Below are 45489 nucleotides of genomic sequence, written 5' to 3' on the forward strand. Positions count from 1 at the left end.
GGGGGTCCGCCGCCCGCCCCCCCCGGCTCTTTTACCACCCCCCCCCGCCGGTCGGGCGCGCCCGCCGGGCCCGGCCCTTCTGTGTGCCGGTCGCTCAGGCGGCAACTCGGCCGGCGAAGTCGTAGCCCGCCTCGTCGACCGTCTTGGCGATCAGCGCGTCCAGCGCCTCGTCGGGTTCGGCGGCGGTCGTCACGGTCACCAGGCCGGTGCCGATCTCGACCTCGACCGTGGTGATCTCGGCCAGGCCGCCCACGGCCTTGGTCACGACGCCCTGGCAGTGGGCGCTGCCCACGCCCCCCACCTGGTAGACCGTCGTGATCTCGGCGGTGGTGTGGCAGCTTCCGTCCGTGGAGCAGCAGTTCGACATGGGTTCTCCATGGGTGAGTGGTGTGATGCCCGAGATACCCCTTAGGGGTATTCGAGAGTGCGTTTATGTATACCCCCTGCCCGTATGCGTGGGCAAGCGGGGGATTCGCGACGCGCCCCGGTGATGTCGGCTTGACTTTATACCCCTGGGGGGTATGTTGAAGAGGTGAATCGGTCGCCTGACCTTGGGTGGCCCCAGAAAGTCCCCAGAGAGTGAGGAGCGGGTCATGAACAGTTCCGCAGCGTCGGGCGCCCACGCCGGTCACCAAGGCCACGCCGGTCACGCGGGCCTTGGCGGTCACGCGGGCCATGCGGGCGCCGAAGAGGCCGGGAAGAGCTACCTCCTCGACCTCAAGAACCCCCGGCTTCCCGTCCGCGAGAAGACCGACCTGCGCTTCGCCGTCCTCCCCGACGACGGCACCGGGCGCCCCCTCACCTCGTACGAGCAGGAACACGGCAAGGAGCTGCATCTGATCGTCGCCTCGCGGGACCTCGGCGTCTACCGGCATCTGCATCCCGTGCTGGGCGGGGACGGGGTGTGGTCGGTGTCGGTGGAGCTGCCCAGGGCGGGGGAGTACCGGCTCTTCGCCGACTTCCGGCCCCGGGGGGAGAGCGGGGTCGTGATCGGCGCGGATCTCACCGGGGAGGGCGTCGCCGAGGCCGCCGAGCTGCCCGCCGTCAGCGCGGTCGCCGAGGTCGACGGGTACGAGGTGCGGCTGGACGGCGGGCTGGAGCCGGGGCAGGGGCGTGCGCTGACGCTGACCGTGTCCAAGGACGGGCGGCCCGTCACCGATCTCCAGCCCTACCTCGGCGCCTACGGGCATCTGGTCGCCCTGCGCGCCGGGGACCTCGCCTATCTGCACGTCCACCCGACAGGCGAACCCGGTGACGGTGAGACCCTCCCGGGGCCGGAGGTCTCCTTCTTCGCCACCGCGCCCAGCTCAGGGGCGTACCGGCTCTTCCTCGACTTCCGTCACGACGGGGTCGTACGTACGGCCGCGTTCACCGTGCGCGCGTAGGGGAATCGCGGCCGGAGCCGGAGCCGGAGCCGGAAGCGGACGTGGGCTCAGGGGCGGGTCGCCGCGAAGTACGGCATCGAGTCCAGATCGGTGACCTCGACGTTCTTGCCGGTGCGGGGGGCGTGGATGGCCTTGCCGTCGCCTATGTACATGCCGTTGTGCTGGGTGTTGTTGTACCAGTAGATGATGTCGCCGGGCTGGAGATCGGCCCGGGCCACCTGACGGCCCGCCGAGTACTGCTGGTTGACCGTGCGGGGCAGTGACACGCCGGCGGCGGCCCACGCGGCGCCGGTCAGGCCGGAGCAGTCGAAGGAGTCGGGGCCGGTCGAGCCCCACTCGTAGGGCTTGCCGAGCTGGGCGTACGCGAACTCGATCGCCGTACGGGCCCGTCCGCTCGCCGCCCCGTCGTACGTCGCCGGACTGTCGCTGCTGCCCGCCGCCTCGTCGGCCTTCTCCTCCGCCGCCTCCAGCTCGGCGCGCTGCTCGGCGGTGAGGCTGTTCAGGAGCTTCTGCGCGGCTTGCAGCTTGCCCTGGATCTCGTCCTTCTTCTCGCTCATCCGCTCCTGCGCGGTGCGCGCGGCCTCCAGCTTGTCCAGCGCCTCGGCGCGGGTCTGGGCGATCTCGCGCTGCTTCTGCTGAAGGCTGTCGAGCAGGACCTGCTGGCGGTCGCCCGTGCGGTCCAGGAGTGCCGCCTGGTCCAGGTAGTCGTCGGGGTTGGCGGAGAAGAACAGCTGGACGCTCGGGTCCAGGCCGCCGTCACGGTACTGCGAGGCGGCTATCGGGCCCATCTCGGCGCGGATCTCATTGATCTCCTCCTGCTGCTCGGCGACCTTCTCCTGCGCCTCGTTGGCCTCGTCCTGGAGGGTCTGCCGCTTCTCCTGCGCCTCGTTGAACTCCTCGGTGCTGGCCTCCGAGTCGTGGTACAGCTCCTCGACCTCCGCGCGCACCTGCTCCACGGACGGCTGCGGTTCCGCCTGGCTCTGTGCCGTCGGCAGCAGGGAGAAGGCCCCCGCCGAGGCGGCCAGCACGGCGAGCCGGGGCCGGGTCGGCGGCTTGGGTCGGCGATGGGTTCCCATGCTGCGACAACAACTCCTCTGGCCGACGGGCGGTCTTCATACTAACAACTTAGTAGCTTCGTAGATCGGGGGGCAATCCGGGGTCCGCAAGGGAAGCCCAGGGGACCGGCCGCAGGAGAGGTGCAGGGCCGGCGGAGACCAGGAGAGGTCCAGGGAGGGCGGAGAAGAGGAGAGGTCCAGGGAGGGCGGAGAAGAGGAGAGGCCCAGGGCCGGCGGAGAGGAGGAGAACCCCTCAGCCGAACGGTGTCGGTACGCAGCCGAACAGCAGCGGCAGCACCGGCGTCAGCGCCGCCCCGGCCGCGACCGCGCCCCGGAGCGCCGGATGCGGGCGCCGCTGCGGATGCAGCACCCGCCGCAGCCGTACCAGCGCGCTCGGGCCGCCCACCGCGAACGCGCCCGCCGGAGCGGAACGGGCCGCCGCCATCTCGTACATCGCCGTGGCCAGCACATCGCGCGAGTGGCGGCGCAGGGCGCGGTCGTCGGCGATCATCTCCAGGAGTACGGCGGTCTGCTCCCGGGCGTGCCGGGCCAGCGGCAGCCGCCGTGCGAGCCGGGCGAACGCCTCGGCGGCGGCCAGCACCAGATGGTGACGGCCCGTGATGTGCGCCCGTTCGTGCGCGAGTACGGCATCGAGCTGGCCCGGCGACAGCAGCCGCAGCGCGCCCGCGCTGACCACCACCCGTGGGCGGCGGCCGGGCAGACAGTAGGCGGCGGGGCGTTCGTGCTCGACGACCGTCGCCGCCAGTCGGGGGGTACGGCGGCCGACCAGGTCCAGGACCCGGCGGTGCCGGGAGCGGGCGCGGCGACCGCGCAGCACCTCCACGGCGAAGCCGCCCAGCGCCAGCAGCAGTACCGAGAACGGCAGGGCGAACGCCAGCCGCTGGGTGATCGTCGGGTCCGGCACCCCGCTCGCGGCGGTCAGCCCGCACGCGTGCAGGAAGCCGATCAGATCGGCGTGCAGATGTTCGGTCGGAGCGGCCAGATGGTGCGCGGCCAGCGCGACGGCCAGCGTGAAGGACACGATCAGCCCGTGCCAGACGGCCAGCGCGAGCACCGGCGCCCGGTACGGCCAGGCGCTGCGCAGCAGCAGCCGGGGTGCGACGACGCCCACCACGGCGGCGTACCCCAGCAGCACGGGCGTCGCGCTCACGATCCGGCCTGCCGCCCCACCGCGCGCAGGGCCTCGCGCAGGGCGCTGATCTCCTCGGGGTCCATCTGCTCCACGAAGTGCGCGAGCGCCACCGGCCGGTCCTCGCTCGCGCCGAGCGCGTCCTCCATCAGCGCCGCCGCGTACTGCTCCCGGCTGCGCACCGGGGTGTACACCCAGGCCCGGCCCTGTTTGCCGCGCACCAGCCAGCCCTTGTTGTAGAGGATGTTCGCGACGGTCATCACCGTGGTGTAGGCGAGCGGCCGTTCCTCGTTGATGTCGTCGACGATCTCCCGTACCGTCGCCGGCCGCCGCCACCGCCAGAGGCGGTCCATGATCTCCGCCTCCAGATCCCCCAGCCGCCGCATGCCCGCTTCTCCTCTTCTTCTTCCTCGCAAGTACGCAGGGTCATGGTAAAGCGCGGGTGCGGTGCGACGCGGTGCCGTGGTGTCAGGAGAAGCGGGTCACGTACCGGCGCTGCCATGGGGTCTCCACGGCGCGGCGGGCGTAGTGCTCGCGGACGTAGGCGACGGCCTCGCCGGGCGGTACGCCGTCGAGGACCGCCAGAGCGGCCAGGGCGGTGCCGGTGCGGCCCAGGCCGCCGCCGCAGGCGATCTCCACCCGCTCGGACTCCGCCCGCCGCCATGCCTCGCGCAGCGCGGCGGCGGTCGCCGGACGGTCGGACGGCAGCCGGAAGTCGGGCCAGCGCAGCCAGCGGTACTCCCAGTCGACGGGCTCCGGCTCGCGGCCCAGCAGATACAGCGCGAAGCCGGGCGGCGGACCCGGCGGAAGCGGGTGCCGCAGGCCCCGGCCACGCACCAGCCGCCCCGAGGGGAGCCGCAGCACCCCGGCGGTCGTGGGATTCCAGGTCTCGGACATGCGGTGAGCGTAGACCGGGGGTCTGTGGTGGGTGGCGGGTTCCGGGAGAGCGTGAACGGGCGGCCGGGTCCGTCCGTACCTTCCGGCGGACGCGCGAGGGCGGGGAGAGGAGAGGTACGTGGATCTGGTGCGGGGTGTCGTCGGCGCGGTGAGCGTGGCCGCGCTCGCGCTGGTGATGGGGTGCGGTGGGGGTGGCTCGCGGGCGGAGCCGGACGCGCCCGAGGTGTCCGCCGCTCCCGATGCCGGGGTGATGGCGCCCGCCAGGGTCGAGGTGATCGCCAGGCTGACCGGGTGCGAGGCGTCGATCCGGATCGAGGCGGACGAACTGCGGCAGGGGGTGTGCCACACCGCGCGGGCCGACTACCTCATCACGACCTTCCCCGAGGACCGGCTCAAGGAGACCTGGCTGGACTCCGCGAGCGTGTACGGCGGTACGTATCTCGTCGGCATGCGATGGATCGTCAGCGCGCGGCCGGAACTGATGGACGGCTTCCGGCTCACGCTCGGGGGGACGGTTCGTACGCCGTGATGACGTAGAGCGCCTCGTCGTCCACGGTGTTCTCCGCCCGGTCCAGCGCGATACGGACCGGGTGGCCGTCGCTCGCGTACTCCGCGTCCGCCTTCGCGGCTCCCTCCTGGCGGGCCAGGGCCAGTTCGGCCAGCAGTTCGCCCAGTGTCGGCACCGCCTCGGGGGCGCTCTCCACCGCGCGGCGCGCGCTGTCGTCCAGGCCGACGGCCTCGGTGACCACGCCGTCCCGGACCGTCACCCGGAAGGTGCCGATCAAGGCCCGTTCCCCTTCGGCCGACTTGAGTGTGTAGGCGTACGCGGCGGGTTCTTCCCAGGGCTGTTCTTCCCAGGTCGGGGGCCGGGCCGGGGAGCCGTCGTCGGTGCCGCAGGCCGGGAGGGCGCACAGCAGGCCCGCGAGGAGGGCGTGCCGGGCCCGGGTGCGGGCGCGGGCTCGCGAACGGGCGCGTACGGCGGTCATGGTGGTCCCCCTTCGACACGGCTGTCCCTGGGACGCCGTTCGGCCGGAGAACGTTCGATTGACATCCTCCCCCTCTTAAAAGAGGGGGATTCCAACCCATTTGGGCTGAGGTTCACGGACGCTCGAACGGCTGGTGGCCGCTGTCGTCCCTCCGGCACCGGCTGTACGCCGGGGGCGAGGGATCCCGCCCTGTCCTGCCGCGACATTGGTTGCTGCGTTGGTGTCCGCGTTACAGGTGAAGCCGCAGGAGGAACAGACGAACTCAGCTTGGCTCTTGCGCGAGTTCTTGTCGATCCATCCGCAGGCACTGCACCGCAGACTCGTGTACGGGGCGGGTACGTCTTCGACCCGGCCGGGCGCCTTGTGCCCGGTGCGCTGGGGTCGGCTCGGGGATGACGGCGAACGCCGCGTGCCACTGGCCGTTGCGGTAGGTGACGCGGAACGTCTTCGCGGACGGCAGTACGGCGCCCTTGCCGCTGGGGCTGAGGCGGAAGCGGACCCATCGGCAGCCGGGCACCTTCACCTGCGCCCACCGGCGGTTCAGCTTCTGCACCGCGACCGAGCGGCCCATGACCTGCTTGCCGGTCTTCGCGTTGAGCTTCGGGCTGCCGTCGGATTCGTACTCGGGCACGCGGTCGTCACCGATGACGCGGAAGCCTTCGTGCCGGAACTTCTTGCGCCAGGTCGGTTCGCCGGACCCGGAGGTGAAGCGGGCGTTCTTGGCCTTCGCGAAGTCCTTCAGGGCCTGGGCCTGGACGGTCTGGTTCCCGGCTCGGAGCCGGTCGGAGGCGGCGCGGGCTTCGGTGAGCCGGCGGCACTGCTCCGCGAAGGAGGGGGCGGACTTGCGGCCCGGCTGCCAGTGCGCGTGCTGCTCGACGGCGAGGTTCCAGACGTACCTCGCGTGCGCGCAGTGCAGCAGCATCTGCTGCTCCTGCTCGCCTGTGGGGTACATCCGAAACCTCGACACACCATCACCATACCATCAGGATAGGCCCAATTCTGCATCGCGGGAGGGTTGGTCAGCCGGTACGGTGATGGCATGAAACAGATCACTCTGCGCCTCCCCGACGACGAACACGCCCGCCTCAAAGCCCTCGCCGAACGGGAACACCGCTCCCTGCACGCCCAGATCCTCCACATGCTCGACAGATCGCGGGACGACCACGCCCCGGTGGAGGGTGAACGCCGTTCCGCCCAGGGGGCGTAACGGCTGTCCCTGCCCTGCTCCGCAGGGGCTCGCATTCACCCCCGGCCTGAAGGCCGGGGCACCCTGCGAGGACACACGGTGGGAAGCTGGGTCTCCATGACGACCCTGAACTCCCTCGATCCGCTGGCCGTCGCCGTCACCGAGGCGATCCGCACCGGTGATCTGGCGGCGCTGCGGTCCCTGCTCGACGACCATCCCGGCCTCGCGTCCACCGGAATCGTCGAGTCGCAGGACGCGGAGCGCGCCGGGACCCGCAGTCTGCTGCACCTCGCCACCGACTGGCCCGGCCACTACCCGCGCGGCCCCGAGGTCGTCGCCACGCTGGTGGCGGCCGGCGCCGATCCCGGCGCCCGGTTCGTCGGCGCCCACGCCGAGACCCCGCTGCACTGGGCGGCCAGCAACAACGACGTCACGGCGATCGACGCGCTGCTCGCCGCCGGGGCCGACATCGAGGCGCCCGGCGCGGTGCTCGGCGGTGGCTCACCGCTCGCCGACGCCTGCGGGTTCGGGCAGTGGCGGGCCGCCCGGCGGCTCGTCGAACGCGGGGCGCGGGTCGGACTGGACGAGGCCGCCGCGCTGGGGCTGCTGGAGCGGGTCGAGGAGTACGTCGGTGGGCAGGCGCCCGCCGCCGATGACATCGACCGCGCCTTCTGGAGCGCCTGCCAGGGCGGACAGCTCGCCGTCGCCCGCTATCTGCGCGGACTGGGCGCCGACCTCGACCGGGTCGGGTACGACGGGATGGCCCCGCTGGACGTCGCACGGTCCCAGGACGCCGATGAGGTGGTGGCCTGGCTGGTGGGGGAGGGGGCCAGGAGAGCGAGGCGGGGCGCTGGTAGGGCGGAGACAGGGGGAGAGGGAGAGGGAGAGGGTGTCGAAGGGGTTGCTGAGGAGGCCGGCGACACGCCTTCCGGTTCGGCTTCCGACGGGGTGACGGAGGCGTAGGGCCTCCTCACAGCGGGGACTGCCAGGTGACCTCCGTCCCCTCGCCCCCGCTCGCACTGTCGCTGTCGCTGTCGCCGTCGTCGCGCACCACCAGGCGGACGACCTCTCTGCCGTCCGGCAGGGGGGTCGTCGTGTCGATGGTGATCTCCACCCGGGTGACGGCGGGGCGGTGGACCGCGGCGGTCAGGGCGCGGTGCAGTGCCGTGAGGAGGTGGGCGGCGGTGGGGGCGGGGACCCGGGAGTCGATCGGGCCGGTGAAGCGGACGGACGGCTGGAAGCCGAGGCGGGCCGCCGCGGTCGCCGTCTCCCTGAGGACCTTGCCGCGCAGGGTCGTGGGGGCCTCGGTCGGGGACTGCTGGAGGGCGTAGATGGTGGTGCGGACCTCCTGGATGGTGGACTGGAGTTCGTCCACCGCGCGGCCCAGGGTGTCGTGGACCCCGGCGGCGGCCGTACGGCGCTGGGTGGACTCCAGCATCATCGCCGTCGCGAACAGCCGCTGGACCACCAGATCGTGCAGGTCGCGGGCGATCCGGTCCCGGTCCTCGTAGACGGCGAGGCGCTCCTGGCGGTGCCGGGTGTCGGCGAGGACCAGGGCGAGGGCGGCCTGGGAGGCGAACTGGGTGGCCAGCAGCCGTTCGATCTCCGTGTACGGGCGGTCCCCGCGCCGGCGGGGCAGTGCGAGGGTGCCGATGAGCCGGCCGCCGGCCTGCAACGGGAGCATCATGCTGGGGCCGAAGCGGTGCCGGACATGGGTGGTCATCCGGGGGTCGGTCGCCGAGTCGTCGATGAACACCGGTTCGCCGCCCAGGAGCTGTACCAGGACCGGGCTGCCCGGCGCGATGGTCGCCCCCACGATGTCGCCGGGGTCGGCCGGGGTGGACGCGATGACGATCTCCATGCCGCCCTCGGACGTGGGCTGGAGGATCACGCCCGCGGCGGCGTCGGCGAGCAGCCGGGCCCGTTCGGCGACCGTGCGCAGGGCGTCGGCGCTCTCGCCGGTGAGCAGCGCGGTGGTGACGGCCGCCGAGCCCTCGATCCAGCGCTCGCGCTGCCGGACCGCCTCGTACAGCCGGGCGTTGCCGATCGCGATCCCGGCCTGTACGGCGAGCAGCCCCAGCAACTCCCGGTCGCCGGGCGTGAAGTCGCCGCCGTCGCGTTTGCCGGTGAGGCGGAGGCGGCCGAAGAGACGGGTGTCCACGTGGATGGGGACGTCCAGGGTGGGGTGGCGGGTCGCCGCGGTGGTGGCCGCTCGCGTGGTGGGGCGGGTCGCCGGGGTGGCCGGTCCCGTCGTGGGGCGGGTCGCCGGGGGAGCCGGTCCCGTCGTGTGGATCTCGCGCAGGCCGTCGCGGGCCGGGTCGGTCATGTCCAGGGACGCGTACCGGGCGCCGGTCACCTCGGCGGCGCCGTCCACGATGTGCTGGAGGGTGGTGACGAGGGCGAGGTCGGCGCCGACGCCGAGGATCGCGTCCAGGAGACCCTCGGGAAAGGGGTCCGAGGGGGGAGCGGGCGGCGACGCGGGGGGCCGCCGTGCGCCGGGGGCCTCCGGCACGCTCACGGCCCCAGCGGGTTCAGCTCCAGCGGCTGGATCCGGCCCTCCAGCATGGCGCCCAGGCCCTGTACGGCGCAGATGTCGGGGCGTTCGGCGATGTGCACCGGCATGCCGGTGGCCTGGCGCAGCATCTGGTCCAGGCCGGGCAGCAGGGCCGAGCCGCCGACCATCATGATGCCCCGGTCGGCGAGGTCGGCCACCAGGTCCGGCGGGCAATCGCGGAGCACCTTGCCGATGCCGTCGAGGATGGCGGTGAGCGGGGTCTGGATGGCGTCCCGGACGGCGGCGGTGTCCACCTGGACGCTGCGGGCGAGGCCGGTGGCGACATCGCGGCCGTGGATCTCGGTGGAGGCCGGGCCCTGCGCGGTGAGGCCGTTGCCGGACAGGGCGATCTGGAGCGGCCGTACGGACTGGCTGGGCAGCATCAGTTCGTGGGCGTGCCGCAGGTGCTGCACGATCGCCTGGTCCACGGCCTCGCCGCCGACCGGGATCCGCTCGGCGTTGACGATCGAGCCGAGGCAGAGCACGGCGACCTGGGTGGCCGCCGACCCGCACACCAGGACCATGGTCGCCTCGGGCTGTTCGACGGGCAGTCCGCAGCCGACGGCGGCGGCGATGAGGGTGTCGACCAGTTCGACGCGGCGGGCGCCGAGTCCGACCAGTGTCTCGATGGTGGCGCGCTGGGCGAGCGGGTCGGAGCCGTGCGGGGTGCAGGCCGCCGCGCGCAGCCGGGGCTTGCGGCGCAGGGCGCGGCGGACCTTGTCGCCGATGAGGTGGCGGAGCATCCGCTGGGCCATCTCGATGTCGACCACCGTGCCGCCGGAGACCGGGCGGACCACGCGGATGTAGTGCGGGGTGCGGCCGGTCATCTTCTCGGCCAGCTCACCGACCGCGATCAGCGCGCCGGTACGGGTGTTCACGGCGGCGGCCGACGGCTGGTCGACCACGAGCCCGTCACCCTTGACATAGACCCGGGTCCGCGCGGCGCCCAGATCGACGGCGAAGTGGCAGCGGCGCAGTGCCTCCAGGCTGGCGGTCATGGCGGATCCTCCCGAGAGCACGGACCGGGCCGCCGGGCGGCGGGCCTCTGGTGGCATCGTGCGTGGCGGAAGGGGGGCGGCGCCTTTTGTGGGGGGCCGGGTGGGGGGCCACTGAATGGGTTATTTATAGTACTTTGCTGCACGGCGGCAGCCTGTCTACAGGGTGCGTGCGGCTTCGAGGAGAGTGGCGAGGCCGGTATCGAGGTATGCCGCGCCGGCTGATTGTGCGGCGCGTTTCTCGGCTGGGCTGGAGCCGATGACAAGGCATTGGTGTGGGCGGATGCCCAGTTGGGCGATGGCCCGCCGCAGAATGGCGTCGGAGGGCGTCGGCTGGATGCGGCTGTCTTCACGGCCGTGGACGCCGCCGCTGAAGAGGTCCAGCAGACCGAAATGCTGGAGATAGTTCCTCGCGGCGTGAGTGACCATGTCGGTGACGACGGCCAGGTGCAGGCCACTGTCCGTGAGCCTCCGCACGGGCGGCGGCGGCCCGGGGGAAGCGATTGCCCTGCGTACGGCGGCGACCTCGATCTCAGCCGCGCGCCTGTGCAGATCCTCGGCATGAGGGGTCTCGTGGAACGAGTAGAGCAGGTCGGCCGGGTGCGGGCGGGAGTCATGTGTGTGGAGCACATCGGCACGCGGCAGGGGACGGCCGGCCAGGGCGTCGTCCGGATTCCGTAGTTCGGTGAGCAGCCGGGTGAGTTCCCGCACCGCCTCAATCCGTTCCTGGGTGTCATAGATCCGTGTGAGGGTGCCCTCGAAGCCGATGATCACGGCGTCCGCCGCACGCAGGGCGGCTGTGGCGACGTCCAGTGAGCCGGCGTCCCACAGGGCCACGTCCCAGCGGACGGAGCGGCCGGCGAGGAAGTCGGACTGTTGGAGTGCACCGGTCAGGTCTCCGGTGGTGGGGGCGGGGCGACGGGCCACCGGGGGAAGCCGACGAGCCAGATGGCTGCGGAGGAACTGATCGAAATCGCCCCCGCCGCGCCGTGCGGCGAGATCCGGGCGGGTGATCCGCCACACGGCCACACCACGTGCGGAGAGCGTTCCCCCGCTGGGCGTGCGCACTTCCTCCGCCAACTCGGTGCGATGCTCTGTCAGATCGATCTCGTAGTATCCGGCTGGAGCGTGATAGACGGTCCTGCTGACACCCCGGGGTTCGGGAAGAAGCGGCGGCACAGGGAAGGGCCCCCGCAACGCGGGCAGTGGCGGGATGTCCCTCTTCAGGGTATGGACGATGGGGCCTTCCCCCGCGCCCACCTGCTCACGGATGGTCCGCGGCAGGGCAATGACCCCGTGGGCGCCGGTGGTGTCCAGGAGACGGTGGGCCTGGGCCAGCTCATCCGGGCCAACCCCATGGGCCAGGCACAGCCGTGCCCCGCCCAGCTCTCGCAGTAGGCCTTCGAACCGGTCGATGGCGATGCGCAGCAGATCCGGTACCGGACTGCCCGGTCCGCAGGGCAGTGAGAAGCCCTCCGCGTGCGTACGCAGCGGAAATTGATCCGGGCTGTGTCCGCTCGCCGCGACCAGCCGGGTGATCGCACGGCCCAGCAGCGCGTGGGTGTCCGCGTCCTGCCCGTCGTCCGCGAACTCGAAGATCAGCGGGCCGGGTATCGGTTCCACCGGATCGTCGGCGATCAGCTCGTTGTCGTGTGGCAGCGGCTGTTCGTCTGGCTCGAACGGCTCGTGCCCCGTCACGGTGTCCTCGTCGCCGTCGTCCCTCTCCGCGCGTCCCGCGTCCAGTTCCTCACGCAACTCGTGCCCCAGCGCCAGCAGCTCCGGGCTCTGGCCTCCCTGGAGTTCGTACTCCTCGAACACCTCCAAGGCATCCCCGCCGCGCCCTTGGCGACGCAGGGTCGAGATGTACAGGTGGCGGAAGTCCTCGCGGGACGGGTGGGAGCGGACCAGCGAGGCGAGGCCGGCGGCGGCCTGGTCCACTCTGCCGAGGTCGAGGTCGAGCTCCGCACGGGTGCGGAGCAGACCGAGGCGGAGCTGCGACAGGCGGGTCCGGGCGGTCTGCGCGGCGGGGCCGGTGACGCCCTCCAGCTCGGTACCGGGGCGCCACAGATTCAGGGCTTCGGCGATCTCCCGGTGGGCCCTGACGAAGTCACCGAACGCGCGATTCCACTCGGCCTGCTGCGCCAGGTCATCGCAGTGCGCGATGTCGAGGTAGTCCGCGCTGGTGTGCAGGGCATAGCCGCCGGGGTGGGTTGCCAGGGCCGCGGCAGGGCCGAGCAAGGTGCGTAGCCGGGACGCCATCCGGCCGATGACACCGAGCGCGTTCCGCGGCTCGTCGGCCGGCCCCCAGATCCCCCAGCGCAGTTCGTCATGGGTCACCGTGCGGCCGTGTTTGAGCAGGAGCATCGCGAGCATGGGCTGGAGATCGCTCGGGACATCGAGGGTGGCGTCACCGGCGTGGGCGACCCGCAGCGGCCCGAGGAGGTGATGGGAACGCCGGGTGTACTTCGCTACGGCAGCCTCCACCATGTCCGTGCTGCCGAGCAGATCCAGGCCCTGCGCCTGGACCGACTGCGACGGTGACAACAGCCGGGTGAGGGCGTCCGCGTAGGTTTCCCGCAAGTCTGCCGGCAGATGGACCAGGGAATCGGAGGCCACGGACGGTCGCAGCTGAGCCGTTCCGGACGCCAGCTGAAACATCAGTTCGGCCAAGGCCCGCAGATCCTGGGAACCCTCTGAGGGGTTGGAGATCCATCCCGACTGGTACGGGCTGAGTTTCGTGGTGCCGTCGGGCAGCAGGATCACCTGGGACATGCCGAGCCTGCCGTGTGTCAGGCCCGCGGAGTGCAGGGCCGCGAGCGCGCCGGCCAGCCCTGCGCCGATCCGCACCAGCAGCGGGGGCGGCAGCCGGTAGCCGTTCGGCGCCGCCAGGGTGTTCAGGCCGAGACCTTCCACCTGCTCCATGACGACGTAGGGGATGAGGTCCTCGATGCCAAAGTCGAGAACGGCCGTCAGATTTTCGTGGCGCAGTTCCTTCAGTACCCCGGCATCCCGGGCGAAGGTCTGGATCTGGGCCAGTTCGCCGGTCCCGCTGTGCGGGCGCAGCGTCACCCTCCGCCTCTTCTCGGTATCCTCCGTCTGCCACAGCGACTCCGTCGCACCCAGGCGGGGGATTGGCCGGTACCGGCGCCGCAGCCGCTCCGGCAGCGCCTCCGACGACCCGCCCGACGGCTCGGACACCGGCGGCTCAGCCTTCGTCACGGCCGCGGCGAGTGGTTGTGGCTCGGGCGCGGGCTCCACCAGCCCCGCCAGTTGCCGCACACTCCCCGCACTGACCCTCGCGAATGCCTCCCCGTCCGCCCCCGTGGTGGTGGCCGCGCCGCCCGGCGAGGGCGCCGTCGCCGTGAACTCGCCCGGCGCCCGCCCGGCCCGGCTGTCGATCAGCCCGCCCACCCGCTCCAGCAACTCGGTCGTACGGCCTCGGTCGCTGCGGGGCAGTCCGCGCAGCAGCAGGTCGCGGACGCCGGGGCGGAAGGCGTAGGTGCCGGGCCGGCCGGGGACGGCGGTGAGCATGCCGCTGAGGATGACCTCGGCCAGATGCTGGGGGCGCGGGTCGGGCTCCACGGCCGCCTGGACCAGCCGCATCACGGGCAGCACCGGGCGGCCCAACGCCACATGCCCGGCCAGCCGGAACGCCTCCGGTGACGCGGTCGAGCGGAACCGCAGGACCAGTTCCGACGCCGACAGCCGTGTCACATCCGTACGGTCGGCCGCGTCCGGCGCGATGTGGCCCAGCAGCGCCACCGCCGCCGGGTACTCGGTGCCCCCGGGCGCCGCGACCAGGGCCGCCCAGTTCGCCAGCCAGCCCGGCTCCGGCTCCAGCACGGGGAGGGGGAAGGCGCCCTCGTCCGGCGGCGGGTTCTGCGCCACGTCGTACGGGGGCTCGTACGGGGTGAAGGTCAGCGTCGCCGTCGGGGCCGCGGGGTGCGGTGCGCTCAGTCGGCCGGGGGTCGTCGGCAACGCCGTGTCCCGCCACAGATGTTCCGGCAGTGGCTGGATCACCGCGAGCGGCATCCGCCGGGCCCAGCGGCGCAGCGTGCCGTACCAGCGGTCGGCCGCCCGGCCCTTGCGCCACTGCGGGCCCATGCAGTCGCTGATCAGCAGGGTGACCGTACGTCCGTCGGCGGGCGCGTGCGCGGCCTGGCCCCGGACCGTGCCGTCGGGTCCGGCGGGATGCAGGGTGACGGTGCGGAAGACGCCGGACTGGGCGAGGGCGAGATGCAGTTCACGGACCAGAGGACGCCAGATGGGCATGGTGGGGCCGGTGTCATGGACCAGGTGCAGCCGCAGCCAGCGTTCCCGCGCCGGGCGCAGCACCGGCAGCCACCACTCCGGGCCCGTGTCAAGGCGGGCGATCCGCTCGGCGGTGGCCCGCTCGTCCAGCTCCCGCCCCAAGGGCGCCTCGGCCCACCGCTTCAGCGGACGTACGGCCCGTTGCAGGCCCAGGGGATGGCGCAACATCGGGGGCGCCGGGGCGAGCAGGGCGGTGTGACGGGGGCCGGTCCCGCCGCCGGGGGCGGGGAGGTGCAGGGGGATGCGGGGAGGGACGGCGGGGGTGATGGGCGGGGGTGGGGCAGGGGTGTCCTCCCGGGCGGGCGGCGATTCGGGGACGGGCGGCTGCGCGGGCGGCGGGTGAGGAGGCCGGTCGTGCTCTTCCTCCCCGCCTTCGCCCTCCTCCTCCACGGTCTTGATGTGGCCCGCCAGCCACAGCAGTTCGGCGAGTTCGCGCGGGGCCGGGCGGTCGCCCCCGCTCGCCTCGGCCAGGAGCCCGGCGAGGCGGGAGAGCGGGCCCGTACCCGTCCCTCCCCCCGCCCCGTCAGAAGACATCGGTCTGCGGGCCCAGCCCCAGATACGGCATCAGTCGCTCCGCCAGTTCGTCCAGTGACTCCGCGCCCAGGTCGGAGGCGCGGGCCAGATAGATCGCGTTGAGTAACTGGTCGGTCGCGAGGTCGCCGCCGCCGACCCGGGACAGGAACCGCTCGATCAGCCGCCGCGCCTGTTCGTCGGGCTCGCCCAGGTGCGCGCGGACGATCCCGGCGAGCTGCTCGTCGTCGGGCTGGCGCAGCCGCAGGGTGACACAGCGGCGCAGGAACGCGGGCGGGAACTCGCGCTCCCCGTTGCTGGTCAGCACCACGAAAGGGAACGCCCGGCAGCGCACCCGGCCGCGCTCCACCGGGACGCGGGCGTCGGTGCCGTCCGCCAGGACCTGGGCGACGGGGGTGTCCCGCGCGGCCCGTACCAGCTCGGGGATCTCGTACTGGCCCTCCTCCAGAACGTTCAGCAGGTCGTTCGGCAGATCGAGGTCGCTCTTGTCGATCTCGTCGATCAGCAGGGTGCGGGGGCGGGTGTGCGGGAGGAGGGCGGTGCCGAGCGGGCCCAGCCGGAGGTGGTTCTCCACGCCCTCGTTGCCGGTGCGGCCCGCGCCGGCCCTGCTGCTCCTGCCGGCTGTGGACAGCACCCGCCGGGCCGCGTACAGCCGGGACAGCGGGTCGTACTGGTACAGCCCGTCGTGCAAGGTGCTGCGGCTGGTGATGTTCCAGCGCAGCACCGGGCCGAGCCGCAGTTCCCGCGCCACCGCGTACGCCAGTGAGGACTTCCCGGTGCCGGGCGGGCCGGTGACCAGCAGCGGGCGGCGCAGATACAGCGCCGCGTTGACCAACTGCACGGTCTCCTCGGTGGCCCGGTAGGTCTCGGCACGATGTGCGCGGTCGGGGGAGCCGGCGAAGGCGTCGTCGGCCTCGGCAGGGAGGGCGAGCGCGGGGCCGCCGTCGAAGGCACGCCAGGGCGGTGGCGGGGGCAGCTCGTCGATGCCGTCGTGTGGTGTGCGGGTGCCGGTGTAGACAGGCCACAGGGGCATGGGTCTCCCTCGTCCTTGTTCCTCGCTCAGGCGACCGGCGAGTGCCGGCAGGCGGTCGGTTCCGGGAAGCAGCGCGGGTCGTCCCACATCAACTGGACGTCGTGTGCCCAGTGTCCGTCCGGCTCGTCGTCCGCCGCGGCGGTCTCGCGCAGGTCCAGGACGTGGCGGGGGAGCCGTGCGGGCGGTACCGCGGTGATCGACTCGGCCACCCGGTCCAGGAAGGCGCCGCCCGCGCACGGGCCCGGATGGCCGATGCCGGGGCAGCCCGCTCGCGGCCACAGCAGCACCGGCACGGGCGCGTTCAGGCCGACCTCGAAGTGCGGTCCGGCGGCGGTGGGTTCCGTGGCGTAGGCGGCCATGCCGGTGTCGTCGTCCCGCAGTCGCTTGCGCAGGCTCGGCGGGCGTTCCTGGGTGTCGCAGCCCACGCGGTGCGGGGCGATGCCGGAGTCGGTGTCCAGCTTCCGCCAGATCTTGGCGAGCTGATGGCGCAACCGGCCGCTGCGGTGCCGGGACCGGTCCGCCACCACCACGGGATAGGTGCAGCCCAGCGGGGTGGGGTCGTCGTCGCTGCACGGCCAGCGGGCGACCGGCAGATTCAGCAGGTCGCGCGGCAGTACGAAGGTGAGTAACTCGTCTGCTCCCGGGGCGAGCTGAGTGAACGCCTCGTCGATGCGCTCCTGCACGTACCCTCGCACCGCGCCGCGCGCCAGCCGCCGCGCGCCCACCGGGTGGCGACGCCCGTCGCGGTAGGCGAAGACCTCGACGGTGACCTGATCGGCGCCCGCGCCACTGTGCTCGATCTCGACGACGATGGGGGACCAGGAGGGGGCCGGGTCAGCGGCCGATGTGAGGGCCGGGGCGTCGGTCCCCGGTGGCTCGGGCGTCAGCAGCCGCTCCAGCAGCTCCGCGAGCCGCGTCACCGCCCCCTCGTCCGCCACCTCCCACTGCACATACGCCGCCGCCCGCTCCAGCGAGCCGAAGCCGCCGTCCGGCAGTGGTGGCCCGAAGGGGCCCACGGCATCCACGTACAACTGGTCCGGGCGGTACGGCAGTCCGGCCCGCTCGGCCCGCCGCACCAGCCCGTACAGCCGCCCGCGCAGCTCGGTGTGGTGTCCGTCGGTGGGGACGAGTTCGCCCAGTCCGGCCCAGTAGCGGCCCATCACCTCGGTCGGCAGCATCCGGCCCACCCGGGTGTCCGTGCCGCCCGCGACCGCCGTGACCATCCCGACGACCGTGCCGTCCGCCAGGGTCACCGCCGCCCCGCTGAACCCGGCCGCCAGCGGCTGACCGTGCCCGGTCAGGGCCTCCAGCTGCACCCACTCGCCGGAGATCAGCGGCCCCGGCAGCGCCCGGTAGGAGGCGAGCATGCCCTCGTCGTAGCCGCGCGGGAAGCCGTACGCCACCAGCTCATGGCCGTCCCGCTCGGCGCCGGGCGGCGCGAACGCGGCCGGGGTCAGCGGCATCTCACGCTCCAGCTCCAGTACGACGAGGTCGCCCGGGTCGGCCGCCCCGCCCCGCCAGCCGCCGTGCACGGCGACGGACGCGACGACTCCACCGAGGTCGGCGCGGCCCGGGAAGGTCACCGTTACCTCGGCCGTGTCGCTGGCCCGCACGACATGGGCGCAGGTCAGCACCCGGCGGGCCGAGACCAGGAAGCCCGCGCCGATCTCCCGCCCGCACTCGATCCTGGCGTGCCAGTCGGTCTTCCTCATCCGCGGTCGGCGGCCGGCCCGTGTCCCGGCGTCCAGGTGAGCTTGACGATGAGATGGCCCTCGGCCGCGCCCTTGGCGATCACCGCCCCGGTCTCCGCGCTCAGCTTGACGCCGAACTCCAGCTCCACCGAGTCGGGCTGGAGGGACCCGTCCCGGAACACCCGCAGCGCGGATTCCGCCGCCGCGCGCACGCCGCTCAGCGCGCCCTCGAAGGTGCGAGCCGCCTGCGCCGGTTTGTCGCCCCGGGCGACCAGCCGGGCGCCGGGGTCGTCGTCGGCGCCCTCCACGACGATCAGCGCGCCGTCCTCCGTCTTGAACTCCACCAGACTGTCCATGCCCGTCCGTCCCCCGTGATCCCGGTGTACCGCCGCCCGTGCGGAACACCATTGTTACGGAGGGGACTTGCCGGTGTCCCGCCGCTGGAAGGAAACGCGGGCGGCGCCGCCCCCCTGGGACGGGGGGACGGCGCCGCGCGGGACTCTTCGTACCGTCAGACCAGCCAGCCGACGAAGTGGATGAGGCCGGCGAGGATGTCGGTGAGAAGGTTCATGATCGTGGTTCTCCTTGCGGTGACGCATGAATGTGGGACCGCGCTCAACTACGGTATGCATCCCGTCGCTTGCGCACCGTAAGTATCGTCAACCGCGGGAGCCGCACACCACCTCACGGGTGACGATCACCTGTTCCAGGGAACAACCGCTCGCTTGTGCGGTCCGGCCTCGGCCGGGCGGGGTCCCGTACCTGTCAGTCCCCATCAGCCTCCGTCAGCTCCGATCAGCCTCCGTCAGCTCCGATCAGCCCCCGTCAGCTCCGATCAGCCCCCGTCAGCTCCGATCAGCCATCGCCCAGTGCTCGCTTCATGATCTTCCCCATGTCGTTGCGGGGGAGCGCGTCGAGATGGCGGACCACCCGGGGGCGCTTGTGCGGGGCGAGGCGGCGGGCGACGTGGTCCGCCAACTCGGTGTCGGTGGGCGGGGATCCGGGGTCCGCCGGGACGATCCAGGCGACGATCCGCTCGCCCAGGTCGGCGTCCGGCTCCCCGGTGACGGCCGCCTCGCGCACCCCGGGGTGTTCCAGGAGCGCGTTCTCGATCTCGCCGGCGCCGATCTTGTAACCGCCGGACTTGATCAGGTCGGTGGCCTTGCGGCCGACGATCCGGACATAGCCGTCGGGGTCACGGACCGCCATGTCCCCGGTGCGGAAGAAACCGTCGGCCGTGAAGGCGGCGGCGGTGGCGTCGGGGCGGTTGAGGTACTCGGTGAAGAGGTTCGCGCCGCGCACCTGGATCTCGCCGACCGTCTCCCCGTCGTACGCCGTGATCGGCGAGCCGTCCTCCTCCACCAGCCGCAACTCCACCCCCGGCAACGGCACCCCGACCGTTCCCGCCCGCGCCTCCCCGTCCGCCCGCACGCTGGTGTTCATCAGGGTCTCGGTCATGCCGTAGCGCTCGATCACCCGGCGACCGGTCGCGGCGGCGATCCGCTCATGGTCGTGCACCGGCAGCGCGGCCGAGCCGGACACCAGCAGCCGCGCCCCGGCCAGCGCCTTCGCCAACTCCGGTTCGGCGGGCAGGGCTTCGGCGATCCGGTGGTACATCGTCGGCACCCCGAACAGCATCGTCGCCCCGCCGTTCAGCTCCCGCGCCACGCCCTCGGTGTCGAACCGGCCCAGATGCCGCACCGATCCGCCCCGCCGCAGCGGCCCGAGAATCCCCAGCACCAGCCCGTGCACATGGAACAGCGGCAGCCCGTGCGCGAGTACGTCCGCGTCCGTCCACCCCCACGCGTCGGCGAGCGCGTCCAGGGTGGTGGACAGGGCCCGGCGGGGCAGTACCGCGCCCTTGGGCGGGCCGGTGGTGCCCGAGGTGTAGACGACCAGCGCGGGCGCGTCGGCGTCGGCGTCGTCGGCGGGGACCGGGCCCGTCGCGCGCACGTCCACCTCGATACGGGGGAGCGCGGCGAGCGGGGCGGGCAGTTCGGTGCCGGGGGCGGTCAGTACGGCGTCCGGGGCGCTGTCGGCCAGGATGTGCCCCAACTCCTTCTCACCCGACCTCGGGTTCAGCGGCACGGCGGCGACCCCGGCGGTCAGTACGCCGACCGTCGCGACGGCCGTCTCCAGCTCCGGGGTCGCCCAGACGGCGACCCGTCGGGCCCCCCGCACCCGCTCGGCGACGGCCCCGGCCGCCCCGGCGAGCCCGCCGTACGTCAGGGAACGCGCGCCGAACCGCACGGCGGGCCGCTCGGCGGGGGCGCGGCGCAGGGCCGGGAAAAGTGCCGGAGAGAGGGCCGGGGAAGGTGCCGGGGAGGGTGAGGACACGGGGTGTACTCCTTGGATCGGTCAGACGGTCGGACGGGTCGGACGGGTCGGACGATGGTCATCGGTCGTCGGTGTGGCGCAACGTTCCCACGAGGGTGGCCAGATCCGGCGCCAGGCGTAGCTCCGTCGTGTGCAGCGCGGGGTGGGTGAGCCAGTGCAGCCGGGCCGTGTCGGGGCCGCCGTCGTGCGTCGGCGGCCGGCCGGTGGCCGGGGTGAAGTCGTCGACGACCACGGTCCCGCCCGGCGCCAGCAGGTCGGCCACCGGCGCCGGATCGTCCCCGGGTGTCTTGCCCTGGCCGCCCCCGCCCCGGATCCCGCTCCACGCTCACCAGCCGCACCCCGGCCGGTGCTCCCGACGCCAGCCACGCGAGCCCCACCCCGCAGCCCGTGCCCGTCTCCCCGATCGTCCCCTGCGCGCCGCCCGCCAGGGTGTGCAGCAGGCGGCCCTGTTCGGGGCGGCAGGAGTTGGGGAAGCCGTGGGCGAGGGCGACGGTCAGCGCGCGGCGGACCAGTGGGGGGAGGTGGTCGGCGGTGGTGTGGGCCGCCGTGCCCGTCATCGACATGGGGCGATCCTGCCCCGGTGGGCCCGCCCGCAGGCCCGGGGGTCGGGCCGCCGCCCCGCGTCACGCCGTTGCCGCCGGTGTCACCTCCGCCACCACGCAGCTCACGTTGTCCGGGCCGCCCGCCGCGTTCGCCGCGTCGACCAGGGCGTCGACGGCCGCCTCGGGGGTCCCGGCCGCCGCCAGCGTCGTACGGATCACGGCGTCCGGGACGACCGACGGGAGGCCGTCCGAGCAGAGCAGGTAGCGGTCGCCGGGGTGGGCGTCGTGCAGATGGAGGTCGGGGGTGGGGTGGCCGGTGCCGGTCAGGGCGTTGAGGAGCAGCGCGCGCTGGGGGTGGCTGGTGGCCTCCTCCGGGGTCAGCCGGCCCTCGTCGATCATCGACTGGACCACGGTGTGGTCATGGGTGATACGGAACAGGCCGCCGTCGCGCAGCAGATACGCGCGGGAGTCGCCGATGTGGACCAGGGCGAGGTGCGAGCCGGTCCACAGGAGTGCGGTGAGGGTGGTGCCGGCCTCCGCCCCGCCCTCGGCACTCCCGGTGCCGGCCTCCGCCCCGCCCTCGGCACTCCCGGTGCCGGCCTCCGCCCCGCCCTCGGCACCCCCGGTGCCGGCCTCCTCCGCCCCGGTGCCGGCGTCCTGCACCGCCAGCGCCGCGTCCCGCACGGCCGCCTCCAGCAGATTCAGCACCTCACCCGCCGGGACCTCGGTCTCCCCCAGCGCCTCCAGCGTCTTGAACGTCTCCACGGCGGCCGTGCTCGCCCGGTCGCCGTCCGGGCCGAAGCCGTCGGCGACCGCGAGCAGCCGGGTGCCCGCGTAGACGGTGTCCTGGTTGACCGGGCGCACCCGGCCCCGGTCGGAGTGGGCGGCGTAGCGCAGGGCGAGGGTCGTCATGGCGGGGTCCTTCCGCGGTCGTCTCGTCAGGTGGTCCACGAGGAATCCGGCGAGGTCGCGGCGCTCGGCCGTCTCCGCCTCCACCCGGGCCCAGTAGGCGCGGATCTCCCGGGCCGCGGCGGCGGGCGGCAGCGCGCACACCTCACGGATCCGGGCCAGCGGCATCCCCAGGCGCCGCAGCCACGCCACCAGCCGGGCCTGTTCGAGCTGGCCGGGCGCGTAGTAGCGGCAGCCGGTGTCCGGGTCGACGCGCGCCGGACGCAGCAGCGCCAGTTCGTCGTACAGCCGCAGCGCCTTCGGTGACAGCCGGGACGCCCTGGCGAAGGCGCCGATCGTCAGCATGTGTTCCAACTGGAAACCTCCTCCGGTTCCGGCACCGATGCTCGGGCTTGACCGAAGGTGAAGGTCAAGCGGGCTTCTGGGGTTCGCGTTCGATTGTTAGCCTGCCCGCTGTCCGAATCACCGGGTACGGGCCGTGCGTGCGAGCGGCGGCCGTGGGGAGAGCGAGTCGCTGTGCGCCATGTAGCCCTGGTCACCTGCCGTCCCGGCCCCGAGGTGGTGGCCGATCCCGATCTGCCGGTGCTGCTGGCGGCCCTGCGGGACGCGGGCGCCCGCGCGGAAGCGGTGGTCTGGGACGACCCGGACGCCGACTGGGCCGCCTTCGACCTCGCCGTGATCCGCTCCACGTGGGACTACAGCTGGCGGGCGGCGGAGTTCCTGGCCTGGGCGGCCCGCGCCGGCAGGCTCACCCGGCTCGCCAACCCGGCCGACGTGATCCGCTGGAACGCCGACAAGCGCTACCTCGGCGACCTGGCGGCGGCCGGTATCCCCACGGTCCCGACCCGGTACGTGGCCCCCGGGGAGCCCTACGGGCCCGCCGAACTGCCCGCCGACCACGAGTACGTCGTCAAGCCGACCTCCGGCGCGGGCGCCCGCTTCGCCGCCCGCTACACCCCCGACGAGCACGCCACCGCCCTACGGCAACTGGAGCGGATGCATGCCGAGGGCTTCACCGCGATGATCCAGCCGTACGTCCGCTCCATCGACGCCACCGGCGAACGCGCCCTCCAGTTCTTCGGCGGGCGGCTGCTGCACGCCATCCGCAAGGGCCCGGTGCTCGCGCCGGGCACCCCGTACGACGCCCGCAAGACCGCCCACCCCGGGGTACGTGCCTGGCAGCCGACCGACGCCGAACTGGCCGTCGCCGACCGCGCCCTGACCGCCGTACCCGACGCGCCCGACCTGCTGTACGCCCGCGTCGACCTGGTCGACGGCGAGGACGGGCAGCCGTGCGTGATGGAACTGGAACTGGTCGAGCCCCATCTGTTCCTGGACCTGCACCCGGCGTCGGTGGGGCGGGTGGCGGAGGCGGTGTTGGCGTACTAGCCGCTGCCCCATTGGGCAATCCCTCCCCCTCACCCCACTCTCCTGGCCACTGACCAAGAAAGCAGTGTTATTGTGCAGTGACCAAGAGAAAGGGATGGTCCGTGACCCTCGATCCTGAATTTCTGCCGGTCTACGAAGTGCTGCCGGAACTCGATGTGTTCGCCGACATCCCGGCCTCGCGCGCCGCCCTGGGCGCGGCGAGCGGGGACGGTGCATCGGACGGCAAGGTGCGGGTCGAGGACCGGGGCATCGTGGCCGGTGGGCAGGCCGTGACCGTACGGATCTACACACCGGTCGCCCCGCTCGACGCGGCCGACGCGGCCGACGGCCCGCGTCCGGTGGCCGTCTGGATCCACGGCGGCGGCTTCGTGCTCGGCGGGCCCAACGCCGAGGACCCCACCTGCCGACGGCTCTGTGCCGAGCTGGGCATCACCGTCGTCGCGCCGGACTACCGGCTCGCCCCGGAACACCCGTACCCCGCCGCCTTCGACGACTGCTACGCCACCCTCACCTGGGTCGCCGACCAGGCCGATGCCCTCGGGGTCGACCCCGCCCGGCTCGCCGTCGGCGGGCACTCCGCCGGTGCCGCCCTCGCCGCCGGGGTCGCGCTCGCCGCCCGGGACCGCGAGGGGCCGCAGATCGCGTTCCTCTACCTCGGCTACCCGGTCCTGGACGACCGGCAGGAGACCGAGTCGGCGCGGACCGTCACCGACCCCAAGCTCTTCAACCGGCGTGGCGCGGCGGACGGCTGGAAGCACTACCTCCAGGGCACCCACTTCCAGGGCACCCACTTCCAGGGCACCCACCTCCAGGACACCGACCCCGCCATCGGCTACGCCGTGCCTGCCCGCGCCGCCCACCTGCGGGACCTTCCCCCCACCTACATCCTGGCCGACGGCGTCGACCCGGCCCGCGACGAGGCCCTCGACTTCGCCTCCCGCCTCAGCGCGGCCGGCAACCTCACCGAACTGCACCTCGTGCCCGGCGTCCCCCATATGTTCGACGTCATCGCACCCTCGATCCGGGCGAGCCGGCGGGCCGTGGCGGCGTGGACCAGCGCCCTCGCCCACGGGGTAGGGGTGGAGTAACCATCCCCGGCGGGGCGCCCCCGGCAGTGCACCCCCCGGCAGGGCACCCCCCCCGGGCAAGGCCCCCCGGAAGGCGTGGCTTCTCACCCCGTCACCGCCACCCGCTGCAACAACCCCCACGTGAACTCCGCCACGACCTCCCGCCGTACCCCGTCCGCGTCCGGGGCCGTGAAGGCGAGGCCCCAGCGGGTGGGGGCGCTGCCCTCCAGGGGGCGGGCCGGGGCGAAGGCGCGGGCGGCCTCGTCGACCGTGCAGGACCAGGGGGTGAGGTCCGCCAGGTGGTGGAGGGGCGGGGCGGGCGCGTCCGGGGCGCGGACCAGCCACTCGTTCCACACCGCCCGGTTCGGGCCGACCAGCACCTCGAACCGCAGGTCCGGCCAGAGCGGCAGCGGCCACTGCCACGCCTCGCAGTCCAGGTCGCCGATGCGGCGGGCGGCCGTCGACGCGGGAGCGCCGAGCACCGAGCGGTAGCGGGACGCTGCCGAGCCGGAGCGGGACGCGGCCGACCGGGAGCGCGGCGAGCGGACCATCGCCTGCCAGCGCTTGTTCGCCTCACGCATCCCGGCGAGCGAGACGCCCAGGTGCCGCCGGGCGTCCTCCACCAGGTCCGGATTGTGGTCGGCCATCCGGCGCAGCAGCACCAGCTGGAAATCGAGCGGGGTGAAACGGCCGTCAGCGCCGGGCGTGGAATCCAAGGACATACGGACCATCGTGGCGTACGCCGCCCCGGCCCGACCTGCGCCCCGGCGGCCGGCCGCCCGTCCCCGGTGTGCGGCCCCGCGGCAGGAACAGCACCGAGTTCACATAGCGGGCGCGACCCCGCAGCGGCAGCACCCGGCGCAACAGGCCCTCGGCCGCCAGATGGGCCGCGCCCTCCTGATGGCTCTCCAGGGGGAAGGCGTCGAGCGGGACCCAGCGGTCCGCCGGGAGCACCCACCCGGTGTAGCCCAGCGTGCCGAGGTACGTCACCACCGGGCCCACCGGCTGGATCCGGGCCTCCAGCTCCACGAAGAGGGCCGGACGGTCCCGGGTCAGCAGCGTGGTCGCGCCCCGCAGCACCGCCAGTTCGCTGCCGTCCACGTCGATCTTCACGAACCCGACGTCCGTCAGGCCCAGATCGTCCAGCGCGACACAGCGCACCGGCACCGCGCGGGCATGGATGTCCCGCCGGACCAGCGACGACACCCCACGGTCACCGGCGTCGTCGGCGGGCAGCCAGAGCCGGGCCGTGCCCGGACCGTCCGAGGCGGCGGCCTGGATCACCCGGACGTTCGGCGGGACGGTCCGCGCCAGCAGCCGGGCCAGCCGTGGCACCGGCTCCACCGTCACCACCCGCCGCGCCAGGCCACTCAGCCGCCGCGTCCAGGGGCCGTACCAGCCGCCCACGTCCACCGCCGTACCGCAGCCGGGCGGGCACAGGTCGGTGATCCGGGCCAGCTCCGGCTCGAAGCGCGGGTACACCGCCCGCGCGGTGGCCGCCACCAGCCGGTCGGGGAGGTAGGACGCCATCCGGTGGGCCAGGGTCCGGGGCGGGGCGACGGGGGACGCGGTCCCGGCGACGCCCGTGACGTCCCGGGCCCCGGGCCCGCTCACAGGGCCATCCGCTTCAGCAGCGTCTCGTGCTCGTCCTGCGGGACCTGCTCCCCGGACGACGGCAGCAACTGCGGCACGCCGTCCACGATCGGATAGCGGCGCCGCAGCCGAGGGTTGTACAGCGACTCACCCCCGTCTCCCGCGAGCAGATGCAGCGGTCCCTTGTCGAGCGGGCAGGCGAGGATTCTCAGCAGCGGGTCGTCCGGCTTCATGGCTCGGTCAGCTCCTTGTCCGTCTTTTCGCCCATGGGCGGTCGGGGGGCGGCGTCATGCTTGGGCATCATCAGCAGCACGGTGACCGCCAGACAGGTCCCGGCGATCCGCAGCCCCAGCCGGGCCGGATGGGCGGGCAGCGCCTCACCGAACGTCAGGGTGCCGAGCACGGCCGTGTACAGCGCGGTCACCGTCGTGCACACCGGCACGATCAGCGAGGCCCGGCAGCGCTGGAGCGCGGCCTGCGACATGATCAGGCCGAACGCGCCGGTGAACAGCAGCAGATACGGGTACGGGGAGCGCAGCAACCCGGCGAGCACGGCACCGGGCCCGCCCGCCGTGAGATACCCGGAGACGCCCTTGATGGCGAGCGAGCTGACCCCGTACAGCAGCCCGACCGCGACCCCGTACTCCACGCCGGTCGTGGGCAGCCGGTGCCGGTGACCGGCGCCGCGCTCGGTTGACCGGTACAGCCACACCCCGGCCGCCAGCGACGGCACGCACACCAGCAGCACCAGCGGATAGGGGGCGCCCCGGCCCACCCTGTCGGCGCTCTCGTCCAGCGACAGCACCACCATCAGCAGCGCCAGCAGGATCGCGGCGAGCGCGTACCGCTCCCGGCCGCTGGTCTCCTCGCCGAGCAGCCGCGACGACAGCAGCACCAGCAGCACCAGACCGGCGACGAAGATGCCCTGCGCGGCGGCGATCGGCAGCGTCCGGTACACCAGCAACTGCGCCCCGAAACCCGCCGCCAGCGCCAGCGAGCCCGCGATCCACAGCGGGCTGCCCAGCACCAGCCGCAGCAGCCGCGCGGGCCGCCGCACACTCACCTCCGGCAACACCCCCAGCGCCCGCTTCTCCAGCACGAACCCGGCGCTGTACAGCACGTTCGCCAGCAGGGCCGCCGCCACCCCCCACCACATGCTCAACGCCGGCGGGCGTGCAGCAGCAGGATCGAGGCCAGCGGCGGCCGGGCACACGCCAGCCGGTCCAGCGGGCGCAGCGCCCGCGGCACCCCGTGGAAGGGCGCCCCCGCCAGCCGTACGACGTCGAAGCCCGCCGCCGTGACGAACTCCCGCAGCGCACGGGCCGTGTACAGCCGCAGATGCCCGACCACCTCCGAGCCCGGCCGCCCGTGGATCGCGCGCAGACTCACCTCGGAGAACACCGGCTGCACCCCGGCCAGCAGCAGTCCCCGGTTGTACCAGGCGGCCAGATTCGGGGTGGACAGCATCAGATGGCCGCCGGGGCGCAGGACCCGCCGGATCTCGTCCAGCGCCGCGTCCGGGTCGACCAGATGCTCGACCACCTCGCTGAACAGCACGGCGTCCGCCGCCCCGGCCCGCAACGGCAGCCCGCCGCCGGTGAGTTCCCCGCGGATCACCTGCGGCAGCCGGGTCCGGGCCCGTACCAGCGCGTCCTGCGACCAGTCGACGCCGATCAGCCGGTGGCCGCGCAGCAGGGGGGCGGCGGTGGCGGCGGCCGTGCCGTCGCCGCAGCCGATGTCCAGGACGGTTTGGCCGGTCGTCCCGGCCAGGGCCGCCGCCAGCATGCGGGCCTGGCGCAGCGAGCGGGCGGCGCCGGAGGCCACCGGCACGGCCGGGTTCTCGTAGAAGTCACGCAGGTCGGGTGGGGTGGTGACGGGCGCGGTGGTGGTCATGGGCCGGCCTCCGTCGTACGCAGGTGGTGCGCGAAGAGGTCCCGTAGCCGGTCGCCGTCGTCGGGGCCGAGCAGGGTGCGCGACCAGCGCAGGGCCAGATGCAGCCGGCCCGCCGTGGACGCCGTGGTGACGGTCAGGCCGCGCGGCATCCGGGCCGGTGCCGAGAACCACACCGCGTGCGCCCGGCCCGCCTCCGCGCCGAAGTCCAGCGGGTACGGGATTCTGCCGATGTTGCTGAGCAGGGTGGTGGACGTCCAGGGGGCGGCGGCCCGGCGGAGCGTACGGGTGAGCGCGGCCCGCCAGGCGACGGGGGCGACCGGGGCGGTCAGCAGGGTGGCTCCGTGGCCCAGTTGGGGGCGGTGGAGGGCTTTGAGGGCGCGGGTTCTGGTGGCCGTGCGGTGGAGCAGGGCGGGGGTGTCGTCGGTGGTCAACTCGTCCGGGGAGAACGGGACTTCGACCAGTCGGGTGCCGTTGCCCATCGGCATCGTGTGGTCGCGGGGGCGGTCGTCCACGGGCATGGTGATGCGCAGGGGGCGCGGGGGTGCGCCGTGTTCGCGGTTCCAGTGGGCGAGGGTGCGGGCCGTGGTGACCATCAGCTGGTCGTTGACGGTGTAGGGGGCGTCCTTGGGGCGGTGGGGGAGGGGGAGTTCGGTGACGAGCAGGCCGTTGCCGGGGGAGGTGCCGGGGGTGCCTGCGGCCACGCGGGCCGGGCGGGACCAGGTGGAGGGGGTGTCCGGGGTGGTGGGTGAGGGTTGTCGGGGGCGGGTCGGGGGTGCGGTGGGGGTGTTGTCCTTGCCGCCGTACAGCTCCGCTGCCGTCGCCAGGATGCGGAGGCAGGCGGGGCCGTCCAGGGCGGTGTGGTTGACGGTGAGGATCAGGGCCGTGGGGTGGGGTGCGGGGGTGGACGCGGTGACAGGGGGTACGACTTCCAGCCGCACCGGCGGTGACGCCGACAAGGGCGGCGCCTGGTCCAGGGATCTTCTTCTCGCGTCCCGCGGAGCGTCCACCCCGGGGTCGGTGAACCGCACCACCTCCACCTCCGGTTCCGCCGTCAGTTCCCACTCGTAGCGGCGGCGGTACCACGGGCCCAGGGCCTCCCGCATCAGGACACGGGGATGGCGGCGCAGGGCCTCCGTGAACGCCTTGCGCAGGCGAGGTGGGTCGATGGGGCCCGGGAGGTGGACCTCGATGTGGACGGTCTCCGGTTCCTCCTCCTGGAGGCAGTGCCGGGCGATCTCATCCACCACGGGGAAGGGGATCGTCGTCACGGACGGTCCTCCACCGGCTCCGCCGGTTGCCCGCCCCGTCGGCGCCGGGCGCGTCCCCGCACGCTCACCAGCGCCGCGAACAGGCCGATCAGCGTGAGGAGTTGGGCGACCGGGCCGAAGGAGCCCGAGCCGTCGCCGACCGGCTGACCCGCGCCGGTCGCCGCCGTGATGCCCGCGAGGGCGAGGGAGCCGAAGGCGATCGGGACGAGGAGCCGGTGTCGCCAGTGGGCCAGCAGGGCGAGTGCGGGGACGAGCAGCGCCAACCAGCCCGCGATGACCACCGCGACCAGCGTCAGCGCCACCGTGCCGAGCCACACCCCCGGCGGCGGCGGGGTCTCCTGCGGGGCGTCGGTGCTGGGCTCGCGGCGCCGCCACAGCGCCAGGCCCACCAGACCTGCGAGCCCCACCCCGCTGCCGATCAGTCCGGCGTCGTACGTCGTGGCGGGACCGTAGGACAGCTTGAGGGTGCCGCCCTCGCCGGCCGGGATCAGCCAGCCCTGCTGCCAGCCGTCCAGCCGGACGGGGGTCAGTTCACGGCCGTCCAGGGTGGCCCGCCAGCCGTCGTTGAAGTTCTCGTACGTCGTCACGTACGAGGCGTCGCCCGCACCGACGCTCAGTTCGCGCTGGTCGCCGAGCCAGTCCCGTACCTCCAGCGCGCGGTCGGCGGTGGGCGGCGGGGTCACCGTGCCCCGGGTGAGGGTGAGGTCGGTGAGGAGCAGTGGGCCCGCGTCGCCGGACTCCACCCGGTGGTCGCCCGCCGCGAGGTCGAGGTGGTCGTCGTCGGCGCCGCACAGCGTCACCGGGATGCGGCGGCGCTCGGTCAGGTCCCGGACCAGGCCCTCGACGCTGGTCTCGTACAGGGTGCCGTCGATCGCGACCACGGGGCCGGAGCCGCAGGGCAGGGCGAAGGTGCGGTCGGGGTCGGGCTGCGGGGTGCGGTAGCTGTCCAGGGCCGGGATGTGGGCCTCGGTCAGGCCGACCGGGAGGCGCAGATCCTCGTCCACCAGGGGGTTGTGGAGGGTGATCGGCGCGGTGTCGGTGATGGTGATGTCCAGCCGGTCGGTGGTGATCGGCGGGAAGCGGACCCAGCCGTTCTCGTCCACGGCGGCGGTGGTCGCGCCGCCGGGCGAGTCGATGGTGACCTCGGTGGGCCGGGTGGTCAGGCCGCCCGCCCCGGCCAGCACCAGTTCGTCGATCGGCTGCAAGCCCTCCCAGCTCAGGTGGATCGTCGGGTTGTCGCCCGCGATCCAGGCCGTGGTCAGATCGCCGTCGGTCAGATTGCGGGCGGACAGGCCGACGCCGAGCCGGGCGGTGGAGTCGGCGGTGGCGGTGATCCGCTGGGCCTGGTCAGGGGCGATCTCGTAGAGCATCCGGTCGAGTTCGGCGCCGGGCACGGCGACCGCGCTCGCCTCGATCTCGTACGTGCCGTCCGTGCCCGTGGTGAAGGCGCGGTGCAGGCCCGCTTCGGAGCCGGTCGGGGACATGCCGGCCGGGTCGGCGACCCGGTGCAGGGAGACGACCTCACTGGCCGCGTCGCTGTCCGCCGAGTCCGCCGGGAGCGCCAGCATCCGGGTCACCGTCACCTCAGGGAGGGTGATCTCGGCGAACCCGGCGCCGAGCAGCCCCGGCCGCCGCTCCACGGACTCCAGGATGGTCAGCTTCATCCAACTGGTCGCCCCGGCAGGCGCCTTGACCGACTGCGCGGCCCCATTGGGCTGGAGATAGCTGGTCTCCGAGCCCCGCTCGGTCTCCACCCGCACCCGCGTCGGCGCCGACCGCACACTCTCCTGCGGCAGCGGCGTCACCCGGAACGACGACGGCATGTCGTACTCCTCGGTGAACCCGATCCGCAGCCACTCCCCGTCCGGGGTGTCCGCCGAACCCTCGGTCCAGGCGGTGTCCGGGTTCCCGTCGAAGGCGTTCACCGGGTCGAACTGAGGCAGATGGAAGAACCAGCTCCCGTACGACGACGCCGTCACCGACTCCGCGCCCCGCAGCTCGGCCACCGTCTGATGGTCGACGCCGGTCAGCGGCAGGATCTGGTGCGGTGCCTCGCCCGCGTCCTGATGGGCGTCCGGCGCGTTGCGCTCGTCTCGGGTGTACGTGTACGAGGTGTTGGCGCTGACCAGTCCGAACCGGGTGTCCGCGCGCCGCAGCCCGTCCCCGCTGAGCTGCAACGGGGGTGAGCCGAGCCCCGGATGCCCGTCGCCGGTCAGCACGCTCGCCCGGCCGCGCAGGTCGGACGCCAGCGGCAGCAGCGCTTCCGGGCCGCCGGAGACCTGGGCCGTGTCGGCGACCGGCGTCAGCCCGGCCTGCCCCGGCCGGGGCACGGCCGTATCGGCGGGCCGGTAGATCTCCACCGCCCGCTGCACCGGGTACAGCCCCTCGACCTGCAACGGCGTGTCCTCGGCGATCCGCCCGCCGGTCATCATCGGCCCGTACCCGGCGACCCGCTCGTACCCGGACTGCTCCAGGGTCCGCTTCACGGTGGTGGTCGGGGTGTAGCCGACCTGGTCCGGATCGAGATCGTTGCGGACCACGACGTAGTAGACCCCGGCGCGGCTCAGATAGTCGGCCAGCCCCGGCACCTCCACCCCCGTCTGGAGCGCCTGTTCCACCGCGTCCATGGCCCGCCGGTTGCCGGGCTGCCCGAACGGCACATAGTCCCGCTGGCCCCACCGGGACCCGGCGAGCACGTCCAGCGGCTGGTCGATGGTCGAGCCCCAGGTGTGGACGCCGTGCGCGGTCGCCGGGACGACGAGGGCGCGCGAGTCGGGCGACCACTCCGCCAGCCGGTCGGCCACGGTCCGCCAGTACGCGGGAACCTGCTGGAACGAACCCTGGTTCAGGATCGACCCGTTGAGATACGGCCACACCAGCCCCGGCAGCACCAGCACCGCCGCGATCAGCGGCACGAAGCGGCGTCCGCGCACCGGACGGGCCCCGCGCGGCTCGGCGGCCACCGCCACCAGGTGCGCGAGCCCCAGCACCAGCGCGAGGGCCACGCCCGTCTGGAACTTGTAGACATTGCGGAACGGCGCCAGCCACCCGTCCAGCCAGTCCTGCACCGTGCCGTGGAAGAGGCCGCCGAACGTGCCGCCGTACCCGGCGAGCAGCACCAGCACGCACACCAGCACGGTCAGCACCAGCCAGCGCCGCTCGGGCACATCCCGCCGCGCCAGCCCGGCGAGCCCCAGCCCGGCCGCCAGCGCCGAGCAGACGATCACCACCACCGCAGACGCCACCACCCACCCGGCCGGCAACCACGCCTCACCGAAGTGCAGATACGCCACCCAGTTCCCGGCGCCGCGCAGTGCCTCCGTCGCCGCCATGGTGTCGGTCGTGGTGTGCGCGCTCTCCACGTACGGCAGAAAGTTCTCGCCGTACGCGCCGAGCAGCAGCAGCGGGATCCACCACCACGCCGTCGCCACGATCACCCCGGGCACCCACCAGGCGATCAGCCTGCGCTGCCGGGGCCCGCGCGGCCGGGTCAGCAGATACAGGCCGACCGGCACCAGGGACGCCAGCGTCGAGGCCGCGTTGACCCCACCCATGAACGGCACGAACAGCACCGACCGCAGCGCCGCGACCCGGGCGCTGTAGCGCGGGTCGGCCAGCGGCAGCAGCACCCACGGCAGGAACGCGCCGGGCAGCGCGGCGGCCGACGTGGAGCCGATGACGATGGTGAACACCGGCCACAGCGCGTACGCGAGGGCCGCGAGCAGCCGCGAGGCCCCGTCGCCGACGCCCAGCCGCTCGGCCAGTCGCAGGGCACCCCAGAACGCCACCGACACGATGACGGACATCCACAGCCGCTCGGCCAGCCACACCGGCAGCTCCACGGCTCGGGCCAGCCAGTGGAACGGCAGCATCGGCCACAGATAGCCGACGTACTGGTCCTGGATGCCGCCGAAGCCGCTGCGGTCGTGCCACAACTGCCCCAGATCGGACAGGAACTGTCCGGGATCGACCGTCACCCCGAGCTTGGTGTCGAAGGTCTGCCGTCCCGGCTTCACCGCCAGGAACAACACCAGAACCACGGCCCAGAATCCCAGCAGCCAGCGCCGCGACCGGGGGCCCTCGGGAGGGCCCGCGCTGTTCGCGGTGGTGGGGATGGCTGCCGGGGGAGGAGCCTGGACCGTGGTCGTCATGGGGGACACCGCCGGAGGATGAGGAGGAGATTCCAGGTGGCTATCTCACGGAGACCGGGGACCTTGACGATCCACTCCGTGAGGAAGGGCCAGTAGCGGGAGCGGGCCGAGACGACCGTCAGATCGTCGCGGGCGCGCACCTGCCGCAGGGTCGTGCCGATGTGCACGGCGAACAGGTTCTCGCCGAGGGTGTGCTTGGCGGCCTTGCCGGTACGCCGCCGGTACCGCGCGCGGGCCCGCTCGGCACCCAGGTAGTGCCAGGGCGCCCACTCGTGACCGCCCCACGGGGACAGCCAGTTGGTGAACGACACATAGACCAGCCCGCCGGGCCGGGTCACCCGGGCCAGCTCGCTGAGAAACGTCTGGGGATCGGCGACATGCTCCAGCACGTTCGAGGTGAAGGTCACGTCCGCGACCCCGTCCCCGAGCGGCAGCAGATACCCGTCGGCGATCACGGAGCCCGGGGGCGGCTCGGCCCCCAGCTCACCGATGTCGGGCTCGAAGAGATAGGCATCCGCCCCACGCCGCCGGAACTCCTCGGTGAAGTACCCACTGCCACCACCGACATCGACGACGACACGTCCGGCGACGGCTCCGTAATGCGCCTCGACTTGATCGACGGCGTCACGGGCGAGCAGCGAGTAGCACTTCTCGGGCTCCTCCTGCTCACGAAGAAAGGCCAGAAAGAGGGCGAGGGAGCGCCGAAAGGAGGGGTCTCTGTGATGCCGCTGAGGACCGTCGCCCTGATAGGGGCGCGGGGCCGTGACATGTGCGGCTCCGCCGCGTGGGCGCGACAAGCCACGACGCACCCGCACTCGAAACACATCGTCACCCCCCCACCGCATAGCCGCCCCTCCCCAACCGATACGCCTCCCCGGCAACCGCCCGAAACCCCTGAACGGTCCGCCCCCACCGAAACCCCGAGGCCAGCGAGAACGCCGCCTCCGCCAACGCCGCGCGGCGCTCCGCGGACAAGGCCAACGAACACCACGCCGCGGCGAACGAGGACTCCCCCCGGGCCAGCACCCCCGTCTCCCCGTCCACGACGGAGTCCCGAAGCCCCGGCACGTCGAACGCGACCGTCGGCGTCCGCCGAGCCGCCGCCTCGGTCACCACCAGCCCCCACCCCTCCACGGCGGACGGATGCAGCAGCAGCCACGCCGCGCACAGCAGCCGGTGCTTCTCGGCCTCGGAGACATGCCCGGTGAACTCGACACCGGGCCCGGCGAGCCGTTCCAGCCGCTCGCGTTCGGGCCCGTCGCCGACGATCAGCAGCCGCCCGCCGGTGACCGGGCGCACGCGTTCCCACAGCCGCAGCAGCAGATCGACGCGCTTGTACTCGACGAGGCGTCCGACGGCCACGAACAGCGGCTCGGGGGAACGCGCGGCGTATGGGCCGGGTTCCGCGACGCCGTTGTGCACGACCCGGATGCGGTCGTGGGCCACGCCGAGCGCGTGCAGCGCCTGCGCGGTGGACGGGGACACGGCGACCAGCAGGCTGTTGTGCCGTACCGCTCCGCTCAGCGCCCAGTGCTCCAGCCGCCGGCCCAGGCGGGCGGCCGGGGCCAGGGGGCCGCCGAACCGCATGCCCCACAGGTCGCTGTGGACATGGTTGACCAGGCACATGGTCGGCCCGCGATGCCACAGGGGGGCGAGGTAGGGCATGCCGTTGCAGACCTCCACCAGCAGATCGGTCTCGCCGACCTCGCGGGCGAACACGGACCGGGCGCGCAGGTAGTGGCCGTAGGCGCCGCCCGCCGACACCGTCCGGTAGGCGGGCAGCGGGGAGGCGGGCCCGCCGCACACCAGGGTGACCTGGTGGCCGAGGCGGGTCAGTCCGTCGGCGAGCCGGTCGACCAGCAGCTCGGAGCCGCCGGCGGCCGGATTGCCGAGGTCGCGATGGGCGAGGAAGGTGATGCGCCGCGGCACCGCGAGGGGGGCCACGGTGTGCTGCGGCCGGGAAAGCGTGGCACGCGGCGGGGACGGCACGTGCTGGGGCATGGGAGCTCCAACTCGTCAGGGTGCGGTACTCGGTGGGGGAACGCGGAGAACGTGATGCGGGGGATCGGGGGGATACGGGACGTGCCTTCTGGGAGTCGACTGTGAACGGAGTGTGCGGGGGTGGGGTGGCACAGTTTTCGCTTACACGTTCCGTACGGCTACTCACGGAGGTGACAATTTCGGGGCCCGGGGGAGCTGACGTCATGTCATTTCATGAGCGTCGGGAGGTATGGCCTCTTGACGGCACGTGCACACGCATCAACACTGACTCCGACAGGCAGGGGTGGGACGACCTCAGGACCAGAGAGGCTGACCCTGCGATGTCCAGACTGCTCGCCGCATCACTGACCGTCGTGGCCGCCGCCGTGCTAGCCGTGGCCGCCGCGTTCGGCGTCGTCGCGCTGCTCGAAGCCACGCCCGAGCAACCGAACACACCACTGATCACCTACGAGCAAGCAGGTCAGGGGAGCTGAGCCGTGACCACCCGCCCGGCCGTCGCCCCCGCCCTCACCCCCCGCTCCGCCTGGCACGACGTACCGCGCTTCCAGGTGCGCCGGTTCGCGTCGATCGCCCTGGCCGAGGCCCCCGGCCTGGCCGAGGACATCATGCGGGAGATCCGCCGCGAGTACCCGCATCTGCCCGTCGTGCTGGACGAGAACGGCGAGCCGATGGCGCTGGTCGGCATCCGCCGCGCCATCGAGGTGTTCGTCCAGCACCTGGAGAAGTCCGAGGGCCGCCCCACGGTCCCGCCGGGCGTCTTCCACGACTTCGGCCGGGGCGAGGGCCTGGGCGGGCGCAGCCTGGACTCGCTCCAGGCCGTCTACCGCATGGGCGTACGCCTGGCCTGGCGCCGCTTCGCCGACATCGGGCAGCGCGTGGAGATCCCGCCACCGGCGATGTACGAGCTGGTGGACGCGGGGTACGAGTATCTCGACGGCCTGGTCGACCAGTCGGTACGGGGGTACGCCGAGGCCGCGGCCCGGCAGGCCGGGGAACGCCTGCGCCTCCAGCGCCGCCTGATGGAACTCCTCCTCGTCGAACGTCACCGGGGTGACCCGGCCGAGGCGCTCGCGGAGCGGGCCGCGCGGATCGGCTGGCCGCTGCCGCGGAAGGTGGCCGTGGGGGTGCTGCTGCGCCCGGCGCGGGAGGCGGTGGCGCCGGCCGTCGGTCAGGGCGTGCTGCTGGACATGGAGTACGAACAGCCGCGCATGGTGGTGCCCGAACCGGGGGCCGCCGGGCGCAATGAGCTGCTGCACCGGGCGCTCGCCGGGTGGGCGGGGGCGATCGGGCCGCCGGTCGCGCTGGCCGACGCGGCGAAGTCGCTGCGCTGGGCGGAGGCGGCGGTACGGCTCATGGAGCGGGGGTTGCTGCCGGCCGGGGAGGTGCTGTTCTGCGCCGAGCACACCGAGGCACTGGTCCTGCTCCAGCCCGAGGAACTGATCGACGACCTCGCCCTGCGGGCGCTGGCGCCCCTGGTGCACTGCGGCCCGACCCATGGCCGCCGCCTGGCGGAAACCCTGCTGGCCTGGCTGGAGACGCGGGGCGGGGCTCCCGAGGTGGCGTCCCGGCTGGGCGTCCATCCCCAGACCGTCCGCTACCGCCTGCGCCAGATCCGTGAACTGTGGGGCGACGAGATAGACAACCCGGACCGCCGCTTCGAACTGGAGCTGGTGCTGCGGGCGCAGCGGCTGCGGGGCCGACTCGGCGAGTCGTAGCTGCCGCCGGCTTGGGGCTGCGGCGGCGGTTGTTCGGCTGCGGGTGGGTGGGGGCTGGTCGCGCAGTTCCCCGCGCCCCTGGGGGCGTTGGCGTGCCGCCGGTGCGGTGTCAGGCTGCGGGCAGTTGCCTTGTCGCTGCGGGTGGGTGGGGGCTGGTCGCGCAGTTCCCCGCGCCCCTTGGGGCGTTGGCGTGCCGCCGGTGCCCCGCTAGCCCGCGAGCAGCCGCCCCGCCCCCCGTCAGACCGCAAGCAACCGTGCAGCCCCCCGTCAGACCGCAAGCAACCGTGCAGCCCCCCGTCAATCCGCGGGCAATCGTGCCGCCCCCGTCAAACCGCGGGCAGTCGCCCCGGGCGCTCCGTTGGTCCGTGGGTAATCGTGCCTCCCCCAGAGGGACCCCCGGGCGGCACGGGTGGGTGCGGGCGGCACCCTGTTCTCGCCGGGCTGCGCATCCTGCCCCGGTCACCCGCACCCACCCGCGCGCTCAACGACCCGCGCCCTCGTCCCCCGCCCCGGCAACCCCCGTGCGGTCCAGCGCGCGCAGCACCCCCCGCTCCTCAGGGGTCAGCGGCGGTCCCGCCAGGGGCGGCAGGGGTGAGCCCAGCGTCGCTGCCAGTACCGCGCCCGGGCGGAGCAAGCGGGCCGGGCCCGCCGTCATGCTGGTGACATCCCACAGTGCGGACGCCGCTACGTACGACCCCGTCGCCGCCCCGGTCAGGCGGCGCGAGTACGCCGCTGCCAGGCGGTCGGCGAACCCGGGGCCACCGCCACGCGCCTCCGGGTACCAGACGTCCTGGCTGACGGCCATCGTCCAGGCGGCGTCCACCGTCCGGGCCACCCCCCGCTGCACCCGCCGCGCCAGCTCCGGCGCCGTGAGCCCCGTACGCCGTACCTCCTCCGACAGCACCCGCGCGCCGAACGCGGCGACCGACATGCCCTGCCCGTACGCCGGGTTGAAGGTGGCGACCGCGTCGCCGAGGACCACGAAACCCTCGGGCCAGCGCCGTGCCTTCTCCAGGTACCGCCGGACATTGCTGGTGCTGTGGCCGATACGGACGTCCGTGAGCGGCTCGGCACCGGAGATCAGCCGGCCGACGATGGGATCGGGCAGATCGAGCGTGTACCGGAGGAACCCCTCCGGGTCGGCGGGCGGCTCACCGCCCCGGGTACCGGCGAGGCTCACCATCCAGCGGTCCCCCTCGATCGGCAGCACCATCCCGCTGCGCCCGGGCCGGGACGCGTACGGGTCGGCCTGCACCATGGTGAGCGGGAAGCGCTCCGCGCCGGGCGGGGTCCGGTAGACGCGTGTGGCGTTGACCAGCCCGGCGTCCACGGTCCGCTCGGTGATCCCGGAGATCCCGATCAGTTCGAGCCAGTTCAGCACCCGCGACCCACGCCCGCTCGCGTCGACCACCAGGTCCGCCGTGAGGTCCTCACCATCCTCGCCGGACCCCGACACCCGGACGCCCGTCACCCGGCCCCCGTCCCCCAGCAGCCCCTCCACCCGACCCCGGCGGATCTCCACCCGGGTGCTCTCCACGACGGCCTGCCGTACCGTCCAGTCCAGCAGCGCCCGGGTGCAGGTGATCATGTGCGGCCCTTCGTGCCGCCAGCGTCTGAGCCAGCCGTGCGGGGTGAGCGCCACCATGCCTCTGCCCAGGGATATCTCATGGGCGCCCGCGGCCAGCAGGGTCTTGCGCAGCCGCCCGCCCGGCACGAGTTCCTCCATCGCGGCGATGCCCCCGGCCATCAGCAGATGGGCGTGGTGTCCCTGCGGCAGCCCCCGGCGCTGCTCCGGCCCCTCGGGCAGCTCGTCGCGGTCCAGCACCAGCACCTCGTCCACGACGCCGTCCAGGGCCGCCGCGGCCAGCATGCCCGCCAGCCCGGCACCGATGACGACAGCTCTACGCGACATGGGACGCGACATGGGACTCCTTAAGGATCAGAATCAGCCATGGTTGAAGCCATGGGAAGTCCTCACGGTACCTTCGCGCGCTGTGTCGGAGACCGGTGACTGCCGTACGGCGTGGGCCAGTTCGACCAACCCGCTGCTGTCGGAGACCTCGGTGGCGTAGAGCCGGTACGTACTCGGTGGTTCCAGCGGCTGCTCCCGCGCGGCGGCCCGCCGCGCGGCATCCGTGAGCATCGCCGCCTCCGCGGTCATCCGCGCCTCGTGCGCCGAGCGCCCGGCCCGCACCGCGCTGTCCCGGACCCGCTCGCGCACGCCGTCGTCGAAGTAGGGCGCGAGCGCCAGCAGCGCGTCATGGATGGCGACCTCACGCCAGTGCAGCCGCTGCCGCGGCGACTGCCACCAGCCGCCCGGCGGCCGAGGCGCGACGGAGACCGACCGCACCCGCGTCCACAGGGGCCGCAGCCTGCGGTGGTCGCCGAGACAGCGCCAGTGCGCGCGGGCCGGCGGCAGCAGCCGGGGCAGGGTGAAGCCCGCCGAGCACAGCAGCGCGGCGAGGGAGGCCATCGGCGGGGCCAGCGACGTGGACAGGAAGTCGAGGTCGCCGCCCGCCCAGCGCGCCGCCACCGCCGTGTACTTGGCCAGCTGGAACCCCACCAGGTCCACCGCCGAGCCCGCCATGATCAGCAGCAGCCCGGTGCGCAGCAGCCCGGTGACCTCACGCAGCCACTTCAGGCACAGCGCGCACATCACCACCGTCGCCACACCGTGCCCGACCAGGTAGAGCACGGTCATCTCGCGCATGAACGGGGTGGTGGCGTAGTACGTGTCGAGGTCGGCGAGCCGCTCGACATCGGCGTCGGCGTGCACGAAGAGGACCACGATGACGACGATGAGCGCGCCGTAGGCGGTGACACAGCGCAGCACCGTCCGCCGGACCCGCTCGGGTGGCCCGCCCCGCCAGTGGATCAGCAGGATCAGCAGCGAGCAGCTGTACGCGGACAGCAGCCCGTAGGTCAGCGGCGCGCCGAAGTTGGGGACGCCCGTGAGGTCGTTGACCACGGCCAGCGTCATCGGGGCCGAGCAGACGAACACCAGGGCGCCCAGGGTGATGGACATACAGGTCGAGACGGTCAGCGGATTGCGCGTGGTGGCGCGGGGCCGCCGGAACAGCACCGCGGCGGCCAGGGCGAGCAGTGCCGCCGCGAGGTACACCACGAGGCTCATGCGCCGCGCCCCTCGCGCAGGCCCTCGCCGCCCCGCGGCTGCCCGCCCCACCCCCCGCTCAACGGCCCGGCCCCGGCCGCGTTGAGCGCGCCGGCCTGCGCCGCCGGAGCGGCCCCGTCGGCGGCGAGTGCGCCGAGGCGGGCGGCGGCGACGAGGGGGGAGGTGGCCAGGGCGCGGGCGATGGCGACCAGGGCGCCCGCGGCGGGGCCCTCGCCGGGCAGGCGTCCGGCGTCCGGGGGTGTGTCCCCGCCGCGTTCGTCGTGGGCGGCGGCGGCGATGACGGCCGCCCAGGCGGTGGCCTCGGCCCGCCGGGGATCGCCGGTGGCCCGCAGTTCGGCGTCGAGGGCGCGGTCGTACAGCACCCGGTCGAAGAACGCGTCCAGATAGCTGAGCGCGTTGTGGATGCTGGTCTGACGCCACATCAGCCGGGTGCCGGGCGCCGCCCAGCGCGGGCGGGCCAGCCGCAGCGACCGCCGGGTGAGCACATCGTCGAGTTCGCGTTCCAGCGGGGCGAGCCGGGCGTACGTGCGCCAGGACGCGAGCCAGCGGGTCAGCGCGGGCCCGGCCAGCGGGATCAGTACACCGACGGAGGTGACGAAGGCGCCCAGACCGGCCGCCGCGCGCGAGACGTCGGTGTCCAGCGCGGACCAGTCGTGGCCGAACCAGCGGGCCGCGACCGCGGCGAGCTTGGAGAGGCTGTAGCCCGAGGCGCACAGGGTGCCCATGCCGAGGATGATCAGCCCGGCGCGCAGCCAGCCGTGCACCTGGCGGGCCCAGCGCAGCGACGAGACGGTGGTGAAAGCGACCGCGACGAGATGCGCGACCAGGTACAGCACGATCATCTCGGCGATGAAGGGGGTGGTGGCGTAGTACGTGTCGAGGTCGGTGCGGCGCTCCACGGGGGCCTCGCCCAGCGCGAACGTCACGGCGATGCCGAGCACCACGAACGCGTAGGCGACGATCCAGCGCCGGGAGATCCGGTGCGTTCGGGGCCCGCCCCGCCAGCACACCACCAGCACCTGGGAGGCCGCGCTGTACGCGGTGATCGTCGCGTACGTCATCGGCGCGGCCAGGTTGGGTATCCCGCTCAGGTCGTTGATCGCGCCCACCGTGGGCGGCGCCCCGAGCACGAAGGACAGCCCGGCCAGGGCCAGAACCGCGCAGATCGCCCGCAGAAAGGGGTCCTGGGGGTGACGGAGCAGGTCCGGCAGCTTCACCGCGAGGCCGAGCCACAGCATCGCGCAGCTGATGTAGTTGACGAGGCCGCTCATCCCCGGTTCCCCCGGTAGTTGAGGGCCGCCCCGATCCGTCCGGCGAGCCCCGCCGGGCCGTCGTCGCCGTCCGGGTCGGGGGCGGGCGGCGACTCCAGCAGGGTGCGCAGCCGCTGCCCCATCAGCATGCCGAACCGGTCGGCCTCCTGCTCCTCCGCGAGACAGAAGTCGGTGCGCAGCGCGGCCGGGGCGTCAGCGGTCGCCGCCGGGTGGGGTTCGCGGTGCATGTGCCACACCTCGTGGCAGAAGATCACGATCTGGTGCCAGACGGCGGCCCGCCGGTCGACCACGATGTCGTCGCGGGCCTCCCGGTTCAGCCACAGCCCGCTGGCGGTGTGCGGCGGGAACACCTCCCGGTGCAGCACGACCTCGCGCCCCCGCCACTGCCCGACGGCGGTGACCAGTGCGGCGAACAGGGCCTCGGGGTCGGCCGGCGCGGGTGCCGGCAGGGACGCGATGAGGGCGTCGGCGAGCCGGCGCATCTCCTTCTTCGTACGCACGTTTCTTCCCCGGGGTCGTCTGGTCGTTCGGCGTCGCTGTGGTGGTGGGGTCACTCATGGCGGAAGGTTCCGCCTGGCTCCGTCACGCTCCGCGCGGGGGCGATGGTGCGCGAGCGTACCCCCGCGAGAGCGCGGACGAGGGGGCGCCGCCGCGGTCTCCGGGCCACCGCGGCGATCTCCCGGAGCGGATCGACGACGTCCTTCCGACGGCGAATCACGGCACCGAGCCCGGTGGCGGCGACCACCCGCCCGCACCCGCCCCCGAGCACCCGGCCGCCACCAAGCCGTGGGGCGCGGGTGGGTGTCGGCGGCAGCGGATTGCCGTCGGGCGTCGGCGACCGTGGGTCGCGCGCGGGCGTTGGCGACCGCGGGTCGCGGCCGGGTGGCGACAGCCGTGGGTCGCGCGCGGGCGTCGGCAATTGCGGGTCGCGCGTGGGCGTAGGCGGCAGCGGGCTGCGGCCGGCCGGCGACAGCCATTCGTCTCGGGCGGGCGGCGGCGACTGCCGGTCGCGGGCGGGTGACGGCAGTTGGTCGTGCGTGGGCGGCAGCGATTGCGAGGCAGGGGTGGGTGGCGACAGTTGGTCCTGCGCGGGCGGCAGCGATTGCGAGGCACGGGTGGGTGGCAACGGCCGTGGGTCTTGGTCGGGCGGCGGCGGCAGTCGGTTGAGGGAAGGCGTCGGCGACTGCGGGGCGCGGGCGGGGCGGTGTGGTCCCGGGTCCTTCCGGAGCCGTGGGACGGCGGGCGTCTCGGTCGCCGACACGACGAACGGCACGGGCGTGGTGGTCCGGGCGGACGGGCCGTGCGACTCGCCCGTGAGGGCGGTGGGATCCAGCGCGAGCGCGCCCGCGATGCTCATCGGACCCCCTTCTCACCGCCGTCCGGCAGGTTGTCCGAGGTTACGCGGCTGGAAGTGTCCGCGTCACGCGCGTGGCCCCCGATGACCGGCCCACCGCCAACGGTACGGCCGGAAAGCGCCGTTGCCCGGACGGCCCGGTTCCGTGCCGGATACGGAGCTGAGCGGCCGGACAGGGGCGGCCGGAGCCGGGTCCCGCGCCCCGGTGGCCGTCGGCCGAACCCGGTCCCCGTACCCGGTCGGCCAGATGTCCTGTTCTCCCACCGGCAGCGCACCGCACCCGGCCGTGAACCCACCCCCCACACCGCACCGCCGGGCCGACGACGTGGCGTTCCGGCCAGTCACCGGCCAGCCACCGGTCAGTCACCGGCCGGGCCGCGGCGCACCGCACAATGGGCACATGAGGATCTCGGCTAGGGCGGACTACGCGGTGCGGGCGGTACTGGAACTCGCCGTGCGGGCGGGCGGTGACCCGGTGAAGGCGGAGACGGTCGCCGCCGTCCAGGACATCCCGCACAAGTTCCTGGAGGGCATCCTCGGCGATCTGCGGCGCGGCGGCATCGTGGAGAGCCGGCGCGGCGGGGGCGGCGGCTACCGTCTCGCCCGCGACGCCGCGAAGATCACGGTCGCGGACGTGATCCGCACGGTCGACGGCCCGATCGTCTCGGTCCGTGGCGAACGCCCCACGACCCTCACCTACACCGGCTCCGCGGAGCCGCTCCTCCCCCTGTGGATCGCGCTGCGCGCCAACGTCCGCAAGATCCTGGAGGGCGTCACGATCGCGGACATCGCGGGCGCGTCCCTGCCGGAGCCGGTCCGGGAACTGGCGGCGGACCCGGCGTCCTGGATCAATCCGTGACCGGCGCCGGGCCGCGCATTGGTAGCGTCGGAGACGTCCCGCCGCGCCCGCCGGGCCGGCGTGCCGACCGACCGAGAGAGACCTGATGCCTCCGACGATCCGCAGGGCCGTGATTCCCGCCGCAGGGCTCGGTTCCCGTCTGCTGCCGCTGACCAAGGCGACCCCGAAGGAGATGCTGCCGGTCGGTGACAAGCCGGTCATCGAGCACACCGTGCGGGAGCTGGTGAACTCCGGCATCACCGACATCACGATCGTCGTCAGCGGGGGCAAGTCCCTGATCCAGGACCACTTCCGGCCCAACCCGGGCCTGGTGGACCAGTTGCGCGCCGACGGCAAGACGGCGTACGCGGACGCGGTGGAGGAGGTCGCCGGGCTGGCCCGCAGCGGCCACATCACCTACCTCGACCAGTACGGCCCGTACGGCAACGGCACCCCCGTACTGAACGCCGCGCGGTCCTTCGGCGACGAGCCCGTCCTGGTGCTGTGGCCGGACGACGTGTTCGTGGCGGAGGTGCCGCGCGCCCAGCAGCTGATCCGCGCCTATGAGCAGACGGGCTGCCCGGTGCTGGCGCTGCTGCCGATGGACCGGGGCGAGTCCCAGCGCTACGGCGTGCCGATCGTGAAGGAGGACCTGGGCGGCGGACAGCTCCGCATCACCGGACTGGTGGAGAAGCCCAAGCCCACCGACGCGCCCTCCGCGTACGCGGCCATCGGCGGCTATGTCATCACGCCGGGCATCGTGGACGAACTGCGCGAGCAGACCCGCCGCTGGTACGAGACCCGGGAGAAGGGCAAGCCGGTCGGCGAGGTCTATCTGACCGACGCGATCAACGCGTACGCCGCCAGCCGCGCGGTCTACGGCCAGGTCATCAGCGGCACGTGGTACGACACCGGCAACCCCGCCGACTATCTGGTGGCCCAGATGGCCCACGCCCTGGCCCACCCCGAGTACGGCCCGCTCCTGCGGGACCTGGTGCACCGGCTGGACAGCCCGGCGCCCGCCGACGACTGAGCCCTCGGCGGGCGACCGAGCCGCCGGACGGCGGTGGCAGCGGCTAGCGGGACGTCCGCGCTCGCAGCCGGCCACTACCGCCGGACGGCACCCGGCCTCAGTTCCAGCCGATCACCTCGAAGTCCTCGTTCACGAACACGTGGTGCGGCCAGTTCACGCTGATGTTGTGGACCTCGTACTCACCGTTGGCCAGCTCCACCACCCGGTCGTTGACCCCGCCGGGGACGACCTCCTGCGCGGCCTTGACCGCCTTGTCGGCCACCGTGCCGCTGAGGATGGTGCCCTCGCCCTCGGTGTACGCGGGGATCTCGCCCACCGACTGGTCGGGCGACGGGGTGCCCTTCTGGAACTCGATCACCCCGGCCGCCTCGGCGGCGGCCACTCCGCCGTCGCCGTTGGGCTGGACCGTGACCTTGGTGGCGTCGATGGTCGCGCTGTCGACCGTGCCCAGCACCAGGACGCTCTCGCCCGTCTTCACCACCTTCTCGGTCGCGCTCCGGCTGCCCTTCGCGTACCGGGTGGACGACGACTCGGTCACGGTGACCGTCACGCCCGTCGCCGTCGTGAAGGTGAAGCCGTGTTTCGAGGTCGTCGCGACGATGCCCGTCGCACCGCCCGCCGACGGGTCCGCCACCGCGCCGCCTTCCGGCGCGGTGGGCGTCGGGGACGGGGTGACATCCGCCAGCACCGCCGAGGTCGTGCTGCCGGACGGCGCCGCGGACGCCGCCGACGTACCGGCGAATCCGGCAACCGCGCAGGTCAGCCCGGCGGCGACGATCGCTCCGCCGGTCCTCCTGGTCAGCAACCGGCGTGCGCGCGGGGGGCGTACGCGCACGTCGGTCGTCGTGGTTGCCGGCGCCGACTGCGCCGGGGTGGCGTTGGTCGGGTCGTAGTCGTTCATCGGGTCTCTCCTTCGTGGATACCCCCGGCTTGAGCCGGGGGAGGAAACGAAGCTCCTGCGGAGCGGGGCAGGGAAAGCCGGTTCGCCGCCAGGGCGTACCGGCGTCCCCCCACTACCCGCACCTCGTCACAAGCTGGTGGGGTAGTGTGTGAGCCGTGAGGGCTACCCATGTGAAGCGGGCGTTCAAGTACCGCTTCTGTCCGACCGATGCGCAGGCAGCGGAGCTGTCGCGCACGTTCGGCTGTGTGCGGAAGGTCTACAACCTGGCTCTCGCCGCACGCACGCAGGCGTGGGCGCGGCAGGAGCGGGTGAACTACAAC

At 73.5% G+C, this 45489-nt stretch carries 42 protein-coding genes; 11 read left to right on the forward strand and 31 right to left on the reverse strand.

Annotation, left to right across the window (positions count from 1 at the left end; genetic code table 11):
* Positions 1-94: 94 nt before the first annotated feature.
* Entirely contained in the window at positions 95-367 is a 273-nt protein-coding gene (locus ACFXAZ_RS21845; protein ID WP_384593629.1) for a heavy-metal-associated domain-containing protein, read from the reverse strand.
* A 226-nt stretch (positions 368-593) separates the two neighbouring features.
* On the opposite strand from ACFXAZ_RS21845, the gene ACFXAZ_RS21850 reads away from it, so the two are divergent.
* Positions 594-1385: a hypothetical protein gene (locus ACFXAZ_RS21850; RefSeq protein ID WP_384593632.1), complete on the forward strand. Its 792-nt coding sequence runs from the start codon at positions 594-596 to the stop codon at positions 1383-1385.
* Positions 1386-1432: 47 nt separating this feature from the next.
* On the opposite strand, the gene ACFXAZ_RS21855 is transcribed toward ACFXAZ_RS21850, so the two are convergent.
* The 4 genes from ACFXAZ_RS21855 to ACFXAZ_RS21870 all read right to left on the reverse strand — a co-directional run bounded on the left by ACFXAZ_RS21855 (position 1433) and on the right by ACFXAZ_RS21870 (position 4487).
* Complete coding sequence (locus tag ACFXAZ_RS21855) at positions 1433-2461, reverse strand: NlpC/P60 family protein (protein WP_384593635.1); 1029 nt, start codon at positions 2459-2461, stop codon at positions 1433-1435.
* A gap of 232 nt (positions 2462-2693) precedes the next feature.
* Positions 2694-3611 (reverse strand): M56 family metallopeptidase, encoded by a 918-nt coding sequence (locus tag ACFXAZ_RS21860; protein WP_384593638.1) that lies wholly within the window; start codon positions 3609-3611, stop codon positions 2694-2696.
* Complete coding sequence (locus tag ACFXAZ_RS21865) at positions 3608-3976, reverse strand: BlaI/MecI/CopY family transcriptional regulator (RefSeq protein ID WP_384593641.1); 369 nt, start codon at positions 3974-3976, stop codon at positions 3608-3610. Before ACFXAZ_RS21865 ends, ACFXAZ_RS21860 begins: the two co-directional genes overlap by 4 nt.
* Before the next feature lie 82 nt (positions 3977-4058).
* Positions 4059-4487, reverse strand: coding sequence for a protein-tyrosine phosphatase family protein (locus tag ACFXAZ_RS21870; protein ID WP_384593644.1), 429 nt, complete (start codon positions 4485-4487; stop codon positions 4059-4061).
* Positions 4488-4605: 118 nt separating this feature from the next.
* Between ACFXAZ_RS21870 and ACFXAZ_RS21875 the strand changes: the two genes are divergently transcribed.
* A complete protein-coding gene (locus ACFXAZ_RS21875) occupies positions 4606-5016 on the forward strand; it encodes a hypothetical protein (protein ID WP_384593647.1) in 411 nt (136 codons plus the stop codon).
* On the opposite strand, the gene ACFXAZ_RS21880 is transcribed toward ACFXAZ_RS21875, so the two are convergent.
* The 3 genes from ACFXAZ_RS21880 to ACFXAZ_RS21890 form a co-directional block, all read right to left on the reverse strand.
* Entirely contained in the window at positions 4985-5473 is a 489-nt protein-coding gene (locus ACFXAZ_RS21880; protein ID WP_384593649.1) for a DUF6174 domain-containing protein, read from the reverse strand. The two genes, ACFXAZ_RS21875 and ACFXAZ_RS21880, sit on opposite strands and share 32 nt — an antisense overlap.
* Before the next feature lie 75 nt (positions 5474-5548).
* Positions 5549-5791: a zinc ribbon domain-containing protein gene (locus ACFXAZ_RS21885; protein ID WP_384593734.1), complete on the reverse strand. Its 243-nt coding sequence runs from the start codon at positions 5789-5791 to the stop codon at positions 5549-5551.
* On the reverse strand, positions 5736-6440 hold the full coding sequence (locus ACFXAZ_RS21890) for a helix-turn-helix domain-containing protein (RefSeq protein ID WP_384593652.1): 705 nt from the start codon (positions 6438-6440) through the stop codon (positions 5736-5738). The genes ACFXAZ_RS21885 and ACFXAZ_RS21890 overlap by 56 nt, the downstream gene beginning before the upstream one ends.
* A gap of 72 nt (positions 6441-6512) precedes the next feature.
* Between ACFXAZ_RS21890 and ACFXAZ_RS21895 the strand changes: the two genes are divergently transcribed.
* Positions 6513-6680, forward strand: coding sequence for an Arc family DNA-binding protein (locus ACFXAZ_RS21895; protein ID WP_384593655.1), 168 nt, complete (start codon positions 6513-6515; stop codon positions 6678-6680).
* 96 nt (positions 6681-6776) lie between these two features.
* A complete protein-coding gene (locus tag ACFXAZ_RS21900; protein ID WP_384593658.1) occupies positions 6777-7622 on the forward strand; it encodes an ankyrin repeat domain-containing protein in 846 nt (281 codons plus the stop codon).
* Positions 7623-7629: 7 nt separating this feature from the next.
* Here the strand turns inward: ACFXAZ_RS21900 and ACFXAZ_RS21905 are convergent, their stop codons facing one another.
* The 9 genes from ACFXAZ_RS21905 to ACFXAZ_RS21945 all read right to left on the reverse strand — a co-directional run bounded on the left by ACFXAZ_RS21905 (position 7630) and on the right by ACFXAZ_RS21945 (position 21907).
* Complete coding sequence (locus ACFXAZ_RS21905) at positions 7630-9171, reverse strand: GAF domain-containing protein (RefSeq protein ID WP_384593737.1); 1542 nt, start codon at positions 9169-9171, stop codon at positions 7630-7632.
* A gap of 2 nt (positions 9172-9173) precedes the next feature.
* Positions 9174-10211, reverse strand: coding sequence for a rod shape-determining protein (locus ACFXAZ_RS21910; protein ID WP_384593661.1), 1038 nt, complete (start codon positions 10209-10211; stop codon positions 9174-9176).
* Positions 10212-10367: 156 nt separating this feature from the next.
* Entirely contained in the window at positions 10368-15053 is a 4686-nt protein-coding gene (locus ACFXAZ_RS21915; RefSeq protein WP_384593664.1) for an SAV_2336 N-terminal domain-related protein, read from the reverse strand.
* Entirely contained in the window at positions 15043-16083 is a 1041-nt protein-coding gene (locus ACFXAZ_RS21920; RefSeq protein WP_384593667.1) for an AAA family ATPase, read from the reverse strand. The genes ACFXAZ_RS21915 and ACFXAZ_RS21920 overlap by 11 nt, the downstream gene beginning before the upstream one ends.
* A 26-nt stretch (positions 16084-16109) precedes the next feature.
* The gene (locus tag ACFXAZ_RS21925) at positions 16110-17795 is read right to left on the reverse strand and encodes a trypsin-like peptidase domain-containing protein (RefSeq protein ID WP_384593670.1); all 1686 of its coding nucleotides are present in this window, start codon (positions 17793-17795) and stop codon (positions 16110-16112) included.
* Entirely contained in the window at positions 17792-18130 is a 339-nt protein-coding gene (locus tag ACFXAZ_RS21930; RefSeq protein WP_384593672.1) for a CU044_2847 family protein, read from the reverse strand. The genes ACFXAZ_RS21925 and ACFXAZ_RS21930 overlap by 4 nt, the downstream gene beginning before the upstream one ends.
* Positions 18131-18629: 499 nt before the next feature.
* A complete protein-coding gene (locus ACFXAZ_RS21935) occupies positions 18630-20111 on the reverse strand; it encodes an acyl-CoA synthetase (protein ID WP_384593675.1) in 1482 nt (493 codons plus the stop codon).
* Between the two features lie 58 nt (positions 20112-20169).
* Positions 20170-20373 carry a hypothetical protein gene (locus ACFXAZ_RS21940; RefSeq protein WP_384593678.1) on the reverse strand — a complete coding sequence of 68 codons (204 nt, stop codon included), beginning with the start codon at positions 20371-20373 and terminating at the stop codon, positions 20170-20172.
* Between the two features lie 361 nt (positions 20374-20734).
* Positions 20735-21907: a MerR family transcriptional regulator gene (locus ACFXAZ_RS21945; RefSeq protein WP_384593740.1), complete on the reverse strand. Its 1173-nt coding sequence runs from the start codon at positions 21905-21907 to the stop codon at positions 20735-20737.
* 171 nt (positions 21908-22078) lie between these two features.
* On the opposite strand from ACFXAZ_RS21945, the gene ACFXAZ_RS21950 reads away from it, so the two are divergent.
* Positions 22079-22951 carry a RimK family alpha-L-glutamate ligase gene (locus tag ACFXAZ_RS21950; RefSeq protein WP_384593681.1) on the forward strand — a complete coding sequence of 291 codons (873 nt, stop codon included), beginning with the start codon at positions 22079-22081 and terminating at the stop codon, positions 22949-22951.
* A 101-nt stretch (positions 22952-23052) separates the two neighbouring features.
* The gene (locus tag ACFXAZ_RS21955; protein ID WP_384593684.1) at positions 23053-24039 is read left to right on the forward strand and encodes an alpha/beta hydrolase; all 987 of its coding nucleotides are present in this window, start codon (positions 23053-23055) and stop codon (positions 24037-24039) included.
* An 83-nt stretch (positions 24040-24122) separates the two neighbouring features.
* On the opposite strand, the gene ACFXAZ_RS21960 is transcribed toward ACFXAZ_RS21955, so the two are convergent.
* The 9 genes from ACFXAZ_RS21960 to ACFXAZ_RS22000 all read right to left on the reverse strand — a co-directional run bounded on the left by ACFXAZ_RS21960 (position 24123) and on the right by ACFXAZ_RS22000 (position 34924).
* On the reverse strand, positions 24123-24749 hold the full coding sequence (locus tag ACFXAZ_RS21960; protein WP_384593687.1) for a hypothetical protein: 627 nt from the start codon (positions 24747-24749) through the stop codon (positions 24123-24125).
* A complete protein-coding gene (locus ACFXAZ_RS21965; protein ID WP_384593743.1) occupies positions 24712-25548 on the reverse strand; it encodes an FkbM family methyltransferase in 837 nt (278 codons plus the stop codon). Before ACFXAZ_RS21965 ends, ACFXAZ_RS21960 begins: the two co-directional genes overlap by 38 nt.
* Before the next feature lie 80 nt (positions 25549-25628).
* Entirely contained in the window at positions 25629-25844 is a 216-nt protein-coding gene (locus ACFXAZ_RS21970) for a Trm112 family protein (protein ID WP_384593690.1), read from the reverse strand.
* Positions 25841-26755: a hypothetical protein gene (locus ACFXAZ_RS21975; RefSeq protein ID WP_384593746.1), complete on the reverse strand. Its 915-nt coding sequence runs from the start codon at positions 26753-26755 to the stop codon at positions 25841-25843. Before ACFXAZ_RS21975 ends, ACFXAZ_RS21970 begins: the two co-directional genes overlap by 4 nt.
* Positions 26756-26769: 14 nt before the next feature.
* Positions 26770-27504, reverse strand: a complete 735-nt coding sequence (locus tag ACFXAZ_RS21980) for a class I SAM-dependent methyltransferase (RefSeq protein ID WP_384593693.1) — start codon at positions 27502-27504, stop codon at positions 26770-26772.
* On the reverse strand, positions 27501-28772 hold the full coding sequence (locus tag ACFXAZ_RS21985) for a condensation protein (RefSeq protein ID WP_384593695.1): 1272 nt from the start codon (positions 28770-28772) through the stop codon (positions 27501-27503). Before ACFXAZ_RS21985 ends, ACFXAZ_RS21980 begins: the two co-directional genes overlap by 4 nt.
* Positions 28769-32923: an alpha-(1->3)-arabinofuranosyltransferase family protein gene (locus ACFXAZ_RS21990; protein WP_384593698.1), complete on the reverse strand. Its 4155-nt coding sequence runs from the start codon at positions 32921-32923 to the stop codon at positions 28769-28771. The genes ACFXAZ_RS21985 and ACFXAZ_RS21990 overlap by 4 nt, the downstream gene beginning before the upstream one ends.
* Complete coding sequence (locus tag ACFXAZ_RS21995; RefSeq protein WP_384593701.1) at positions 32920-33768, reverse strand: class I SAM-dependent methyltransferase; 849 nt, start codon at positions 33766-33768, stop codon at positions 32920-32922. Before ACFXAZ_RS21995 ends, ACFXAZ_RS21990 begins: the two co-directional genes overlap by 4 nt.
* Positions 33752-34924 carry a glycosyltransferase family 4 protein gene (locus tag ACFXAZ_RS22000; RefSeq protein ID WP_384593704.1) on the reverse strand — a complete coding sequence of 391 codons (1173 nt, stop codon included), beginning with the start codon at positions 34922-34924 and terminating at the stop codon, positions 33752-33754. Before ACFXAZ_RS22000 ends, ACFXAZ_RS21995 begins: the two co-directional genes overlap by 17 nt.
* 320 nt (positions 34925-35244) lie before the next feature.
* Between ACFXAZ_RS22000 and ACFXAZ_RS22005 the strand changes: the two genes are divergently transcribed.
* Both ACFXAZ_RS22005 and ACFXAZ_RS22010 read left to right on the forward strand, forming a co-directional pair.
* Positions 35245-35397: a hypothetical protein gene (locus tag ACFXAZ_RS22005; protein ID WP_384593707.1), complete on the forward strand. Its 153-nt coding sequence runs from the start codon at positions 35245-35247 to the stop codon at positions 35395-35397.
* A 3-nt stretch (positions 35398-35400) separates the two neighbouring features.
* A complete protein-coding gene (locus tag ACFXAZ_RS22010; protein ID WP_384593710.1) occupies positions 35401-36639 on the forward strand; it encodes a helix-turn-helix domain-containing protein in 1239 nt (412 codons plus the stop codon).
* A 481-nt stretch (positions 36640-37120) separates the two neighbouring features.
* On the opposite strand, the gene ACFXAZ_RS22015 is transcribed toward ACFXAZ_RS22010, so the two are convergent.
* The 4 genes from ACFXAZ_RS22015 to ACFXAZ_RS22030 are packed head-to-tail and all read right to left on the reverse strand — an operon-like array spanning position 37121 to position 41543.
* Complete coding sequence (locus ACFXAZ_RS22015; protein WP_384593713.1) at positions 37121-38551, reverse strand: NAD(P)/FAD-dependent oxidoreductase; 1431 nt, start codon at positions 38549-38551, stop codon at positions 37121-37123.
* Between the two features lie 33 nt (positions 38552-38584).
* On the reverse strand, positions 38585-39772 hold the full coding sequence (locus ACFXAZ_RS22020) for an MAB_1171c family putative transporter (protein WP_384593716.1): 1188 nt from the start codon (positions 39770-39772) through the stop codon (positions 38585-38587).
* Entirely contained in the window at positions 39769-41043 is a 1275-nt protein-coding gene (locus ACFXAZ_RS22025) for an MAB_1171c family putative transporter (protein WP_384593719.1), read from the reverse strand. The genes ACFXAZ_RS22020 and ACFXAZ_RS22025 overlap by 4 nt, the downstream gene beginning before the upstream one ends.
* Positions 41040-41543, reverse strand: coding sequence for a toxin (locus tag ACFXAZ_RS22030; RefSeq protein ID WP_384593722.1), 504 nt, complete (start codon positions 41541-41543; stop codon positions 41040-41042). The genes ACFXAZ_RS22025 and ACFXAZ_RS22030 overlap by 4 nt, the downstream gene beginning before the upstream one ends.
* Before the next feature lie 1254 nt (positions 41544-42797).
* On the opposite strand from ACFXAZ_RS22030, the gene ACFXAZ_RS22035 reads away from it, so the two are divergent.
* Positions 42798-43256 (forward strand): RrF2 family transcriptional regulator, encoded by a 459-nt coding sequence (locus ACFXAZ_RS22035; RefSeq protein ID WP_384593725.1) that lies wholly within the window; start codon positions 42798-42800, stop codon positions 43254-43256.
* A gap of 85 nt (positions 43257-43341) precedes the next feature.
* On the forward strand, positions 43342-44268 hold the full coding sequence (locus ACFXAZ_RS22040) for a UTP--glucose-1-phosphate uridylyltransferase (RefSeq protein ID WP_384593728.1): 927 nt from the start codon (positions 43342-43344) through the stop codon (positions 44266-44268).
* Positions 44269-44365: 97 nt separating this feature from the next.
* Here ACFXAZ_RS22040 and ACFXAZ_RS22045 read toward each other — a convergent pair whose 3' ends face one another.
* Positions 44366-45169 carry a hypothetical protein gene (locus tag ACFXAZ_RS22045; protein WP_384593731.1) on the reverse strand — a complete coding sequence of 268 codons (804 nt, stop codon included), beginning with the start codon at positions 45167-45169 and terminating at the stop codon, positions 44366-44368.
* A 155-nt stretch (positions 45170-45324) separates the two neighbouring features.
* On the opposite strand from ACFXAZ_RS22045, the gene ACFXAZ_RS22050 reads away from it, so the two are divergent.
* A partial coding sequence (locus ACFXAZ_RS22050; RefSeq protein WP_384593749.1) for a helix-turn-helix domain-containing protein occupies positions 45325-45489 on the forward strand: 165 nt, incomplete at its 3' end.

The organism is Streptomyces sp. NPDC059477 (genome assembly GCF_042749375.1).
GTDB lineage: Bacteria > Actinomycetota > Actinomycetes > Streptomycetales > Streptomycetaceae > Streptomyces.

Excerpts from the sequence above, each read along its gene's own strand:
- ACFXAZ_RS21850 (WP_384593632.1), top strand. The coding sequence starts at position 594 with ATGAACAGTTCCGCAGCGTCGGGCGCCCACGCCGGTCACCAAGGCCAC.
- ACFXAZ_RS21915 (WP_384593664.1), bottom strand. The coding sequence starts at position 15,053 with ATGTCTTCTGACGGGGCGGGGGGAGGGACGGGTACGGGCCCGCTCTCC.
- ACFXAZ_RS21900 (WP_384593658.1), top strand. The coding sequence starts at position 6,777 with ATGACGACCCTGAACTCCCTCGATCCGCTGGCCGTCGCCGTCACCGAG.
- ACFXAZ_RS21920 (WP_384593667.1), bottom strand. The coding sequence starts at position 16,083 with ATGCCCCTGTGGCCTGTCTACACCGGCACCCGCACACCACACGACGGC.
- ACFXAZ_RS21895 (WP_384593655.1), top strand. The coding sequence starts at position 6,513 with ATGAAACAGATCACTCTGCGCCTCCCCGACGACGAACACGCCCGCCTC.
- ACFXAZ_RS21990 (WP_384593698.1), bottom strand. The coding sequence starts at position 32,923 with ATGACGACCACGGTCCAGGCTCCTCCCCCGGCAGCCATCCCCACCACC.
- ACFXAZ_RS21980 (WP_384593693.1), bottom strand. The coding sequence starts at position 27,504 with ATGACCACCACCGCGCCCGTCACCACCCCACCCGACCTGCGTGACTTC.
- ACFXAZ_RS21960 (WP_384593687.1), bottom strand. The coding sequence starts at position 24,749 with ATGGTCCGTATGTCCTTGGATTCCACGCCCGGCGCTGACGGCCGTTTC.
- ACFXAZ_RS21870 (WP_384593644.1), bottom strand. The coding sequence starts at position 4,487 with ATGTCCGAGACCTGGAATCCCACGACCGCCGGGGTGCTGCGGCTCCCC.
- ACFXAZ_RS22000 (WP_384593704.1), bottom strand. The coding sequence starts at position 34,924 with ATGCCCCAGCACGTGCCGTCCCCGCCGCGTGCCACGCTTTCCCGGCCG.
- ACFXAZ_RS21965 (WP_384593743.1), bottom strand. The coding sequence starts at position 25,548 with ATGGCGTCCTACCTCCCCGACCGGCTGGTGGCGGCCACCGCGCGGGCG.
- ACFXAZ_RS22045 (WP_384593731.1), bottom strand. The coding sequence starts at position 45,169 with ATGAACGACTACGACCCGACCAACGCCACCCCGGCGCAGTCGGCGCCG.
- ACFXAZ_RS21865 (WP_384593641.1), bottom strand. The coding sequence starts at position 3,976 with ATGCGGCGGCTGGGGGATCTGGAGGCGGAGATCATGGACCGCCTCTGG.
- ACFXAZ_RS21930 (WP_384593672.1), bottom strand. The coding sequence starts at position 18,130 with ATGGACAGTCTGGTGGAGTTCAAGACGGAGGACGGCGCGCTGATCGTC.
- ACFXAZ_RS21845 (WP_384593629.1), bottom strand. The coding sequence starts at position 367 with ATGTCGAACTGCTGCTCCACGGACGGAAGCTGCCACACCACCGCCGAG.
- ACFXAZ_RS22035 (WP_384593725.1), top strand. The coding sequence starts at position 42,798 with ATGAGGATCTCGGCTAGGGCGGACTACGCGGTGCGGGCGGTACTGGAA.
- ACFXAZ_RS22015 (WP_384593713.1), bottom strand. The coding sequence starts at position 38,551 with ATGTCGCGTAGAGCTGTCGTCATCGGTGCCGGGCTGGCGGGCATGCTG.
- ACFXAZ_RS22040 (WP_384593728.1), top strand. The coding sequence starts at position 43,342 with ATGCCTCCGACGATCCGCAGGGCCGTGATTCCCGCCGCAGGGCTCGGT.
- ACFXAZ_RS21970 (WP_384593690.1), bottom strand. The coding sequence starts at position 25,844 with ATGAAGCCGGACGACCCGCTGCTGAGAATCCTCGCCTGCCCGCTCGAC.
- ACFXAZ_RS22005 (WP_384593707.1), top strand. The coding sequence starts at position 35,245 with ATGTCCAGACTGCTCGCCGCATCACTGACCGTCGTGGCCGCCGCCGTG.
- ACFXAZ_RS22020 (WP_384593716.1), bottom strand. The coding sequence starts at position 39,772 with ATGAGCCTCGTGGTGTACCTCGCGGCGGCACTGCTCGCCCTGGCCGCC.
- ACFXAZ_RS22025 (WP_384593719.1), bottom strand. The coding sequence starts at position 41,043 with ATGAGCGGCCTCGTCAACTACATCAGCTGCGCGATGCTGTGGCTCGGC.
- ACFXAZ_RS21855 (WP_384593635.1), bottom strand. The coding sequence starts at position 2,461 with ATGGGAACCCATCGCCGACCCAAGCCGCCGACCCGGCCCCGGCTCGCC.
- ACFXAZ_RS21880 (WP_384593649.1), bottom strand. The coding sequence starts at position 5,473 with ATGACCGCCGTACGCGCCCGTTCGCGAGCCCGCGCCCGCACCCGGGCC.
- ACFXAZ_RS21945 (WP_384593740.1), bottom strand. The coding sequence starts at position 21,907 with ATGCTGACGATCGGCGCCTTCGCCAGGGCGTCCCGGCTGTCACCGAAG.
- ACFXAZ_RS21925 (WP_384593670.1), bottom strand. The coding sequence starts at position 17,795 with ATGAGGAAGACCGACTGGCACGCCAGGATCGAGTGCGGGCGGGAGATC.
- ACFXAZ_RS21910 (WP_384593661.1), bottom strand. The coding sequence starts at position 10,211 with ATGACCGCCAGCCTGGAGGCACTGCGCCGCTGCCACTTCGCCGTCGAT.
- ACFXAZ_RS21995 (WP_384593701.1), bottom strand. The coding sequence starts at position 33,768 with ATGCGGTGGGGGGGTGACGATGTGTTTCGAGTGCGGGTGCGTCGTGGC.